Consider the following 57,671-nt stretch of genomic DNA (forward strand, 5'->3'; position numbering starts at 1 on the left):
GCGGGGTGGAGCAGCCCGGTAGCTCGTCAGGCTCATAACCTGAAGGCCGCAGGTTCAAATCCTGCCCCCGCAACCAATTCCTACGCTACAGTATCCAACAATAGCTGCAAATCACGATCCAGTACGCCGGGGCACTCCTGTCACCGGCGCTAAATCCCCGGCGCAAGTGACCTGCTTCCCTTGTTGTCCGCGATTATAAGTTAGCTCTGTTCAGGTTTTGGTCGTTTGTGGGCCGGGTTGCAAACTCATAAGGGGGCAAGCCACCAAGGCTCGTATGCGGACGATTAAGGTTGTAGTCGCTTCTCCATTCTTCGATGATCTGGCGAGCGTGTTGATAGTTGATGAACAGATGTTCATTGAGGCACTCATCGCGCAAGCGCCCGTTGAATGATTCCACAAAACCATTTTGCATCGGTTTGCCGGGCGCAATGTAGTGCCATTCCACAGACCGGTCCTGCTGCCATTTCAAGATGGCATTTGAGGTCAGTTCCGTTCCATTGTCGCTGACAATCATGCATGGAAGTCCACGGCGTTCGGCGATCTTGTCCAACTCGCAGGCGACACGTTCACCAGAGAGCGAGTTATCGACCACAACGGCCAGACACTCCCTGCTGAAGTCGTCAATGACGCACATGATACGAAAGCGCCTGCCATCAACTAGGGCATCAGAGACGAAGTCCAAGCTCCAGCGTTGATTGGGGCTCTGCAGGACCCCATCGGCGCACGTGTCTCCCCAAGGCCCGTTTACGGCCGCCACGCTTGCGCACGGTGAGCCGTTCCTCCTTGTAGAGCCGATAAAGCTTCTTCCAGTTCACATCGAAGCCTTCCCGTTTCAGAAGGATATGCAGACGGCGATAGCCGAAGCGACGGCGTTCACTTGCCAGTTCGCGCAGCCTGGACCGTACGACATCATCTTCACCACGGGTCGAACGATAGCGATAGACGCGAGGATCGATCCCCGCCAGATCGCAGGCCCGGCGTTGTGAATAGCTTCTGTCTTCCATAGCCTAGCTCACGGCGTTTCTCCTTAATCCGGCTTCAGAAGTTTTTTCCAAGCATCCCCTTCAGAGTCGATACGTCCAACATCGCGTCAGCCATAAGACGCTTCAATTTGGCATTCTCGTCTTCAAGAGACTTCAGGCGCTTGGCATCGGACACCTCCATGCCGCCATACTTCGAGCGCCACTTGTAAAACGTCGCATCACTGACGCCGTGCTTTCAGCACAGCTCAACGGCCGACATCCCAACCTGATGCTCCTTCAATATTCCGATGATCTGTTCTTCGCTGAAGCGGGATCGTTTCATGTTCTGTCTCCTTTTCCGGAGAACAGACCAACCAAATTGCGAGGACATTTCAGGGGAGCAGGTCACGAGGCATTGAAGAATGACCTGAAAAGGAAAGGGTCCTTGGTCTTGGTTTTGCGCCATTCAGACGCAGTTTTGAAGAGAAGATTAGGCTTTGCGATGACTTTGCTCAGGTCAATGAGTAGATGTCCTCTCGAGGCTGCTTGAGCCGCAAAGGCTTCGAAGGGAATCGCTTCTTTTGTTGAGGCACCGTTCTGCAGAGCCTTCAAACGCTTTTCGGCAGCGATATCAGCTTCACCATAAAGCCGGATTGCTTCGTTTCTTGAAGTTGTTCGGAGAGAGGATTTGATTTCACGGCGCTTATCTACGGCATTTCGCAGATGATTTGGAATTGCCCGTCTATAAAGATAGAAACCGTTATGCTCGTAAAGATACGGAATATCGGCAGAAACTTTTCTCAATGTACCTTTCCTTGTACCACCAGCTAAACCGCCAATGGGAAAACCAATTAAAATCAATAACTTAAAATATAAAAAGCCTGACTGACTGGAGCGGGCGAAGGGATTCGAACCCTCGACCCCAACCTTGGCAAGGTTGTGCTCTACCCCTGAGCTACACCCGCTCGCGCCAGTCATTTTCGTCAGGCAGGCGCTATATGAACTAACGCCTCGGAGATTGCAACAGGGAAATTACAGGAAAATACCATTTCAGCGAAATTAGCTGCCGGTTAAATTATAACTATCTGTAAATATTATATTTTTCATGTTCATGGTTGCGTTCTTAGCTGCGATTTTTCGTCAAAACAAGAAAAACGAGCCTTCACGGATAATGGAATCTGTCGTCAGAGGCGCGAGTCAGGCTGCTGTATTATGTGCGAACAATCCAATTTGTTTTGCATGGTTTCTAAGCCTGCATCCATGGTCTATAAGCGCTGTTGCAAGTCGTCGAAGCGTGAGGAGCGTGATGACATGCGCAACATATTCAATGCTGAACAGAATGGGGTGGAATCATGCCTTTGTCGCCGAGCGAACTTCAAGACTATCTTCATAAACTCGGTATCGAAGTGAAAACTGTCGAACATCCTCCCTTGTTCACGGTCGCGGATTCCCAAAGCCTTCGTGGTGAAATCCCGGGTGGCCATACGAAAAATCTCTTCCTGAAAGACAAGAAAGACAATTTCTTTCTCGTGACGGTCGAAGAAGATGCCGTAGTTGATCTGAAGTCGATTCATCAGCTGATCGGTGCGGCAAGCCGTGTTTCGTTCGGCAAGCCTGAAAAGCTGATGGAATATCTCGGTGTGATCCCCGGCTCGGTCACCGTGTTTGGTGCGGTCAACGATACCGCTCATAATGTGCAGGTCATTCTCGATGCCGATCTGATGAAATATGACGTCATCAACGGCCATCCACTGACCAATGAAGCCACAACTTCAATCAAGCGCGAAGACCTTGTCGCTTTTCTCAAGTCCACCGGACATGACCCTCGTATTCTAGCCGTTTCCGAGGGTGCGAAGGCGGACGCTTCGGTATAAACTGATTTTCGAAATGGGCGGTCTGGCTACGCACAGCAATTGCCGATTGAAGTGAGAAGCGGGAGCGCTAAGTTACAGCGCAACTCGCTGAATCGACCGTCTTGAAATTGGCTTTCGAAGATACGAACTGAAAGAACGACACCGGCTTGCATGCGGACCGTCGCATCAGTCGGAAAATACGAAGGAATTTCTTATGAGCAGCCAGAACAATCCTTATGCCGGCGCAGGTGGTCAGATGACGGCAAATGTCTCTTTCGGTTCGGCGCCAGCGGCAGCCGGGGGCGCGGATCTCGTCAAGGACACGACGACGGCAAGTTTCCAGGCGGATGTCATTACCGAATCCCGCAATCAGCCGGTGCTGGTGGATTTCTGGGCGCCTTGGTGCGGACCTTGCAAGCAGCTCACACCGATCATTGAAAAGGCCGTGCGGGACGCTGGTGGCGCTGTCAAACTGGTCAAGATGAATATCGACGATCATCCGGCTATCGCTGGTCAGCTTGGAATTCAGTCCATTCCGGCGGTCATCGCTTTCGTCAACGGTCAGCCGGTCGATGGTTTCATGGGCGCTGTACCGGAATCGAAAGTGAAGGAATTTATCGCCAAGATTGGCGGGCCGAGCGATGCGGAAGCGGCACTTGCAGAAGCAATCACTGCTGCGAATGAGTTGGTTGAAGCTGGTGATTTCGTTCAGGCATCGGAGATTTTCTCGTCCATCCTTCAGGCAGTTCCGGATAATGTCGATGCGATTGTCGGTCTTGCGACCTGCCTTCTGGAATCCGGTGATGCGGAAAAGGCGCAGGAAATTCTGGCCCAGCTTCCGGCTGACAAGCAGAATGCGCCAGCCGTTCGAGCGCTTGAAGCGCGTCTTGCACTGGCTGATCAGGTCAAGCTCATTGGTGACCCGGTCGAACTGGAAAAGCGAATTCAGGCCGATCCGAAGGATTATCAAGCCCGTTTCGACCTCGCGCAGGTGCGTAATGCGCAGGGACGGCGTGAAGATGCGGCCAATGAGCTGCTTTTCATCATGAAAGCTGACCGCGAGTGGAATGACGACGGCGCGCGCAAGCAGCTGCTTCAGTTTTTCGAGGCATGGGGCAATGCCGATCCGGCGACACTGGGTGCGCGGCGCAAGCTGTCGTCGCTTCTGTTTTCCTGATCGGGAGCATGGCGGGCAAATTGTGCTTTGCGCGCCATGCGAATTCCAACCGGTAGGGCGAATTTTTCGTGAGCCCTAATGCATGTCTCCCAAAAGTGGAAACCGGTTTGGGGATAAAGACATGCATGAAAACAAAAGCTTAAAGCATGTCGTAAGAGTACGATAAAACGCGACACGCTTTTGAGGAGGTTGCAATGCAGGTGGGCAATGCTCGTTATAGAACGGGCGCCGATATACCCGAGACCGTGCCGGTTTTTCCATTGAAAGGGGCGCTGCTTCTGCCCGGCGGCCAACTGCCACTCAATATTTTTGAGCCACGTTATCTGGCGATGATCGAGAATGCCCTGGCAGGCAAACGCATTATCGGCATGATTCAGCCGAAAATCGATGGCGACGATGACGAAACGATCGATGAGTTGGATGAAAGTATTCGCCCCCAATTGAGCAATGTCGGCTGTCTTGGCCGTATCACGACTTTTGCCGAGACTGGTGATGGCCGCTTGCTGATCACCTTACAAGGCATCTGCCGTTTTCGTGTGCGCGAGGAGGTCAACTGCCGTCAGCCTTATCGGCAATGCCGGATTATGCCGTTTCTGGCCGATCTGGAGGATGCGAGGGATTCGTCAGAAATCGATCGAGACGCTTTGCTGGGTGCTTTCCGCGACTATCTGGAAGCCCACAATCTGGAAGCGGATTGGGATAGTATCGCACGCGCGAACAATGAAACTTTGGTCAATGCCCTTTCCATCATGTCGCCTTTCGGTCCGGCTGAAAAACAGGCCCTTCTGGAGGCGCCCGACTTGAAAACGCGTGCGGCAACTTTGATTGCCATTACCGAAATGGTATTGGCCAGAGTGAAGGACGACGATTTCGGATCGCGGCTGCAGTAAATTTCGGGAATAAGACAATGGACGACAAGACGGAAACCGGCAATATCGATGTTCGCCTGCTGGAACTTCTCGTATGCCCGCTTACAAAGGGCCCGTTGGAATATGATGCGGAACACGCCGAACTGATCTCGCGCAAGGCGAAGCTCGCTTATCCCGTTCGGGGCGGAATTCCTATAATGCTGCCGTCTGAAGCGCGCAGCTTGACAGAGTAAATATGGGTCCATTAGCAGATGACGGGAAACTTGAAACGCTGAACGGCACCCGTTCTATCTGCTGTTATATAATTTCTGCGCAAGCCCCTATCTTTTTCATAAGTTTCAGCCATGCGCATTATTGCTTGTCGGACAACAGGGCTCTATAACCCTCGCGGAACTTGAAAAAGGCAATATAGGAAAGCGCTTTGTCTATCCGTATTGTTCTTTAATAAACAGAGGCTTGGCATTATGGCATCCAGAAAACTCCTTCTCCTGCCCGGCGACGGCATCGGTCCAGAGGCGATGGCGGAAGTCCGCAAGATCATCGCTTTCCTCAACTCAGGCCTCAATCTCGGCTTTGAAACCGAAGAAGGCTTGGTTGGCGGCTGCGCTTACGACGCGCACGGTCAGGCGATTTCGGATGCCGATATGGAGAAGGCGCTGGCTGCCGATGCCACGCTGTTTGGTGCCGTCGGCGGTCCGAAGTGGGACGATGTGCCTTATGAAGTGCGCCCGGAAGCTGGCCTCCTGCGCTTGCGCAAGGACATGCAGCTTTATGCAAATTTACGTCCAGCCATCTGCTACCCGGCTCTGGCTCATTCTTCGTCGCTGAAGCCGGAAGTGATCGAGGGGCTCGACATCCTCATCCTGCGCGAGCTGACCGGCGGCGTCTATTTCGGTGAGCCGAAGGAAATCATCGACCTCGGCAATGGCCAGAAGCGCGGTATCGATACGCAGGTCTACGACACCTACGAAATCGAGCGCATCGCCGATGTTGCCTTCGAGCTGGCGCGTACACGCCGCAACAAGGTCACTTCGATGGAAAAGCGCAATGTGATGAAGTCGGGCGTCTTGTGGAATCAGGTCGTCACCGCACGCCATAAGGATAAGCATTCCGATGTGGAACTGGAGCATATGCTGGCCGATGCTGGCGGCATGCAGCTCGTGCGCTGGCCGAAACAGTTCGACGTTATCGTGACGGACAACCTGTTCGGCGACATGCTGTCGGACGTTGCTGCAATGCTGACCGGCTCGCTCGGCATGCTGCCGTCTGCTTCGCTCGGCGCGGTCGATTCCAAAACCGGCAAGCGCAAGGCGCTTTATGAACCGGTCCACGGTTCCGCGCCGGATATCGCTGGCAAGGGCGTTGCCAATCCGATTGCAATGATCGCGTCGCTTGCCATGTGCCTGCGATATTCGTTCAACCTCGTGGAAGAAGCGGATCGTCTGGAAGCAGCGATTGCACAGGTTCTCGATGACGGTCTGCGTACTGCCGACATCTGGTCGGAAGGCAAGACCAAGGTTGGCACTGTCGAAATGGGCGACGCGATCCTCGACAAGTTCTCGAAGCTCTCCGCGGAATAAGCGCGACAAGTTCGTTTGAATGAGAGCCCGCCATGCGTTTTGCATGGCGGGCTTTTCTTTTTTGAATAAGTGCCCGATTTGAGGCTGTAAATTCATGCTCTGCTGCATAAGAATAGCGGCATGTTGTTCACGCTCCCAGATCAAAACAAACTCTACGACGCACTTGTCGCCCGCGATGCCGCTTATGAGGGTAGGGCCTATGTCGGTGTTGTCTCAACCGGAATTTTCTGCCGCCTGACCTGTCCGGCGCGGAAACCGAAACAGGAAAACTGCCGCTTTTTCGCATCGGTTGCCGAATGCATGGCCGATGGTTTTCGGCCCTGCAAAAGATGTCATCCACTACAGCCGGCTGCCGAGGCAGAGCCTTCCATCAAGAAGCTTCTCGATGCGCTCGAAGCGGATCCCGAACGGCGCTGGAGCGAAGAAGATGTTGCCCGGATGGGGCTTGATCCCTCGACCGTCCGTCGCAGTTTCCACCGTCACTTTGGAATGACATTCCTGGAAATGGCGCGGCAGGAGCGCCTGCGGCATGGGTTTCAGGCGCTTGCCGATGGCGGACGCGTGATTGATGCGCAGCTTGATGCGGGTTTTGAATCCCCGGAAGCTTTCCGCGGTGCCTTTGCGCGTATACTTGGACTTCCGCCGGGCAAATTGCGCGGCGATGGTTTGCTGCGTGCCGACTGGATCAAGACTCCGCTTGGCACGATGATTGCGATCTGCGATGCGCGAAGCCTGCATCTTCTCGAATTTGCTGATCGCAAGGCACTGTCTGCCGAATTGAAGAAGCTTTATGCCACCTGCCGCGGTGATCTGGGGATCGGACGTTTCAATACACATGATATTGTCGAGCAGCAGTTGAATAGGTTCTTCGACGGCAAATCTCCGACGTTCGACTTGCCTCTGGTGCTGCATGGCAGTGCTTTTACGCAAGGTGTCTGGCGCGAGCTTCAGAAAATCCGGGCAGGGGAAACGCGTAGTTACAGCGAACTGGCGCAGGCTATGGAAAAGCCGCTTGCCGTGCGCGCAGTTGCGAGGGCCAATGGCGCGAACCAGATAGCCATCATCATTCCCTGCCATCGTGTGATCGGTGCGGACGGATCACTGACCGGCTATGGTGGCGGTCTCTGGCGCAAACAGAAGCTGATTGAAATCGAAGCGCAATATCGTAGATAAATCATCAAAAGAATATGAAAAACGCCGCCCATCGGGCGGCGTTTTCTCGTTTTAGGCGTGTTGACTAGTCGAGCTTGTGCAGGTCGACGCCCTTGGTTTCCTTGACGAAGATCATGCCGATCACAAAGGTGATGGAGGCGATGATGATCGGATACCAGAGGCCGTAATAGATGTCGCCCTTGGCGGCGCTCAGTGCGAACACGCCGGCCGGAAGCAGGCCGCCGAACCAGCCGTTGCCGATATGATATGGCAGCGACATACCGGTGTAGCGGATGCGCGTCGGGAACATCTCGACAAGGATTGCGGCAATCGGGCCGTACACCATCGTCACGTAGATGACGAGGACGGTCAGGATGGCGATTGTCAGCACCCAGTTCACCTGCGCAGGGTCGGCTACCATCTTGAATGCACCGGCATTCGGGATGGTGTAGACGGCCTGCTCGGCGCTGACGCCAAGGCCGTCGGCTTCGGTCTGGGTCAGAAGCTTCTGCTTCACCAGATCGGCAGCTGGAACCATAGTCTTGTCTCCGCCGCGGATGGCTTCGGCATTCAGCTGAAGTTCCGGATTGGCGGCGACGAATGCGTCAAGCTTGCTGTCTGGCACTTTTGCAGGATCGCGAACCAGCGGGAAGCCGGCCTTCTGCAAGGCAAGGTTCACGTCATGAGACAGTGCCGACTGCTTGGCCGTAGCGTCAGCTCCAGCCTGAACAGCGTCGTAAGACGTGATCGTGCTGTCACCGATCGTGACGGTCGCAGCAGTGCCAGCCGCCGCCGTCTGCAGGATTTCGTACGGCACCGAGGTTTTTGCAAGGAAGCTTGTCGCGACATCGCAAGAGGTGGTGAACTTGGACGTGCCGGTGGCGTTGAACTGGAAGTTACAATCGCCAGGTGCAGCCGTAACAGTTGCCTTGATGGTCTGTTCAGCCTGAGCCAGCGCCGGGTTCGCAGCATTGGTCAGCGCTTTGAACAGCGGGAAATAAGTCACTGCAGCGAGCAGAAGGCCTGCCATGATGATGGGCTTGCGCCCGATCTTGTCCGACAGCCAGCCCCAGAAAACGAAGAAGCCGGTGCCGATCAGAAGGGCAATGGCGACCATGATGTTTGCTGACTGATTTTCAACCTTCAGAACGTTCTGGAGGAAGAAAAGAGCGTAGAACTGACCGCAATACCAGACGACGGCCTGACCGGCAGTGAGACCAAAAAGGGCGATAAGGGCGATTTTTGCGTTCTTCCACTGACCGAAAGCCTCGGACAGCGGGGCCTTGGAGGTCTTGCCTTCTTCCTTCATACGCTTGAATGCAGGCGACTCGCTCATCTGCATACGGATCCAGACGGAGATTCCGAGCAGGACGATGGAGACGAGGAACGGAATGCGCCAGCCCCAGGCAGCGAAGGCCTCTTTGCTCATTATGCTCTGGATGCCGAGGATAATCAGCAGCGACAGGAACAGGCCCAGCGTTGCCGTGGTCTGAATCCATGACGTGAAGAAACCGCGACGATTGTTCGGTGCATGTTCCGCAACATAGGTTGCCGCACCACCATATTCACCACCCAGCGCGAGCCCCTGCAGCATGCGCAGGGCGATCAGGATGATCGGAGCAAAAATGCCGAGCGTGGCCGAGCCGGGCAGAACACCCACGAGGAATGTGGACGCGCCCATGATGACGATGGTAACAAGGAATGTGTACTTGCGGCCGACGAGATCGCCAATGCGCCCGAAGACGAGGGCGCCGAACGGACGGACGAGGAAGCCTGCCGCGAAAGCGAGCAGAACGAAGATGTTTCGGGTTGCTTCTGGATATTCGTTGAAGAAGGCCGCGCCGATGAAGGCTGCAAGCGTTCCATAGAGATAAAAGTCGTACCATTCGAAGACGGTACCAAGCGATGACGCGAAGATCACTTTGCGTTCTTCGCTCGTCATTTTCTGCGTGCCGACATCGGCACTTGACGAGACTGCCATTAATCTGTCCTCCCAAACAGAGCCCTGACGGGCAAATATAAGACGATCCTTCTTCACCGGGTAAATGAAGTTCGTCTGTTGCGTCGGGAACAGTTCCTCTCAACTGTCCGGACGCTCTCCTCACACTTGCATGATGAACCGAAAAAGGGGATTCGTGCAGTAGTCTTTAGTATGAGACAGAACTGACGGCTTGAAATACTACGGAAAAATAATAAAGCGCATCCCGAAAAGTGTGAAACGCCTACGCAGAGAAATCAGTCCACTGAACCGATTTCTGGTCCTGCTTCGATCGGATAAAATGCGCGTGAACAGCCAATGATTAGAGCGCCGATTTGATTCAATCAGATCGAAATGTGCCTTAGATGTTTGGTCCCAGCATGTGATGGTACGGATTGACGATAAAGGCCTCAGGCTTTGAGTTGTTTGGCAAAGTTGTATGCAGTCAGCCAATCACGCCCATGCTGGCGCATTTCATTGATCGAGCTGTAGCGAAAGGATTTGACAGTCGCTTCCTTGATCGTCCGCATCCTCTCGGCCTGGCCGTTGGTCCACGGATGATATGGTTTTGTCAGTCGATGCTTAATGGCGTTTTCAAGCGCTATTCGCCCGAAGATGTGTGGGAAAGTGAGGTTTGTACCTTGCTCTCGCTGAACAAAATGCACGCCATTGTCCATCAAGATCGTATGAATCCTGTAAGGCATGGTTTTGATCAATGACTTGAGGAACCCGGCGGCGGCCAGTTTGGTGACCTTGCGATAGATTCGTGCGAACACCAGCTTCGCTTGTCCGATCGACCGCAACAAAGAGGAAGCCTTTGCCGCCCTCATAGCGGAGCTCGGCAATGTCAATGTGGAAGTAGCCAATCTTGTAGTCTTTGAACTTCCTGGGCTTTTCCCGGTCGCCTTTCGGCAGACGAGAGATATCGTGGCGTTGCAGGCACCGGTGCAGCGAAGAACGGGTCAAATGCGGGATGACATCCTTGAGCGCAATGTAGACATCGTCGAGCGGTAACCGTGCCTGAACCCGCAGCACTATGATCGCAGCCTCTTCAACAGGCATCAGAACCGTACTGCGGCGCGCTTTCGGACCCATTGGCATATCTTCGACTAAACGCCCCTTGCGCCACTTCAGGACCGTTTTCTCGTTGATCCCGAACCGCTCGGCAAGTTGCGCGACCGAAGCTTTCGATCGCTGTAGTTCTGCTCGGATGGCGTGCGTGGTCTTGGCGCTGCCGTGGAGAACTTGGCCATAGCTCCCTTTGCTGTGTCGGTGACAATTCATACCATCATATGCTGGGGCCAAACATCGATCACAACGAAACCCGATCATGGCACGGTTGGCATCGCCATGTCTCCCTCGTCATGCTCGCCTTTGCCATGATGGCGGTGATCCGGTGCCGTGCCAATAACGTCACCCCGAAAAAGACCCTGGATGCCGGCAATCACGATTTGATCCGGTGGTCTGTTCAGGAAATTCGACGCATGGCGGCGCGCGCATAAGGCTACTGCCAGGAAGGCACACATCAAAACAAAAGCGCAACTGTAATGCTAGGCGGCCTGATCCTTCGCAATGATCGGATCGGGCCGCGCCAGTTCCGCGTTGAGCCGATCTGCCAGTTCGAAGAAGCGCCTCCGCACCTGCGGCGCGTAGGGATTGGCATGTTCGATGGCCTGAAACACTTCCGGCGCATCGTGGCGAACCATGCCGACCGCCTGCATCAGAAGTTCGAAGCTCTTCGTTGTCATCCGGGTTGGTAACGGCTCCATCTGCACCAGAACCCTGGCGATCAGATGTGTCAGTCCCTGAACCATTGCCACCTCGCGGTCATGGTCTTCCGGCGTCGTTATGATGACATCGAGCGCCAGATGCTTTTTGAGAAAGGCTGCAACGCGGTGGAACCGCGTGCCCCGCACTGGGCAGACGGCGATTTTCAGACCGGCAATGCCCTCGCGCGCGCTTTGCGGCCCGAAAAGTGGATGGGTGGCGACAATATCGACATAAGCGGGCAGGCCGCGCCGCATGATATCGGCAGGCCCGACCTTGACCGAACCGACATCCAGAACAAGCGCGCCGGGGCGCAAATGCGGCGCGATCGCCTCCACCACGCGGTCAAGCGTTGCAACCGGCGTTGCGAGGATGACGATCTCGCAGAGGGCGACCTCTTCCACCGAGGTCAGGGTGACGCCTTTGATCTGCGCCGCCTGTTCAAGGTTTGCGGCAGAATCGTAAGCATAGAACTGGAAATACGGGTTCAGGTGACGGACGATAAGCTGCCCGAATGCGCCAAAGCCGATAATGCCAATTTTCATATGCTGATTGTTGTCGCGAGACATGGACTGACCTCTTTAGGGCCGCATGGCCAGAGGCGCTGTCCTTGAAACTCAACCGCTGGCAATGCAGCGGTTGAACTATGACAAAGCAAACCCGCCGCTATATGAGCGGGGCGTAATAAGACCGGGTGCTGATGAGTGCTTTGTCCATGTGGCTTAGCTATGCCTGCTTTCGGTCGATGTCAACCGCTTCCCTTCATGCGGATTGTAGCGCTTGCGGAAGGGGTGGCTTAACCTCGATCAGGCTTTATGCGACCGGGATTGGCAAAAACCATCCGTCTTTCGAGGTAGATCCTACGCCTATTCGAGAAGGCTTATGGCCTGATTGCCGGAATCTTTTCGTGGTCGCGATCAGGTAAGATCGGATTCGTAAACTTGGGGCAAAGCATTGAAGCGCCGCTCGCCTATGCAACAGGGCACGACGCTTCGAATTTTGAAGCTGCGCATCGTGCTTTGCTAGAAATCCACGCTGATTTTCGGGCCGATGCCGTAACGAGAAGAGCGGAGGGATACATGTCTTCAGAAAAGAACGGGCATTCGCCGCGCAGTCGTGCGCGACGGCATTTTCTGGGTCTCACAGCCGCCACTGCCGCCAAGGTCGCGGCGCTGGGTGTTTTTGCCTCAATCGTGTCGTCGCGTCCGTCACAGGCCCTTGGCACCAAATGGTGGCATGGCGGCCACGGCGGTGGTCATGGTGGCGGCGGCTCCAATTGCCTGTTGAAAGGCACGCTGATCGAAACACCGATGGGGCCGGTGGCGGTGGAGACATTGTCTGTCGGCGATCTCGTGACCACGGCCCGTGGCGAAACGCGTCCGGTCAAGTGGATCGGCTGGCAGAGCTATAGAAAAGGCGGTGTGGAGTGGAATGAGAGCGTGATGCCGATCCGCGTCAAACGCTTTGCCATCGACAGCAAAACCCCACATCGCGACCTTTATCTTTCGCCCAACCATGCGCTGTTTATCGATGGTGTGCTGATCCGTGTGAAGGATCTGGTCAATGGCCAGAGCATAATGCGCGTGTCGATGGACGTGGCTATCGACTATTACAATATCGTTCTCGACAGTCATGAAGCGGTAGTGGCGGAAGGCGCGGTTGTCGAAACCTATCTGATGCGCGGCGAGAACTATAAGAGCTTCACTAATTTTGCCGAATATCAGGAACTCTATCCGGATGAGGCCAGCATTAGCATGCAGCCCTGTGCGCCGCTCGTCGGTTATGAGGGCGCGCGCCAGCACATGCATGCATTATTGTGCATGAGCGGCATTCTTCCGCTGCGCGACGTGGTTGAGGAAACCTATCAGCGTCTGGCGGAAAAGGCCGGTGAGAGTGTAGCGTAGAACAGTGAATAGTGTACCGGGCGGTGGTAAGAAAAGGCGGGGTGCCGAAGGGTGCTCCGCCTTTCCATATGAGTAGGCTCAAGCAATGGCCTATATTCTGTCCATCAATGCATACCACGACAGGGCGAGAAACAGCAGCGGCGAGCGGAAGGTGCGACCGCCGGGGAAGGCTGGAATGCGCAGTTCCTCAAACAGTTTCAGCTTGTCGCGATTGCCTGCGAGGGTTTCCGCGTAGAGCTTGCCCATATAATTGGCCAGCATGACACCGTGACCGGAATAGCCACCTGCCGAAATGACACCGGGCATCACCTCGCGCACGAAAGGCTGACGCGGCATGGTGATGCCGACTGATCCGCCCCATGCATGGGTGATCTCGACATTGGCAAGCGCGGGATAGATTTCCGCGATCTGGCGACGGATATGCGTGCTGATCTCACGCGGATTGTCGGCGGTGTAGGCTTCGCGCCCGCCGAACAGCAGCCTGCCATCCTTTGAACGACGGAAATAACGCACCACGAAGCGGGAATCGTCAATGGATTCACCACCCGGAATAACCGTACTGTCGTCGCCAAGCGGCACCGTTGCGCCGATGAAAGAGCGGATCGGCATGACATGTGATGTGCTGACCGGCTCCAGCAGCCCGCCATAGGCCCCACCATAAGCATTGACCGCGATGAAGGCATTTTTCGCGACGATGGTTCCGCGATTGGTTTCGACCTCGACCCGCCCGCTTGCTGTGCTGATTTTGGTGGCTCTGGTGTCTTCAAACAGCTTTGCGCCCGCCGTATGAGCCGCCTTTGCGGTTCCGACGAGCAGTTTCAGCGGATGGATATGGCCGGTGCCTGCATCATAGACGCCGCCATGATAGCGTTCGGAACCGAGCAGGCGCGCCGTCTCCCCCCGATCGAGCAGACGCAGATGTGGATAGTTGAACCGGTTCGCCATCAGCTCGACATGGCGTTCATATGACTTCAGATAGCGCGGCTTGTGCACGACCGAAATCTGGCCGGGCATATATTCCATGTCGATGCCATGTTCATCGGCAAAGGCAAGGAGAAAGGCCTTGGCCTCTTCCGCTACGTCGAACAGGGCCTTGGCGCGCTCGAAGCCATATTCGGCTTCGAGGTCTTCGGCCCATGTTCGCTGGCCGGTGCCGAACTGGCCGCCATTGCGCCCGGACGCTCCATCACCGAACCGAGCGCCGTCGATCAGTGTGACATCCACGCCCTGTCTCGCCAGATGATACGCTGCCGAAAGCCCCGTATATCCGCCGCCAATGACAACGACATCCGCCTGCCGCGATCCATCCATCTCGGGATATTGCGGTCGGTCGGGAACGGTCGCCTCGTACCAGGAATAGCCGGGCGAGATTGGGGACTGGTGGGGCATTGGCGGCTCCGGGTGGTTAGGGCAGTAAGGCAGTAGGGCAATAAGGCATTATGTTATTGATCGGAGAGTTTCCGGATCAGAAGTCTGAGAAGTTTGCCTATACTTTCGCTTTTCACCAACATTGAATTGATTGTTTCGCTCTGCATGAAACCAAGCCTTTCGGCGATGAGGAGATGCGTTTCCATTTCCTTGAGAGAGCCTTGGGCAATGCGCAGGAATTGCTGGTAGGAGCCGCGATTTTCTCGCCCAAAGCCTTCAGCTATATTCGCTGGAACAGAAACGGCAGCACGCCGAACCTGACTTGTCAGACCGTAGATTTCTTCCTTGGGCCAGCAATCGGTCACCTTGTAAATTGAGGTGACCATTTCCATCGCTTGCTGCCAAACAAGAAGATCACGATACGAATTGACTGCCATGATCCCCCGTTTAGCTTTTCCCTACTGCCCTACTGCCCTACTGCCCTACTGCCCTACTGCCCTACTGCCCTACTGCCCTAACTAAACATTGAGCAACAAAAACTCGCGTTCCCACGGGCTGATGACTTCCATGAAGGTTTCGAACTCGGCGCGTTTGATGGCGGCATAGGTCGTCATGAAGGAACTGCCGAACAGGTTGCGCAGTTCGGTGTCTTCCTCAAACAGTTCCACCGCGTCGATCAAGCCGCGGGGCAGCTCGACCTCTTTAGTGTTGACGCTTGTGGTTGCGGGCTGTTCCGGCTCGATCTTGTTCACAAGGCCGATCAGGCCGCAGGCCAAGGAAGCTGCAAGGGCAAGGTAGGGGTTGGCGTCAGAGGAGGGGATGCGGTTTTCCACGCGGCGCCCATTGGGGTCGGAGCGCGGCACGCGGAAAGCGGTGGTGCGGTTGTCGTAGCCCCATTTGACGTTGACGGGCGCGGAAGCGTCCGGCGTCAGGCGGCGGTAGGAGTTCACATAGGGCGCGAACATGACAAGCGCATTCGGAACATGACGCTGCATGCCGCCGATGAAATTGCGGAAAGCCTCGCTTTCGCTGCCATCCTCATTGGTGAAGATGTTGCGCCCGGTCTTCTTGTCGACGATGGACTGGTGGATATGCATCGCAGATCCCGGTTGCCCCTGAATGGGCTTGGCCATGAAGGTGGCATACATGTCGTGTTTCAGCGCCGCCTCGCGGATCGTGCGCTTGAACATGAAAACCTGATCGGCAAGTTCCACCGGGTCGCCATGGCGCAGGTTGATTTCAAGCTGGCCCGCGCCTTCTTCGTGGATCAGCGTGTCGATCTCCAGCCCCTGGCCCTCGGAGAAATGATAGATATCGTCGATCAGTTCGTCGAATTCGTTGACGCCTGCGATCGAATAGCCCTGACCGCCGCCAATGGCCCGGCCCGAACGGCCGACGGGCGGCGTCAGCGGATAATCCGGGTCGGGGTTCTTGCGCACCAGATAGAACTCGATTTCCGGCGCCACGACAGGCTTCAATCCGCGCTTGCCGTAGGCGGCGACGACATTGCGCAGTACATTGCGCGGGGTGAATTCCACCGCGCGCCCGTCCTGATAGACGAGATCACAGATAACCTGTGCCGTCGGGTCGGTTTCCCACGGAACAGCCGATAGCGTGGAAAGGTCGGGCAGCAGTCTCAGGTCGCCGTCGTCCTCCGGATAATGGAAGCCGTAACCGTCTTCCGGATAGGCTCCGGAAATCGTCGTCATGAACACTGCCGAAGGCAATGCCAGCGATGTATTGGAGGTGAACTTCTTCGACGGCATCATCTTGCCGCGGGCAACCCCCGCCTGATCGGGGGTAATGCATTCGATGTCTTCGATATCGCGCCAGGCAAGCCATTCGGTCGCCTGTTTCCAGTTCTTCACACCGCGAAGAGATTTGACATAGGCAGGCGTACGGCGACGCGGCGCACGCGTAACCTTCTTTTCCGTCGTATCAGCAGACATCCATCACCAGAAAATGATTTCGATATCGGCATGATAGCTGTGCTGGCCGTTAATGACAAATGGGTTGGCCAAGCTTTTGTGTGCGCCATCGCGAAAAGCGCACACAATTGAAGAGGGCGTATCAGAGGCCGAAATGGCCCTTGAGCGCGGGCACGTTCGTCACCAGCTGATCGATCAGCTGCGGGTCGTGGTCGCGCACGTAGTTGATGACTTGTCCGCCCGCCTCGGTGATCTGGTCGCTCGACAGGCCGCTGGCGCGAAGCGTGGCGGCGGCTTTCAGAAGCGCGCTCATCTTTTCGCCCGCTACATTGTCCATCAGGCCGGACAGCGCGCCCATGATGCCGCCGGTGCCTGTTGCAAGGACGTCATGGGCGTTTGCCAGTTGCTGCGCATCCGGCAGGAGCGCGAAAATCTTGCTGCCGATTTCCGGCGCGCTGTGCTGCAATACGGAAAACACCGAACCGGCGAGCTTTTCCGCAAGCTGCGGGTCAATGTTGATCCTGGTGGCAATATTGTCGATAAGCGATTGCACTGACATGAAACTTCCTGTTTTCCTTGCCCCCGCAAGGGGATGTTTTTGTAAGCAGTCCCGGACGCGTAGTCGCTCTGCGGGTTTGCTGTGCTGATGCACGGAGCAAGGTTTTGCCAGGATTGGGTGAATTTTTGATCAATATTGCGCGGGGATAGTGTTCGCGCGAGAGAAAGGTCTATAGGCGCTTTATTTCTACATCTGAAAAAAAACCCCGACTGGCGGGGCCAGCCGGGGAGGTCAGTTGAGGAAATCCGACCATAAAGCGAGTGGTATATCAAGTCCGTTTCATCGAATTTTGCGGACAATTACACGTTTGGACATTGTGTCGCTGCCGAAGGCAATGTGTGTGAACACGGCGACGGCGATTGTTGAGAGCATCATCACTTGTCGTGGGTGACGATGACCGGGATCAAGAGATCACCCCAGTTGCCGTCGCCGCCATGATGCCGGGCGGAGCGGACCAGTTCCACGGAAACGCCTGCCTCGACCGCCTTCATGACGGTGTAGTTGAGGCGATGCAGATCATTGGCGAGCATGCGGATAACGGTCTGCTGATCCGTGGTCATGCTTGACGATTGTTCTTCTGCTCTTTCCTTGACGCGTGCTGGCGAATTCATGGAACTGTTCCTCCTGTTTGGCGGCTGGCTGTTACTCAGCAGCCGGTCTGAACTGTGCTGTTTCAGTCGATTCCTTCATGGCGGTGGTCGAAGACTGTCCGCCGGTGATTGCGAGCGACACGGCATCGAAATAGCCGGTGCCGACTTCGCGCTGATGCTTGGTCGCGGTGTAGCCATTGGCTTCGGCTGCAAATTCCGCCTGTTGCAGTTCGGAATAGGCTGCCATCTGCCGGTTCTTGTAGCCGCGTGCCAGTTCGAACATGCCGAAGTTGAGCTGGTGGAAACCGGCCAGCGTGATGAACTGGAACTTGTAGCCCATCGCGCCCAGCTCACGCTGGAACTTGGCAATCGTGGCGTCGTCGAGGTTCTTCTTCCAGTTGAACGACGGCGAGCAATTATAGGCAAGCAGCTTGCCCGGATGCGCCTTGTGCACGGCTTCCGCGAAGCGGCGGGCCTGTTCGAGATCGGGCTTGGACGTTTCCATCCAGATCAGATCGCAATAGGGCGCATAGGCAATCGCACGGGCGATACATGGCTCGATGCCATTCTTCACCTGATAGAAGCCTTCAGCCGTGCGGCCTGCATCGTAATCGACGAAAGGTTTGTCGCGCTCGTCGATATCCGAGGTCAAAAGCTTGGCGGCTTCCGCATCCGTGCGGGCGATGACCAGCGTGGCCGTTCCCATGACGTCTGCTGCGAGGCGCGCCGCATTGAGGTTGCGGATATGCGCTGTCGTCGGGATCAGAACCTTGCCGCCGAGATGGCCGCACTTCTTTTCCGAAGCGAGCTGGTCTTCATAATGCACGCCAGCTGCACCTGCCTCGATGAAGGCTTTCATGATCTCGAAAGCGTTCAGCGGTCCGCCGAAGCCTGCTTCCGCATCGGCAACGATTGGGGCAAACCAGGTGTCGACCGATAGACCCTTGCCTTCGGCGGTTTCGATCTGGTCGGCACGCTGCAAGGTCTTATTGATGCGCTTGGCCAGTTCCGGGGCTGCATTGGCCGGATAAAGCGACTGGTCCGGATACATGGCCGACGCCGTGTTGGCATCCGCTGCAACCTGCCAGCCGGAGAGGTAGATTGCCTTCAAACCGGCGCGAACCATCTGCATGGCCTGATTGCCGGATAATGCGCCGAGCGCATTGACGAAATCTTCCTCGTGGATCAGCTTCCACAGGCGGTTTGCGCCCATTTCAGCCAGCGAATACTTGATCTCCACCGAACCGCGCAGCCTTTTTACATCTTCGGCCGTATGTGCACGCTGGATGCCGTCGAAGCGACCCTTTGGTGCCGAAGGAATAAGGCTGTAAAAATCTGTCATTTCGGTGTCTCCTCGTGTTGTAATCGGTATTTGTAGAGCAATTGGTGACCGCTCTTTCTGTGACCAGATTTACAATCGGTATGATTGAAGCGCCAGAAAAACCGGATAAATGGTCAGATAATTGAGGTAATGCTGTCGAAGTCTTGACTGATGGGCGATGTAAATTTGTAAATCTTGTCAAAGTCGAGCTTTGCGTCTATTTTGTCATGAATTGTAAAACGCATCATTGCGGGTTTGGGAGGACGGAATTGAGCGAACGCAAGATTTTTGCCGGGCCGCGCATCAGGCGCATTCGCAACGAGCGATCCCTGACGCAGACGGCCATGGCCGAAGCGCTTGGAATTTCCCCATCCTATCTCAATCTGATCGAGCGCAATCAGCGCCCGCTGACGGTACAGCTTTTGCTGAAACTTGCCAGCGTTTACAAGCTCGACCTCGACAGTCTTCAGGCCGAAAGCGGCTCCACGATCACGGGCCTGAAGGAAGTCTTCTCCGATCCACTTCTGACCGGCGAATTGCCGGGCGATCAGGAACTGGTCGAAATCGGTGAGGCTGCGCCCAATGCTGCCGTCGGCATTATGAAGCTTTACCGTGCCTATCGCGAGCAGCAGCAGCGCCTCTCCGATCTGTCGCAATTGCTGTCGCATGAGGGAAGCGGGGCAGAGCTTTCGGCGACGCGCCTGCCGCTGGATGAGGTGCGCGATGTGATGGCGCGGCGGGTCAACCATTATCCGCGCATCGAGGAAGAGGCAGAAAGTTTTTTCGCACTGTTGAAGCCGGATGGCGATCTGTCGACAGCCTTGAAGGATTGGCTGCGGCGTGAGCATGGCATTACGGTTCGCGCGCTGCCGGTTGCCACCATGCCCAACTGGCGCAGGCGGTATGACCGGCATTCACAGCGGCTGTTTGTTTCAGAGCGTCTGTCCCCCTTCGATCAGTTGCAGGAAATCGCCATGGAGGCGGCGCTGATCCGTATGCAGGTGGTGATTGGTGCTGAGACGGAAGGGCTGAAACTTTCGTCCAGTGAAGCCAATCGCATCGCGCGGTTCGAACTGGCGCGCTATGCCGCGCAGGCTTTGATGATGCCTTATCGCCAGTTTCGTGATGCAGCTGTACGGGCCCGTTATGATGTCGACGTATTGCGCACGCGGTTTGGGGTTTCGTTCCAGCAGGCGGCAAACCGGCTGACCACCTTGCAACGGCAGGGGGCAAGTGCGTTGCCTTTCTTTGTGATGGAAATCGATCATGCAGGCAATCGACTGCGCGTTGCAGGAGCCGAGGGTTTTCCGACCCGCTTCGGCGGTCAATGCCCCAAGCTGCCGGTCTATGCAGCCTTCGCGCAAGCGGGCCAAGTGCTGGCCGAGCCGGTGGAATTGCCGGACGGCTCTGCTTTCCTGACCATTGCCCGCACGCTGGAAGGGCCGCAGGGCGCATTCAATGAGCGCCCACGCAGGACAGCGCTGCTGCTTGGCTGTGCGCTGGAGGTGGGTGTTGAAACCGTCTATGGCGCCTCGCTTTCAAAGGCGGGCAATACGGAAATCGGCCCCGCCTGTCGCCTGTGCGAACGGCAGGGCTGCATCACTCGCGCCGAGCCGCCGCTGACACGCCCGCTCGGTCTGGACGAGATGGTGGCGGGGCTTTCTGCCTTCGATTTCCAATAGAGGCGCGCAGGGGCGCGATATTTCGGCTGTGATGGCCTGCAAATGGCGTGGTTTTTCGCTTCCGGTGCTCATGTACCCAAAAGTACATTCCGCTCCGGTTCTCAAACCCCACCATTTTCGGCTCAACACAGCCGAAATCTCATCGCCCCTCCAGCAGCGCTTAGGTTGCAATTTTTTATGTTCGTGATCGACGCAGGCGGTTGACGAAACCGGTGCAATCTAAAAAAGTGCAATCAAGGAATAGTATATCCAACCTGTACCTGTACCGAAAATGAGCGTGTAGAATGGAGCAAATAATGGGGATCAAATCCTTCCTTCTGGCAACGACCGTTGCGACGGGCTTCGTAGCGGCTGCCGCATTCTCCGCCAGTGCGCAGGAGCGGGTGGTCAATATCTATAACTGGTCGGATTATATCGACGATTCCATCCTCAAGGACTTCACCAAGGAGACCGGGATCAAGGTCGTCTACGACGTCTATGACTCCAACGAAATTCTGGAAACCAAGCTTCTGGCCGGCGGCAGCGGCTATGACGTTGTCGTGCCATCGGGCGAATTTCTTGGACGCCAGATTCCGGCAGGCGTGTTCCTGAAACTCGACAAGGACAAGCTGCCGAACCTCAAGAATATGTGGGATGAGATTTCGACCCGTGCGGCAACCTATGATCCGGGCAACGAATATTCCGTCAACTACATGTGGGGTACGACCGGCATCGGCTATAACAAGGCCAAGATCAAGGAAGCGCTCGGCACCGACACGATCGACTCCTGGGACGTGCTTTTCGACCCTGAAAAATCGGCAAAGCTGAAAGATTGCGGCATTTACCTGCTCGATTCAGCCAGCGAAATGTTGCGCCCGGCGCTGAACTATCTGGGTCTCGACCCGAATTCCCCGTCGCCCGACGACTTGCAGAAGGCGCAGGATCTCTATCTCAATATCCGCCCGAACATCCGCAAGTTCCACTCGTCTGAATATATCAATGCGCTCGCCAATGGCGATATCTGCATGGCTGTCGGCTATTCGGGCGATATTTTCCAGGCACGTGACCGCGCCGAAAAGGCAAAGCAGGGTGTCGAGATCGGCTATTCGATCCCGAAGGAAGGCGCGCTGATCTGGTTCGACCAGATGGCGATCCCGGCAGACGCCAAGCATGTCCCGGAAGCGCTTGAATTCATGAACTACATGATGCGCCCGGAAGTGGCGGCAAAGGCGTCGAACTTTGTGTTCTATGCCAATGGCAACAAGGCATCGCAGGAGTTCATCGACAAGGAAATTCTTGACGATCCGGAAATCTATCCGACCGAAGACGTCATGAAGAAGCTGTTCGTGCCGACGCCTTATGACACCAAGACCCAGCGCGTGGTCACCCGCGCCTGGACCAAGATCGTCACCGGCCAGTAAGAGCCAAATTACTATGGGACAGATATGTCCCGCCCGACATCGTGAAGAGCGGCCCACTGTGCAGACGGAGGGCCGTTCTGCGTCTTGTAATACTGCATAATTATCGAGAGCAGTCTTGCTTTGAGACAGGCTTTTGGTTCCGGGTAGATCGGATAGGGGAACGGAATGGAATCTTTTGGCAGCTTTCGCCGCAAATTTGCGCCCTGGAACGATCCGGCGGCCAAGCCCTTCATTTCTTTTGAGAATGTGACGAAAATATTCGGCGATTTTACTGCCGTCGATGATCTGTCGCTCAATGTTTTCAACCGCGAGTTTTTCGCGCTGCTCGGCGCGTCCGGCTGCGGCAAGACCACGCTGATGCGTATGCTGGCGGGTTTTGAGGAGCCGACATCGGGACGTATCACGCTCGACGGTCAGGATATGCGCGGCATCCCGCCCTATAAGCGGCCGGTCAACATGATGTTCCAGTCTTATGCGCTGTTCCCGCATATGACGGTGGAGAACAATATCGCCTTCGGTCTCAAGCAGGACGGCATGGCGAAATCGGAAATCGATGCGCGCGTCGCCGAAATGCTCAAGCTCGTGAAGCTGGAGCAATATGGCAAGCGCAAGCCGCACCAGCTGTCGGGCGGCCAGCGCCAGCGCGTGGCGCTCGCCCGCTCCGTCGCCAAGCGCCCCAAGGTGCTGTTGCTGGATGAACCGCTCGGCGCACTCGACAAGAAGCTGCGCGAGGAAACCCAGTTCGAACTGATGGATCTGCAGGTCAAGCTCGGCATGACCTTCATGGTCGTCACCCACGATCAGGAAGAAGCCATGACCATGTCCGATCGCATTGCGGTGATGGACAAGGGCCGCATCAAGCAGGTAGCGACGCCGGCGGAAGTCTATGAGGCGCCGCGCTCCAAATTCGTGGCTGATTTCATCGGCAATGTGAATATCATCGAAGGCGAAGTGTTGAAGGCCGCCAATGGCGAGGCCGAGATCGCTACCGAAAAATTCGGCTTTCATATTCAGACCGAGACCCGCGAAGAGCTTAATCCCGGCCAGAAGGTCTGGTATGCGGTGCGCCCGGAAAAGACCCGTATTTCGCGCACCAAGCCGGAAGAAGTCTCAGTCAACGCGGTGGAAGGCGAGTTGTGGGATATCGCCTATTTCGGTGACATGACTGTTTTCCACGTTCGTCTCGACAATGGCCGCACCATCAAGGCTGCAAGCCTCAACGCGGTGCGCAAGACCGAAAATCCGCTGACCTATGACGAGCGCGTCTGGGTTTCCTTCGATACCGACGCCGGTCTGGTGCTCACAGCGTGAGGATTACCCCATGCAGAAGCTGATTGCTTCCATCGCCAGCCGCCTCGTCATCGCAGTGCCTTATCTCTGGCTGCTGGTATTCTTTCTTGTCCCGTTTTTCATCGTCTTCAAGATTTCCCTGTCGGAAGTCGCGATGGCGATCCCGGCCTATATGCCGACCTTCGATCTGGCACAGGGATTTGCCAGCATATGGGAGAAAATCAAACAGCTCTCCTTTGATAATTATCTGTGGCTGCTTGACGATCCGCTCTATTACAAGGCTTACCTGTCGAGCGTCCGGATCGCCGCCATTTCCACCGTTCTGACGCTGCTTGTGGCCTATCCGATGGCCTATGGCATTGCGCGCGCGCCGACCACCATACGCCCGACGCTGCTGATGATGGTGATCCTGCCTTTCTGGACCTCGTTCCTCATCCGCGTCTATGCATGGATCGGCATTTTGAAGCCGGAAGGGCTGCTCAACCAGTTCCTGATGGCGCTGAACGTCATCGACACGCCGCTCAACATCCTGAACACCGACACGGCGGTGTTCATCGGCATCGTCTATTCCTACCTGCCATTCATGGTGCTGCCGATCTATTCGTCGCTGGAAAAGATGGATTATTCGTTGATCGAGGCAGCGCAGGACCTTGGCTGCACGCCGTTTGCTGCATTCTGGAAAATCACGTTTCCGCTGTCACTGGCCGGTGTTCTGGCAGGCTGCTTCCTGGTCTTCATCCCGGCGGTGGGCGAATTCGTCATCCCGGACCTTCTGGGTGGATCACAGACGCTCATGATCGGCAAGACGATCTGGAGCGAGTTCTTCTCCAACCGCGACTGGCCGGTCTCCTCGGCGGTGGCAGTCGTGCTGCTTGTCCTGCTGATCGTGCCGATCGTGATCTTCCAGCAGGTGCAGGCGCGGGCGCAGGAAAAGGGGAAATAGGATGCAGAACAACTGGTCCCGCTTCAATATCGCATCGGTGGCGCTGGGCTTCGCCTTCCTCTACCTGCCCATCGTTCTGCTGGTCATTTACTCATTCAACGAATCCCGGCTGGTCACGGTCTGGGCGGGGTTCTCGACCAAGTGGTATGTCGAACTGTTTCGTAATCAGGCTCTGATGGATGCAGCATGGGTAACGATCCGCGTCGGCCTGCTGTCCGCGACGATTGCCACGGTTCTGGGCACGCTCGCAGCTCTTGCGCTGACGCGCTATACGCGTTTTCGCGGACGTATCCTGTTTTCCGGCATGGTCTATGCACCGCTGGTCATGCCGGATGTTATCACCGGCCTGTCGCTGCTGCTGCTCTTCGTGGCAATGAACTTCGACCGCGGCTTCTGGACGGTGACGCTCGCCCACATCACCTTTTCCATGTGTTTCGTGGCGGTCGTGGTGCAGTCGCGCCTCGTCAGCTTTGACCGTTCGCTGGAAGAGGCGGCGATGGATCTCGGCGCGCCGCCGGTTACGACCTTCATGAAGGTGACGCTGCCGGTCATTCTGCCTGCAGTGGTTTCGGGCTGGATGCTTGCATTCACCCTGTCGCTCGATGATCTGGTGATTGCAAGCTTCACCTCAGGGCCGGGCGCCACCACGCTGCCGATGAAAATCTACAGCCAGGTGCGCCTTGGTGTGACGCCGGAAATCAACGCAGTTTGTACGATCCTCATCGCGCTGGTGACCATCGGCGTCATCATCGCCTCCATCATCAACAAGCGTCGTGAGGTGCAGCGTCGCCGCGACGAGCAGGCGGCATTCCGTTTGGGATAATAGGGTTTACTGTCCCATTCCCGTGGATGATGGCGAGATAAAGGGCCGGTCCCACGAGCCGCCGACAAAGAAATTGAGCGGCGGCTTGGCGGGCGGATTTTCGGCAGGCTGCTGGTTGTCCTGACCGTCCGTGCTGCCTTCTTGCTGCTGTTGCGGCTGGCTGTTCGGGAACACGACTTCGCCGCTCAGCGCCAGGCTGCGATCCACGAACGGTACGATTCCTGCAAGTGTCAGTGTGCCGTCGGAGGTATCGAGCTTTGCATTTTCAAGCGTGGCTACACCATCGGACAGATTGGCCTTCACATCCAGACGGTTGAAGGCAAGTGCGATATTGTCCTTCCGCTCCAGCGCGAAGAAGCGTTGGGTCTGCGCCTTGGCCAGAAAATCCTGCACGGCGAAACCCTGCATCTGGCCATTGTTGAGCTGAATGGAAACATTGCCCTGCGCATTTGTCAGAAGGCCGGACCAGCGATTGGCCGGACCTTTCATGAACAGGGAAACATTGCCTTTGCCACTCACAAAGGGCTTGTCGAAGCCAAGTGCCGTGAAGAACTGTGAGCTGTCGATGTCCGAGGCATTGAAACGCAATTCGCCGCTGGCGCTCTTCAAGTCGCGCACGATCTGCACATTGGCTTGCAGAATGCCGTTGAAGGCTTTGGCGTCACCAATGTCGAATATGGCGCGGCCACCGCGAATCTGGACCGCAGCCGCCACGCCCGTCATGGAGACCGGCCCTGCCGTGGCGTTCTGGGCCGACAGCCGCAGATCCACTTCCGCACGGTCGATGAAGCTCGTGTCGACGACATCGCGGTCGGAATTGTTGCGCTCGTTCGGTGAACGCGCGCCGCCGTCAGGCAGCGGAATGAAAGCCGAAAACAGGCGGCGAAGGTCTAGCTTGTCGAAAGCCAGCGTACCGGTCACCGCAGGCTGTTCCTGTTCCAGGCCGATCTCGATCACGCCTTTGGCGGGGCTGTCGCTGGCGGTCATTTCCACATCCGCAAATTTCAGCCTTTTTGGCGTCGCGGTGATGGTGGAATCCACAGAAAAGGCGCCGATTTCGGCACTGCCGGCAATTGGTGGGAGGCTGAGCCAGCGCACTGCGCCGCTGAGGGAGGGGGTTTTGGCAGTCAGGTCGCCTTCGAAAAAGCGATCCTTGGAAATATTGGCCTTGCCCTGAAAGGTGAGGCTCAACGGATTGGCAGTCAGGCTTGCTGTTACATCCGACGTGCCACCCGCCAGCAGCGGCAGGGCTTGCGCGGCTGTCAGGCTGAACTGAGAGGTCTCGTCACGCCATTTGGCGCTGCCTTTCAGCGTTGCGGCGCTTGATGTGCGGGGCCATTCCAGCGTGGCATTGACATTGGTTATCTGCTCGTCGCTGGTGATTTCCGGTTCGCTACCCGGACGGTTGAACGCAATCGTTCCATCGCGGACCACGACGCGACCGAAGGGCTGCGAAGCCTGCTGTGCAGCCTGCGCATTGTCGCCGGAACCGCTTTGCTGCAATGCGCGCTGTGCGCGGATAGCGGTGCCAAGCCGTCCGTTGGAACTGGCAATGGCGTCCAGAAGCTGCGAGAAATTTGAAACCGGCCCATCAAGGTTTACATGCGGTCGGACGATCTGCGTTTCGGAAAACGAGATATGTCCCATGATAGCATCGAGCGGCGAAAGCTCCACATCAATGCGATCCGCGCTCATGAGCGGTTTCTGGCCTTGATCGGTCAGCTTACTGAGTGTCACGCCATTCAGGGATGCGCGCAGAACAGGGAACACCTTCAGGCGAGGGGCTTGCCGCAGCTCAACGCTATAGCCGGTCCAGGCACTGATTTCCTGTGCAACACGGACACGGATGGCATCGGTCGAGACGATGAAGGGTACCACGGCCAGCAAGGTTGCTGCAGCCGCGGCGCAGAGAATGACGAGCGCAATTATGAGGCGCGTAAATCGGGGCCAGCGCATCAACCATCCAATCAGGAGCTTCAAATATTTCGTTTCCGCATGTCGTTATCGCAAAACCGCTACACACTTTTGCGCGACATGCTTCAAGCTTTAAACCAGCAACGGCCCAAAGCAAAGCCGCTGGATGCATCACCCGCCATCCGCTGAGGCGGAATCAAATCACCGGTGCTGCTTCTATCCTATGGTTAATCAATTGCTGCGCGAAAATTAACCCTGATTTTACAGTCACTACCAATGTGTAAATACTGAATGAAGAATTTAAGGCGTCGTTAACCGGCTTCCCGCGATAAGGGATGCAACACTGAGTGATGATCGAGCTGCCGTTTCCGGTGCTCCATTACAAATTGCTTTCGTGTCCTTTTGTCTCTGAGATTCTGATAGCGCCGGTCTGCCCGGCGCTTTTTTTTGCTCGCGCGAGGTTATGAAAAAACCTCCCGCAAAGAGGAGGCTTTTTGAATACCGTTAACGCCGATCAGTCGGCCAGAACGCGTGTTGGAGGGAAGGCGATCTCGACCACCGTGCCGTGGCCAGGCGTGGAATCGATCGCAAACTGCGCCCGGTTGGCTTCCACCATGGCTTTTGTCAGCGGCAGGCCCAGTCCTGTGCCTTCGCTGCGCCAGTCTTTCGCGCTCTCGGCCTTGCGACGCTCCAGCGCGTTAACCTGCCGGAATGGCTTCAGTGCCTGCTCGACCTCGGATTTGGTCATGCCAATGCCGGTATCGCGTACCCGCATCACGACATCGCCGTTCATTTCGTAGCTTGTCGACACGATCACCTGTCCGCCCGGCGCGGTGAAGCGCACAGCGTTAGACAGAAGGTTCAGAGCCACCTGCTTGATCGAGCGCGTATCGGCAACGATGTCGGGCAGGTTGGACTGGAAGCTCGAACGGATGATGACGCGTTCGCGATTGGCCTGCGGCTGCATCAGCGCGATGGCCTCGGCAATGGCATCGTTGAGCGAGACCGCTTCAAACTGCATGTCGAGAGCGCCGGCTTCGATCTTCGAAATGTCGAGCAGATCATTGACCAATGCCAGAACGTGATTGCCGGAGCGATTGATATCGCGCAGGTAATCCCGATAGCGGTCATTGCCAATGGACCCGAACTTCTCGTCGGCCATCAATTCGGAAAAGCCGATGATCGCATTGAGCGGGGTGCGGATTTCGTGGCTGATGCGTGCCAGAAACTCTGTTTTCTGGCTGGAGGCGCGTTCAGCTTCCTTGCGCGCATTGGTCAGTTCTTCCTCTGTGCGCTTCCACTGCGTGATGTCACGCAGAACGGCGCAGAACCCACGCGTATGCGGCAGTTTGCCGATGGTCATGAACAGCGGAATGAACCCGCCCTTGGCTTCACGGCCAATCACTTCGCGCCCATCATTGAGGACGCTCAGAACGCCGTTGCCGGAAAGACCATGCAGATAATCCATCGCGGCGCGCTGGCTTTCGATGGCAAACAACATTGAAAAGAACTTGCCTTCCGTTTCGTCGCGTTCATAGCCGAACAACGCCGAGGCCGAATGGTTCATGGAACGGATGCGGCCTTCCGGATCGATGAGGACAACACCGTCCGTTGCCGTGTCGAGAATGGTCTTTAGTTCCTCGACATGATCCGCAAGCGCTCGCTTCTCATCATCCGTGTTGATCGCGACCGACGTTTCGGCCGGGGCGGCAACGGTGTCGATCGGTGCCGGTGCAGCCGTTACCGGCATCAGGCTCAGCATGAGCGCACGGCCATCGCGCCAGGCAATGGCATTGAGATGCGCATCGACAGGTTCTTCGCTGCCATTGGCGCGGCGCAACACCATGCCCTGTCGTGTTTCGCCATCGTCGCTTTCGCTGTTGAACAGCACATCGACGCCGCCCGCATCGCGAATATCGTCGAGTGATTCATAACCGGTGAGATCAAGCAGGGCCTGATTGACGTAATGGATATCATCGCCCGAATGAATGATGACCGGCACAGGAAGATTGGCCAGCAGGGCGGTCTCATCCGCATGGACCTTCCCGGAAGTCGGAAATGAAGCTTCCTCCGCAGCAGCTTCATCAATGAGCGGCGCTTTCGCGTCAGGCTTTTCGACCGGCTGAGAGCTGTCAGCAATGGCTTCTTCCGATGAGGCAGCCGTTTCGGTTTCGGCGCGCGAATTGGCAAGACCCTGCTTGCGCAGGCGGTCGGCGATTTCGCGGAATGCGTTCCGTTCGGTCTTGGTCAGTCCGCCTTCGGGGCGCACCTCGCGCTCCTGTTCCTTCAGCATGCGCGCCTGATCCGCTGCCACTTTCTCCTGCGCACAGGCGTTCAGCAGACTGATGACTTTGTCGGATTCGCGGCGCCCGGGTGTCGGCGCGATGTCCAGTGGCGGCTTGGGCAGCGTTGCGGCAGGGCTGTCGTCATTGGCAACTTCTTCGGAGAGCGCCAGAACATCGTCGTCTTCGACAGGCCCTGCTGTTTCAACCGCCTCGCTGACGGGCTTGCGTGGCTGCGGAATACCGCCTGCAAGCACCAGTCCGATTTCTTCCGGGTCCTTCTCGGCTTCTGCCGGGCGAACGATACCGAAGCCGCGGAATCCGGTGAACGTCCGGTCACGGGAATAGACGGGCAGGGCTGCAAGTTCGACCGGTACGCGCAGATCTGTGCCTTCGACCGGCCACATCAACCGTTTTCCCGACCACGTGTCGCGTTTATCGAGCAGGGCTGCGATGCTGCCATCCGGGTCGAAGCCGAAGACATTTGCGACATCGGCAAAGCGCCGTCCGACGACGTCGGCTGCATTCGGCCCGATTGTCGCGGCAAGGTCGGGCGACACTTCGCTGAACGCGCTGTCCGGTCCCACCTTCCAGATGAAGCGCGCAGGCGGAGCATCCTGATCGAACACGAAACCGCGCGGCTTTGGCTGTGCGACGAAAGTATCTTCAGTATTTGGGCCCGTTGCAGGTTCCGGAAGCATTTCTTCCAGAATTTCCTCAGCTTCGCCCGGTAGCGCAACCGTTGCTGGTTGGGCTGCGGCGGGCGCGTCGCCTATAATGCAGAGAAGATGCATGGGCGATGTATCGGTCAATCGCGCAATCGCTCCCGGCACAGAATGCTTTCCAGCGCGGATGCGGCGTTTGACGATACGGCCAGTCGCGTCTGCAGCTTCAATGACGAGATCTTCCAGCGTGGTGGAGGAGATGTCGAGTGCAGCAAAACGCGGGCTTGCGGCAATCACCCGGCTGTTTGCGTCGATCAGTGCGATATGCGTGCTGTCGTCACTCAGACCGGAAATGATGGCTTCAGCTTCTGCGTCCTTGCCATCGGCGGTCAGCAGCAGTCCGGAGACGCCATCGGGAAGGGTGATGTGCGAAACGTTGAAGCGGGTAAGGTCGGAACGCAATCCGCCACCCAGGCGAACGGAGACGGTCCGGGTTTCGCCGTCCGTATTACTGTTTGACGAGGCAATTTGCCGGCGTGTGGCTACGGGCAGATCAAGGCCGCCGCCGATCATGTCTTCCACGCGATCAAAGCCAAAAAGCTTTGCGCCGGGGCCGTTGACCCAGAGCACAGCCGAAAGGTCGTGCGTCAGTACGAGCTGCGCATCGCCCTTTGCAAAGCCCTCGCGGATAGAATCCAGCGCGGCAATATCGATGAAGGGGTATGATCCTGACATACCTGTCCTTACCTGTTCTTTCGACCGCCCGCAGTGCTTGTTAACACCCTGTTAATAAGCCTCTTATGGGCGCGGGTCCACATTGCCATTGGGTATGGGCTGCATTTTCTGTTTCATTAGTTAATACGGGAAAGGCAATTTTACAGGCTCGGGCCAATATCCGGGTTGTGCACAGCTGGTCATCTATAATGGTTACCAGCGTGTGACCTTTATGAGCAGGATTTGATGTAGAATCCCGCAATTGGGAATTTCTCAAAAAAGAGAGCTATAATCACTTGCAATATGGATCGATTCTCCGTATGTGACCCCCTGTCGGTGACGCCAGAGCGTCGCGCAGCCGACACAAAGGTACGCGGTCGTAGCTCAGTTGGTTAGAGCGCAGGATTGTGGCTCCTGAGGTCGTTGGTTCAACTCCAACCGACCGTACCAATTTCACTTTCAGGCCATCACTATAAGATATTGAATTTACAGCGCGAAATGACATTCGTGCTGTAAGGGCCCCTGATGTCTGACAAAGGTTTTTCCGGTGGGTCGGAAGATGAAGCGACGCCAATCCTGATGCTTTCGCATTGTGGTTTCATGGCGTCTCGCGTACCGGAATATTGCCAACGCAATGAAGACCCGATCAGGCTGAAAAGAAAATAGAGCCAGCAGTGGCGTGCGGCAAAGAGGATGCTTCGGCCTACAAAAGGATGGTTCCGATCCCGGTTCAAGCTGTAAGCAAATCTGTTTCCGACAGCCTAGAGAGAGAGAAGGAGCGCTTCGCACGCTTTGTCTTCATCGGCCACGGCTGAAGCTTTGCCGGTCATGGGAGAAACCAAGGGGGGTAACCCCTTTCCCTTGTGGAAAGCCGCGCCGTGCGCGCCGAAGTCAGCCGCGACAACGCGGAGAGGCGCGGACAATCGCTTGGGAGATCTATGCGAATAAGCGGAAATCCTTAGAAAAAGCCTGTCATTCGATATCGGACAGCCGCAAATCTACTGATGCGATAGTTCTTATGCTGAACTATTTTGCCCGTTACGCACGAGGCGCAGCCTTGTTAGGGGTAACGGCAGATTTCGAGCCCGCAAGGCTTTGTCGATCTGTGTAAATACGGCGTCGCGGCAATCAATATCGTCGGCGAAGCTTCCGACCCAGAAGCGCACATGATACCGAATCCCGTCCGATTCATAGGCTGCCACGCGCACATCAGGTCGCGGTGTTTCGGCGATTATATTACTGTCAGCCGCGGCTTGAGCAAGAAGCTTCTTGGCATCTGCAACCGATATTTCATGATTGAGAAGCACTTGAACATGAGCCCGATAATGCTGCCTTGGGGCACTGTAGTTTGTCAGTTTCTGGCGCGCGATCTGACTGTTAGGTAAGATGACATAGGTGCTATCACGCGTTGAAAGCCTTGTTGTGCGCCAGCCGATTTCCATCACGCGCCCGCGCGTCACATCGTCGATGGAAATCCAATCTCCAATTCTGTAAGGCGCTTCAATCCCAAGGGCGATGCCGGAGAAGACATCGGCAAGACTGCTACGCAGCGCAAATCCCAATATAGCAATAAGCAAACCGGACCCTGCAATTGCACTGCTCCAGCTCTGGCCGACAATCAAAAGAAATGTCGCGACACCGGCGACGAGAAAAAGAGCGGCTGTCACAAGTTCCAAGAGGAGCTTAGGCACCGGTCGCTTTCTGGACCTGCTACGTTCAAGAGCGGTTCCGACGAGCCGTCCTCCAAGCCATGCGGCTGAGAAATATGCGAAACTGCCGGCTAACATCTGCAGCGGTCTCGCTGATGTTAGCGATAGCGCATCAGCGAAGGTTTCCGCGAATACGGATGCGCATACCCCCAAAATTGTTGCCAGTGCTGGCCACACCAACCGCCTGGCAGGTTTTTCGATTTTGGTCATCGCGGTGCTCCAAATCAGCTTTCACTGTCTCCTTGTAGCAAGTTTTTCAGGTATCCATAGTGAGCCTCCGAAACTGCCCTGTAGCAAGCCATCCGAGAAGCGCCGGATTGCCGTGCTCTGGCAGTATCATATCTGCCTTTTGCGGATCGTTCTGACCAGACGGAACACGGCGAAGACGACGGCAGCTAGATATAAAAATCCACCGATGAACATGATGCCATATACGCCGGCGAACAATTCGCGATCTTCCCTGAACCTGTCCGGCGTTTCTGTCACGGGATAGACATAAGCCGCGATGATTTCCCCTATCCCGTATCCGACGAAGAGGCAGACCGGTACGAGCAGGAGAAGGGTGATGAGAAAAACGATGATTGGCTTCAGCATAGCCACTACCTTTTGACGTCGATCAGTTTGTCGAGCGAAAACCGTTCGGAACTTGCGTCGCAGCGATGCCAACTCATCTGGGCGTTCGATTCATGGCGGTGGCCGTAGCACCAGTCCCTTTCATTGAGCGCCAGGCCATAGATTCTCATTGAAGCGCAGGCGACAACTATCCGGACATCGTGGCTGTGACTATGCAGGCAGATGGCGCCTGCCTTGTCAAAGAGGTTCTTGAGTTGGTGGTCGGTTTCTGTGGCTTTTGCAAACAGCTTGTCTGCAGCCTCAGCGGGGCTTGCCATCTGCCATCCGATGGCTAACGAGGAAAGTGTAATGAGCATCCGGTTCATCTTATCGTCCTTTCATCATGGCGATCGGGTTGCAGTCCGTCGTCGATGCCTCGACCGGTCAGTTCAAAGCATTTGGCCAGCTTGGCGGCCACTGCGTCATAGGTTTTCGCTTCGTCGGCAGGGTAGGTCAGGCGAAAGGCACGAACGGTGTCGACGTCATCCAAAGCGGTCCGCTCCAGCAGGAGCTTGGCATAGAAGATGTTTCCCTTCTCGCGGCCTGAGACGACGGCCCAGTCCTTTGTAGCGCGGCGATAGGTGAGGGCGGCGCCAGCGTTGGCAAGGTCACCGATGAGGGCGTCCATGTCCTGCTCCAGAACATTGTAGCTGCCCCAGACTATCAGTTCGGCACCCGACTTGCCGGTGAACTTGCGGCCATCGCCATTGTCGGCCTCCGGCTGCGCGGTCAGCAGGTCACCTGGATAGCAAATGGAATAGCCAAAACGCACATTGTCATAGACATTCCACTCATGCTCTGCCGCCATGGCAGACACGCCAGCAGCCATGCCAAGCAAGAGTGTGGCAAGGGATCGTAAGAAGATATTCATTCGTTTCTCCATTCGATAAACCTCATCTCTGCCCAGGACGCCAATTAGATGAGGCGCATCATGACTGCGATGCCGAGCCCGACAAGGATGCTGCCACTGACCTTGGCGATCCGGCTGGAGGAGCAGGAGGAGGAAACGCGCGGCGATGCGAAAGAGGCAATGGCCACCGATGCAAGATCACCAAGCGAGAAAGCGCCGTTGACGATGATACCAAGCAGGAGGAACTGAAGCCAATTCGGCATCGCTGCTTGCGGGTCAACGAATTGGGGCAGAAACGTCAGGAAAAATAGTGCGGTTTTCGGATTAAGGATCTCGACCACTACACTATCGCGCAAGACACGTCTGTTCGGCGCGGAAGTTTCACAATCCTCCTCCGGGGCAGCGAGAAAGATCATCCTTCCGCCCAGCCAAAGCATATAGAGTGCTCCCGTTATCCGGATTAGTGAGTAGAGTGCGGGCGCATGGTGCAGAAGTGCGGCCAGCCCGACCGACGCCGCGGTGATGTGGACGTAGCAACCGAGGTGGATGCCAAGGGCAGCCATCAACCCGGCCCTGTGCCCATAAGCCAGAGTCTGAGCCGACATATATAGAATGGCCGGGCCCGGCATGAATGCGAAAGCCAACGTGGCAAGGGCGAACGGTATCCAGGTTTCCAGCGACATGCTGCCGACCTCTCGTATCCCGCCAGGGCAGAGTCAATCAGACTTCATTAATCATGAGAAACAATTTATCATCATGCTATTCATGATGATCCGAGGTGAAGCAATGTTCGACATTGCACTGTTACGGACCTTTGAGGCAGTCGCCAGCTTATCGAGTTTTACAAGGGCGGGGCAGCAGCTGAACCTCACACAATCTGCCGTCAGTGCTCATATACGGCGGCTGGAGGAACAAACAGGGGTTGTCCTTTTCGAGCGTAATACCCGCACTGTTGCGTTGACCCCGCAGGGGCAGGCGTTGCTTGGCTACGCAAAGGCGATCCTGCGCCTGAGCGAGGAGGCTCGTACTCTGATGAAAGGAAGCAGCAGCGCGTTTCATCTGCGGATTGGCGCATCCGATGACTTGACGAGCACATGGCTGCCTTCTGTGCTGAAAAGATTTCAGGACTCTCGTTCGGGGCGAACGCTGGAGATCCAGATTTCCAATACAAACTCTTTGCTGGAAATAATGGATAAGGGCGAACTTGACCTGATCATCGGTTGTCGATGCCGTGGCGACCAGTCCGGTATCCATTTGTGGAACGAGCCCCTCCGATGGGCAATCGGAAAGACACCGCTCGAAGCTGGAGCACCCGTTCCGCTTGCTGTTTTTCCCGAACCGTGCCCCTATCGGGATGCGGCTCTTGCGGGGCTGGCCGCGAGAAACTGCAAATGGCGGATAACAACCGTCAGTCCCAGTCTCGGCAGTTTGACAGCATTGGCCGCAGCCGGGCTCGCGGTCACACCATTGAACTCGAGTTCCATACCCGCAAAACTGCAGACGGTTGACACCAATGAGCTGCTGCCCTCGTTGCCCGATGTTGAATTTGTTGCCCATGTCAGGCCCGGCCTGTCTGAAGAGAACAATCTACTCACGCGCTCAGTCATTGACTGGCTTTCCGTTAACAGGCCGAAGCTGAATATATAGCTGGCGCAAGAAACGTGATGTCAATGCAATCTAATGAACGTGGGTTTGGAAGTGGAGAGGAGCACAAATGAATAATCTGGAAGAACTTGCCAGAGGGATATTTCTTAGTCAGCCTTTCAGCCAATATATGGGCGCCGAACTTGTTAATGTAGGGGATGGCAGCGCCGATATATCCTTGATAATCCGCGAGCTTCATACCCAGCAACATGGCTTTGTTCATGGTGGCGTGATCAGCTATCTCGCAGATAACGCGCTAACATTTGCGGGAGGGCTCGCTCTTGGAGGGGATGCGCTGACCTCTGAATTCAAGATCAACTTTCTTCGACCAGCGAAAGGCAGCACATTGTGCGCAAAAGCATGGACATTAAGCAAGGGGAAGCGTCAAGCTGTGTGTCAATGCAAGGTTGTTTGCGACGAGATGCTGGTAGCAATCGCACAGGGAACGATCGTCCCAGCTTGAGCGTCGTTCAAGGCCCGTTTTGTATGCTGGTCACAGGTCCAGAGCGTACGCGCAACCTCGCTGCGTCGCCAATGATCGAGTTTGGCGAACAGGTTCCCGGCCTTTTGATGGCATGGCGAAACCGCTGAAACAATAAATCTTGTAAATAATAAAAGTAATTTTGAAGTAAAATTTTATAATATCAAGTAGTTGTTGGATGATTTTCAGGTATTGTTCGTATAATGTTGTTTCATTTTAACCCTGGCGCCTTTATAGTCTTCCTGACGAGAAGTCAGAGAAGGACGTTGGTGCCATGGCGACGATTATCGGTACGAATAGTGACGATACCCTGCGTGGAACAATGGAAGCCGACCGGATTTCCGGGCTTGCCGGCCGTGATGATCTGGACGGTCGGGAGGGCGATGATTTTCTTGACGGCGGTGCTGGTGACGACGTTTTGACCAGTACGAGTGGCTACGACCGGCTGGAAGGAGGAGTGGGCGACGACCGGCTCGTTCTTATCGGGACAAGCGGTGCGCTCAACGGCGGTGAGGGTTTCGACACGTTCACCCTAGACTTATCGGACGAGAATCGCGCTGTTTTCTTCAATGGAACGAACGGCCACAGCATCGTCGGTTACCAGACGCAGACTGTGGAACACAGTTACTTCCGTGAGATTGAACGCTTCGAGGTGATGACCGGGAGCGGGGACGATTGGGTCAACGGCGGCAGTTTCGACGACGAGATATCGACCGGAGCGGGCAACGATCTGATAGGACAGCCCTGGCCCGATTTCGATGATCCGGCGAGTGCTCTTGGAGCCGATTTTGTAGATGCTGGCGCGGGGGATGATACCATCATCGACCGGCTTGGTGCCAACCGGCTCTTCGGTGGTACCGGCAATGACACCGTCATCGCGACGCTGTCTTCAGCCGAGCTTGACGGTGGCGAGGGTAACGATACGCTTACGATCGATGAGGCCGGAAGTAGCGAGGATCTCATGTTCGACTTCACCAGCGGCACTACTTCGAGCGGAACAATCATCCGCAATTTCGAGCAGTTCGTCGGCGAGACGGGCGGTGGTGATGATAAGGTGAATGCGGCGGGGCTGTCATCGGCTGATATCGCGAGCGGTGCAGGTGACGATCAGGTCGACGGTTCAGCCGGCAACGACATGATATCGACTGGTGCCGACAACGACGTGGTTCGGGGCGGTGCAGGCGCCGATCTGATCCAGGGGAATGACGGCAACGATTATCTCGAAGGCGGCATTGGTAACGATGAGCTCTGGGGTGACAGCGCGGATTTCACCGGGCAGGGCGACGATAGGCTCTTTGGCGGTGCCGGCGATGATAATTTGAGAGGTGGCTATGGCGCCGACTACCTGAGCGGTGGTGATGGTAATGATCAGTTGCACGGCGACAGGGGTGATGACACGCTGTTTGGCGACGCTGGCGACGACTGGCTGTCCCATGTCTATGGAGGCTATGATCGGCTTTACGGCGGTTCCGGTAATGACGGTTTCGGCGTCGCCAACTCATTTGGAAACACACTGGAAGGCGAAATCGACGGCGGCGATGGGCAGGACCGGCTCGTGTTGACCCTCAACTATGATGGCCCAGTCGTGTTCGACGCGATGACCGGGACGATGGGGAGCTTGGCCTTCAGCAATATCGAGCAATTCGATGTACAAATTCGAGGGGGGCAAAACGATATCCTGCGCGGTGGAGCTGGCAATGACCTGCTGGACGGCCAGGGTGGCGACGATCTGATTGAGGGGCGAGGTGGCAATGACACACTCCTAGGCACAGACGGATCTGATCATTTGGATGGTGGTGAGGGTGACGACATCCTCGACGCCGGGCGCGATAGAGGCGCCGACGTCCTGACCGGTGGAACGGGTGCCGACACCTTTGTCTGGGCTGATTTTTATATCGGTCTTTCTGGTGTTGATCGTATCACTGATTTCGACACGGAGGGGGGTGACGTGATCCACTTCGATCATGCGGGTTTCGTCTATGATTACGAGGATTTCGTCGCGGCCTCACGGGACACGGCGGACGGTGTCTATTTTGCAATCGCAGGCCGTGACGATTACGGCATCCTCATCGAAGACGTCTCGCTTTCTGATCTGTCCGCTGACGATTTCGTGTTCTCCTGAATGCTTGATGGTGTTTGCCCGCCGAAGTCTGCATCACGGAGAGTAATCGAAAATGTGATGTTTTGCCGGTTTCGTTGTCAAACGGTTGCAGGCGAAACGACCCAGATAACTTCGCAGGTTTTGTCGCCTACCGTCCAAAATCGCACCATGGATCGCGCCGGGCGTGACGCAAGCACAGGGCCGTACGCTGGTTCGAGTGATGAGTGGCATCTTCTTTACCGGGTAAAATAAGAGCGCGAGACGAGGCGAGGTGTTCCCGAGGATCTGATAAAACCGGCTCGTCCAGAATATGCGCGAGGGGCGGTAGCGTCGCCATTTTTTTTGTATGCTAAAGGTGTGCTTATCTTTGAACACACTTACGCTGCGAGTTCGGCGAAGACGTGGATTGGCGAGCGATTGTCATTGGGGAACTGGTTCTTGCAGATCATGTGAGCAACCTCGATCCCCGCAAGGGTGGCCGACGCAGCATAGAATGGCTTGAAGCGATCATCGGTTTTGTAAGCCGCTTGATGAAGCGATAATCCTGTTCCAAGATATTATTGAGATATTTGACCTGCCGGGGAACACAGGGTAGCGAACATAAAAGAAGACTGCATGCACGATGGCACTCTTGGGGAAATGAGCGCCCTTGAATTCGATTGCCAGCTGTTTCCCGCTGATCATCCATTATACATAATCACGGTGTCATGACGCGCAAACAATGAAAAATTTGCAACACTACTATAGCGCATCCTTCCATCCGCACAAAAACATCGCACCATCAAACTCTGAGTCAAACAACTAGCGCGAGCTTCCTGAAAGTGGATCTACCTCGATCTAGTTTGCGGCTGTTGAACGTTGACGGCTGATCCAAGCCGCCCCAATGTTTCCGTGCAAAAATCCATTCGAGAGCGGTACGTCCGGATAGATCTTTCGTAAGCGCGCAATCCCTTCATCAGGACTGATAATCCGGTTCAGTACCTTTTCATGGATGCGAGCCACATCCACCATGTCGCAATCCTGCGGCGACAATCTGAAACGCGTGATCCCTGCTTCTTGCAGGTCAGGCAAGTCCTCGATTAGTGACTGACAGGTATGGGAGAGGGTCTGCACGCCATTCAGCACAAGGAAGGGTTGGCTATCCAGAGTTTTGACTGGCAATCCGTCGGGCTCTTCACCGCATACAAATTGACAATTGTCCTTTATGTGTCCCTTGGAGCGCGCATGCGCGCAACGGGCTGAAATGGCAAGCGGCACCCGTCCGAACGTAAATATTTCGAAAGCAATATCCGGAGCAGCTTTGACAATCTCTCGAATTGAGCTGATCGGTAACTCCGGCGGAAGACAGATTGATTGTGCGCCGCGTGCGGCAAGAACCTTTGCGGTCGCAGCATTGTAAACATTGACCAGCGGGCCGACTATATGCGGCACACCAGATAAGAGTCCCAGTGCTGATAGATCGTTTGCTTCTACGGGCAGCGTCGCTTCCTTGATCGTTTGGCGGACCTGTTTTGCTTCCCGTTCGAGCATGACAAGTGCCAGCGAACCGAGGTTCACCGTTTTTCCTGCGCGTTGCAGCCGTTCAATCACAGCGTCCATATAAGGCGTCAGGAAATGGAACCGCTTGGAGCAGACGATTTCACCCACGGTAACGTGGGTTACCGGAGCTTCATCGGCGATACGAAAATAAAAATCCCGCCATTTCGGGCCGTCCCACAGGAAAAGAACAGGACCGAGGCTGAGGCTGGCTGCGGACATATCTATCTCCAGCGTTTGTCGTAAGCGCCCGAAGTCGTTTGCTGGCCTTCGCTCAGCAGACGGAGGCGGGACAAAAGGGCCGCGCGGCTTTCAGGGCTGGCGGCGAGTGTTTGACGAAGTGTCGAGACGACTTCACCAACGTAAGCCTTGCCGCGCTGGCGGCCTTCAATCTTGAGCGCTGAGACGCCTGCCGCTCGCAACTCGTCTATATGGTTCATGACGTCGAGTGAAATGGGATCTTCGAATGCATAACCTTGATCGTCAGCGATATTGAACCGGCCTTTGCAGAGCGTCGGATAGCCGGTGGGCTCGCCCAAAGGAAAACGATTGATCGTATAGTCACCGAGTTCGGAGACAAGTTCGTCTCCGTCTTGCCGGTAACGCACATGACTTGCCGGTGAGCAAACACCGTTCATGTTGGGCGATCTGCCGGTAGCGTAGGAAGACAGGGAGCATCGCCCTTCTGCCATCACGCATAGTCCACCGAATACGAATACTTCCATTTCGCAGCCGATCTTGCGGCCGAGTTTCGCAATATCGGCAATGGTCAGAACGCGTGGTAACACGACACGCTTTGCCTTGAATGCATCGACGAGAAACTGGATTGCGTCTGCATTGGACGCGGAAGCTTGTACGGATACGTGGAGCCGCTGTGTTGGATGCTTCTCGGCGGTATAAGCCATCAACCCAAAATCGGCGAGGATGACAGCATCTGCACCAAGGGAGGACGCATCGTCTACAGCTCGATACCAAATATCCTCATCGCCTGCGCGCATGAACGTATTGATGGCAACGAAAACCTGTGTTTTGCGGGCATGCGCGAACTGGATTGCGTCGCGTAGTTCATCGCGGCTGAAGTTAAGGCCGGGAAAGTTGCGTGCATTTGTTTCGTCACGGAAACCGCAATAGACGGCATCTGCTCCTGCACCCACTGCTTCACGCAAGGCCGATGGCGTACCTGCAGGACAAATCAGTTCCATCCGGTGGCTTCCTTGCCGAGAGCTTTGCTGCGCACGTAATTTGCGATGCCACGAACCATTGGGGCGAAGGGTCCGGCACTTGTGCCGAGGTCGGACGGCAAGTCAATATTGCAGTCATCCAGCGCATTGCGAAGTGCCAGCATGGCCTCCATGTCGCCCGTCACGGTGATGTCTCGGGAGAAAAACAGCGCATCCCCGTCAAGTTTACCCTCTAAAAGCGCGAGCAGCATAACCAGAGGCCCTTCAATGCCCGCATCCACTTCCGTTGTTTCATCTTCGCGCATGATTGTGATGCGCGGTTTATCCGGCTCGATCACGAAAGCGAACGGCGTGTCGGAAGGATGAAAACGAAAGCGCTTTGTCGCATAGTCTCCCAGACGCTCGAATAGGCCCGGATGCGCGCGCATGACCTGAAAGAAAATGCGCGAAACAAAAGGGGCGATCAGAAATGGCGGAACAAGCCGGGCAGGAACAGCCACGGCTGAAGGTATCTTCATCATCACTCAGCTCCGGTGAGCTTTACAAGGTGAATTCAGAATTAGGCGATTCAATACGAGGGCAGTTTGATTCAGATCAAAGACGGCGAAAGAATTCGATACTCAAAAGTAGGGACATGAAAACGGCCCAATCTTTTCCGTCGCACTATGACTGCCTGCAAAACTTCTTGTCGGAGCTTGAACGGCGCAATGATCTCGTCCGGATCAAGCGTCCGGTATCGCTTGTCCAGGAAATAACAGAAATCCACAAGCGTGTGCTCGAAGCGGATGGTCCGGCATTACTCTTCGAACAACCGGTCGATGCAGACGGTCATCAACATTCAATTCCACTGGTGGCCAATCTTTTTGGTTCCACGCGACGTATTGCATTGGGACTTGGCCGTTCTGTCGAGACAATTCCTGACCTTGCCGAGATGCTCGCGGAACTGCGTGCACCAAAGCCGCCCCGTTCGGCAGGAGAAATATGGAGCAAGCTTCCTTTGGCAAAGGCTGCATTGAATATGCGTCCTCGGCAGGTCCGACGCGCACCGGTGCAGGCGATGATACTGGAAGCTGAAGCCGTCAATCTCGATCTATTGCCGATTCAATCGTGTTGGCCGGGAGAGCCTGCGCCGCTTGTGACCTGGCCGCTGGTTATTACACGGGCACCGGATGATCCATCGGATATAAATGTCGGCATTTACCGGATGCAAAAGCTGGGGCGGGACAAGCTCATCATGCGCTGGCTCGCTCATCGTGGTGGTGCGCGCCATCATCGTATGTGGCAAAAGCGGGGCGAGGATATGCCGGTTGCCGTGGCTATCGGGGCAGATCCGGCGACGATCCTTGCAGCCGTTATGCCCTTGCCAGAAGGGATGAGCGAGCTTGCCTTTTCGGGCCTGCTTGCTGGACGGAAGCCTTCCGTCGTTGATGCACACACTGTGCCGCTCTCCGTGCCTGCTAACGCTGAAATCATTCTGGAAGGGCGAGTTTCCGCATCAGTGACAGCGCCGGAGGGGCCTTATGGCGATCACACGGGCTACTACAACAGTGTCGAGGAATTTCCGGTCATGCAGGTGACGGCGATCACCACACGGAAGAACCCCGTCTATCTTTCGACCTATACCGGTCGCCCTCCGGATGAGCCCTCAAGACTGGGCGAAGTAATGAATGAGCTGTTCGTGCCAATTGTGCGAAAACAGTTCCCGGAAATTGCCGATTTGTGGTTGCCCCCAGCCGCGTGTTCTTATCGTGCAATGGTGGTCTCGATCGACAAGCGCTATCCCGGCCAGGCGCGGCGGGTGATGATGGGGCTTTGGTCGATGCTGCCGCAATTCAGTTATACGAAACTCATAATCGCGGTCGATCCCGACATAAAGGTTCGCAACTGGGATGATGTCATGTGGGCGCTCGCTACGCGCTTCGATGCGAGCCGCGATGTGGTGATGCTCTCCGACACGCCTGTGGATTATCTCGATTTCGCATCGCCGCGCTCGGGTTTGGGTGGGAAGCTTGGTCTCGATGCGACCAACAAAATCGGCGCCGAAACTGACCGGGAGTGGGGCGCTGTGCTGAAGATGAGCGACGATGTGACCACCCGTGTGGACGCGATGTGGGGCGAACTTGGATTGGGCAAGGAAGAGATGCGATGAAACGGGTTGTTGTCGGAATTTCCGGCGCATCGGGCGCTCTCATCCCGCTCAAACTACTGGAACAACTTTCTGCTTTAACTGATGTCGAGACCCATTTGGTTGTTTCAGACGCCGCACAGCAGACATTGCGCCACGAGTTGGGGCCTGACGGTTATGCGCTTCTGCACAAGCTTGCGCACAGAAGCTATTCCGTCGGCGATATTGGCGCTCTGATCGCAAGCGGATCGGTCGCGACCGCGGGTATGATCGTTGCGCCATGCTCTATGCGCACGCTTGCGGCGATTGCAACAGGGTACAGCGACAGTCTGCTAACCCGCGCCGCCGACGTTCATTTGAAGGAGCGGCGCAGGCTGATCCTGATCGCACGAGAAACGCCGCTGCATCTGGTCCATCTGCGCAATATGTGCACGGTGACAGAAATGGGCGCGATTGTGATGCCGCCGGTTCCAGCCTTTTACTTCAAACCGCAATCGGTCGATGAAGTGGCTGATCAGATCGCGGCGCGAGCCATCGATCTGATCGGTATTGGCGAAAAGCAATCGAAAAGCTGGGCGGGAATGCCCGGCAATTGATAGCAGCAGTTACGGCATTATGCGAAAGGTTCGGTTGGGCCTTTCGCTGGCTGGGTGAACCATTTCGGCCCGGTTGCCGTCATATGAATATGATCTTCCAGACGAATGCCGAATTGATCCGGAACCACGATCATCGGCTCGTTGGAAAAGCACATGCCTTCAGCAAGTGGGATCGAATTCCCGCGAACGATGTAAGGGGCCTCGTGAATTTCCAGACCAAGGCCGTGACCGGCGCGATGTGGAAGACCAGGCAATGCGTAATCCGGCCCCAGTCCATGTTTGATGAGCGTAGCACGTGCTGCATCGTCAAGGGTTGAACAGGTGGTGCCGAGCTTTGCTGCATCGAAAACGCTTTGCTGCGCTTCGCGTTCAATCGCCCATATGCGCGAAAATTCTGCGCTTGCTTGATCCAGCATGTAGGTGCGCGTTAGATCGGAGTGATAGCCATCGATACGGCATCCGGTATCCACAAGGATAACATCACCGGGCTGATAGAACTGTTCTCCATCCGCGCCATGTGGCAACGAAGTCGCCGTTCCAAACGAGACGATGCAGAATGTCGAGCCGCCAGCAGCGCCGAGGGCCCGGTGCTGTTCATCGATAAAGCGCACCACCTCACTTGCGGCAACGCCGGGCTTGATCAGCGCATGCGCGCGGCGATGGACTTCAAGCGTCAGATCCATCGCGTACTGAATGACCGCGATTTCATTGTCTGACTTGCAGATGCGCTGTTCACGAATTAATTCCCCACCATCAAGCAAGCGTTCAAGAGAAATTTTGTGCCTGAGAGAGTTATAGACGAACAGGGGAATAGCATCGTCTACGGCAAGGGTAGCTCTTGCGGGAATGAGTGATGCTATCAGCGCAGCGCTACTTTCTTCTTCCTGCCAAACACGAATTTCCCCCGGCAGATGCGGCAGGCTTTCGACGCGGCTCTGTTCAAAGCCGGGAACAATATAGATAACTTCCGACGGTGTGACGAGGGCGCCCAGAAAACGTTCGCTGATGTGCCAGACAAGCCCGGTATAATAGCGCAAGCTTGCTGTCGGTCCGAGCAGAAGCCCGCCTATCCCGCGTTCTCTTAACTTGTCTTGCAACAATGCCAATCGTTCAAGACGTTCTGCCTGTTCGATCCGTGGAGGAGACGAGGGTGAAGTCATAATACATGCCCTTGTGATTCTGTTTCTCTGCAAAGCCTGTGCCTGAACACGGTCCGCTTTCTCGCAGATATATCACGGCTTTTGCTGTCTGATACCCATCTCTCCGATCTTCTATTCAAAAGCTTGTGCAGTAGACAGTTTTTGGAGATGTTATTATGTATGGGATCGTAATGTTATTCTGTAACGAAATGGGTAGTCGATGAGCCGGGATAATTTCGATCTTAAGGAAGAGATCAGAGACTATTGGTCCCGAAGATCAGAAACATTCGATCTGGCTTTTGGCCATCGCATTCCGGCGGGACCAGAAACCGATGCATGGCAGGCGCCGATACGAGATTTTCTAGGTTCATCGAGACAACGTGTTCTGGAACTGGCCTGTGGGACGGGTGAGGTTACACGGCTGATCCATGATCTTGGTCACGATGTGACTGCACTGGATTTTTCGGAAACAATGCTGGCAGTGGCTTCGAAGAAGCATGCGGGTAAACCCCGACTGCGTTTCATTCTCGCTGACGCGGAGAACACTATGGAACCAGACGAAAGTTATGACGCAATCATCTGTCGGCATCTCGTCTGGACACTCACCGAACCCGAAAAAACGTTTGCCGAATGGTATCGAATATTGAAACCGGGAGGTCGGCTGCTGTTCTTTGATGGCGATTGGAAACGGCCCCGCTCGGTTGGCCGAATCGCTTCTTTTCTTATTTCGCTGATCGATAGAGTGGTGGGTGAAGATAAGCACTATGATGGCGCACTCAGCGATCGACACGAAGCTATTATGAATGCACTTCCTTTTGGAAAAGGACTGCGTGCCGAAGATGTTTGGCCTCTGCTTGAAGAGGCTGGTTTCTGTTCAATCAAAACCCTGTCCCACGCGCCCATCGCACAAGCGCAACGCCACAAGGCTAATCTGCGAAACATGTTGAGGACGTATGTATATCGACGCTTTATCATGACGGCGACGAAACCAAATTTCGTAACAGCCAAAGAGCCGTGAGCGATCACATATTGATGATAACGGGCTTGATTTCCTTGTGAGCATTGCGCGCCTGAATCGGAAGCATTAAGTGACGCCACACTGCGGTAATAAATTTTTGATATAAACTCTGCAGTTTAAAACTGGGTTCGGTATTTGTGAGGTTTTATGCCTGAGTTGTGGCAGTGGGTATCCGCTTTCGGTTTTTCGATTGTCATCATCGTTGCGGCGCTGGTCTATCTCAACATGTCAAACCGTGAAACGCCTGGTGATATGTTCAATTTGTTCACGAAGGTTGGTGCAGTCGCAGTGGCATTCGTTGCCGCCTTCGCAAGCCTTGCTGCTGCCGCGATTATCGACTGATTTCAGGACTCAAATTTTCAACAAAGACACAGCGGCTTCGGGTTCTCGCTGAGGCCTGTAACGGCGATTATGATCGCTCCGGAATAGGAAAGAGCAAACAGCACATCACCCTTGTGTAATGTGGAAACACCGGCCATCTGATGTGACTATATTACAGTTGATCACCAGAATTTGTGATCTTACCATTTATTAACGATAAATGCAGCGGCATCCTGAAAGCTGCGAATGAACAGGCAGAGGCATGACGGAACAGGCGTTGTTATCTGAGCTTGATATGCTGGTTTCAGAAGGGCGTAATCCGCGCACGATGGATATCGATCTGTTGTCGACTCTGGAAATTGTGCGTCATATCAATGGCGAGGACCATCGGGTTCCTGCTGCCGTTGAAAAAGTGTTGCCTCAGGTTGCACAGGCCGTCGACAAGATTGTCGAAGCGTTTCGGGCCGGTGGCCGGATGATTTATTTGGGTGCTGGAACAAGCGGACGTCTTGGGGTTCTCGATGCATCGGAATGTCCGCCGACTTTTAGCGTACCGGAAGGCATGGTGATCGGGCTAATTGCAGGTGGCGTGGACGCGCTGCAACATGCAATCGAAGGGGCAGAAGATGATCCGTCGCTTGGGGAAGCTGATCTGCGCAATATAGGTCTGACTTCACACGATGTTGTCGTGGGAATCGCTGTTAGCGGGCGTACTCCTTATGTGATAGGCGGTCTGGCCTACGCAGCATCCATCGGCGCCACGACCGTGGCGCTCTCCTGCAATCCCAATTCGACCATCGCGACCATGGCTGAAATCGCCATATCGCCGGTTGTCGGGCCCGAAATACTGACAGGCTCGACACGTCTTAAGTCCGGTACCGCGCAGAAGCTCGTTCTCAATATGCTGACTACGGCGAGCATGATCCGAATAGGGAAAACATACGAGAATCTCATGGTGGGCCTCAGTGCCACCAATAATAAGCTTGTTGCGCGGGCATCCCGAATTGTCATGCAGGCAACCGGCTGTGAGGTGGGGGAGGCGAAACGCGTTCTCGCTCTGACGGATAATGACGTCAAGCTTGCAATCCTCATCACGATCACCGGAATGCCAGTGGATGAGGGAAGAAAGGCATTAAAGAATGCTGGGGGATTTCTTAGACAGGCAATAAATGCCAATAAAGCGTGAGCCGAAGCGGGGAAGCAGTCGGACATCAGCGTTGCAGTAATTTGCGAGGGAAGAAAATGGGAGCGAGTTTCAAGAAAAGCCTTATTGCGAGTGCTGCCGCAATAACGTTGAGCATTGGAAGCTCTGGTGGATTGGGTGTTTCGACGGCTTTTGCCGCGACGCTCCGAATGGCCTGGTCACAGGATGCCACTGGTCTCGATCCGCATAAGCAGCCGGCTTTTTCATCGATTCGCTTGCTCGAGCTCATCTATGAGCCGCTCGTTCGTCTCGGTCCCGACCTTCAGATCGCGCCTGCCATTGCAAAAAGCTGGGAGTTTTCCGACGGCGGAAAGGTTCTCACATTCAAGCTCGACAAGAATGCGAAATTCCAGAACGGCAAGCCGGTAACGCCAGCCGATGTGAAAGCATCCTTCGAGCGCATTCTGGATGAAAAGACAGGCGCAGTCGCGCGTGCCAATTTCGGTTCCATTGCCGCCATTGAAACCCCGGACGCCGAAACGGTCGTCTTCAAACTCTCCCAGCCCGACGTCCCGCTATTGGCAGCCATTGCCAGCATTAATGCAGCGGTGGTCCCCGAAAGCGAGATCAAGGCTGGGAATATTGGGACGAAAACCGTTGGATCAGGCCCATTCATCCTTGAGCGCTGGGAACCGAATTCCAAGGAAGTGCTGAAAACCAATCCCGACTGGGCGGGCGGTAAAGTATCGATCGACGGGATCGACATCAGTGTTCTACCGGATGAAACAGCGATCCTCGCAGCGCTTCGCGCCAAGCAGATCGATTTTGCATTTCTTAACGACCCACTGGTTGCAACGATGGTTCCGCGCGAAAGCTCTCTGGAACTGGTGCGTACTCCAGCCCTTGCCTATCACGTCCTCCAGTTGAACCCGTCGCGCAAGCCAATGACAGAGCTGGCCGTGCGTCAGGCGATTTCCTGTGCCGTTGATCGTCAGGATGTGCTGGACACGGCTCTGCTGGGCGAAGGCAGGGTGACAGGCCCGCTGACAATGCCTGCCTATGCAAGCGATCCGAACACGCTTTTCTGCTATAAACGCGATGTCGAAAAAGCGAAGAAGCTGATGGCGGATGCTGGTTATGCGGATGGTTTTTCGGCAACGGTCATTGCTGCAAATGGAGAACCTGCAACCGCTGCGGCTGAAGCCCAGGTTCTCCAGTCGCAACTTGCCGAAATCGGCATCAAACTCGATATTCGCATGATGGAACTCAATGTCTATGTCGACACATGGCTGAAGGGTGACTTCGATATGGCGGTTGCGCTAAACGGTGGTTCGGCTGATCCCTATACCATGTATGGACGCTACTGGACCAAGGCGGGTAACCTTCAGAAAGTAGCGCAATATATCGACGATACGCTTGACGACCTGATGCAGAAGGGAAGAGCCGAGACGGACCTTGAAAAACGCAAGGTTATCTTCTCCGACTTCGAAAAACACATAACGGAAGTTTCTCCGTGGATATGGCTTTATACGGCCAACAACTATGTTGCCCACCAGAAGAACGTTATCGGTTTTGAGCCTCGCGCTACCGGTTCGCTATTCGGCCTAACCAAGTTACAGATCGGGCAGTGATGTCATGAAATCCGCCACGTCTTCAGCATGGAAGCGTGGCTTTCCAGTGCCTTCCTTGATGGCAGGCCGTGAGTAATCTGACATGAATTATCTGACACGTCGGCTGCTGACATTTCCCCTTGTTATGCTGGGAGTGTCGATCCTTGTCTTCGTTGCGATCCGTATGGTCCCGGGCGATTCCATTACGGCTATGCTCGGAACGGAAGCAGGACTGCTGACGCCGGAACAGCGGCAGTCTCTGGCGCGGTATTTCGGTATCGACCAAAGCTGGACCACGCAGTACTGGCGTTGGCTGGGTGACGTGCTGCAGGGCAATCTGGGCGTGTCGGTCACGTTCGGAAGACCGGTGCTCGCAGTCATTCTGGAACGCTTTCCGTTGACGCTACAATTGGCATTGATGTCGATGATTATCGCGTTGCTCGTTGGACTTCCGGCCGGTGTTTACGCGGCCACGCGTAACGAGAAAATGTCCGATCTTGCGGTCCGCATTTTTGCAATGATAGGCCAGTCGACCCCCAGCTTCGTCCTTGGTCTCCTCTTTATTTATATTTTTTCGGCAGGTTTGGGTGTGTTGCCCGCCATGGGCGAATTCACGCCGATATGGGTAAATCCGTGGCAGAATTTTTTGCAGATGATACTGCCCGCCGTAACACTCGGCTTTGCATTTGCGGCATCGGTTACGCGCATATCGCGTTCGGCCATGCTGGACGTGCTCAGCGATGATTATGTTCGCACAGCCCGCAGCAAAGGTGCTTCGGCACGCTCTGTTATCTGGCGACATGCATTGCCCAATGCACTTATCCCTGTTGTGACGCTGAGTGGAGTAGAATTCGGCTATCTTCTGGGAGGGGCAGTGCTGGTCGAGCAGATTTATGCTCTGCCGGGGTTGGGACGTATGGTGTTAGATGCGATTTTGCAGCGCGATTATGCACTGGTGCAGGGCAGTATTCTCTTTATCGCTTTCAACTTCATGATCGTTAATCTGTTGGTGGACCTTCTTTATGTTGTGCTTGATCCGCGCATTCGTCTGGGGGAAAACTGATGCAGATATTGCGTTCCGTTTTTGCTCACCCGAGCGGGCGTATTGGCGGCCTCATCGTGCTGGTCTATCTGATTGTAGCTTGCCTCGGCTATTTTGGTTTCACGCCGCATGATCCGTTGATGCAGTATCGGATAGACAGGTTACGTCCTCCAAGTGCTGCCCACTGGATGGGAACTGACCTTTTCGGACGGGATGTAATGAGTCGCCTGATGGCAGGCATTGCACAATCCTTCATCGTTGGCTTTTCTGCAGTCGGAGTTGCTGCGTTCGTTGGCACAGTTCTCGGATTGACCGCGGCGTGGTTCGGGCGCTGGTGGGATGGTATTGTCATGCGGCTGATGGACGTACTGCTGGCATTTCCGGCAATTTTGCTCGCGCTCCTCATCATTGCCGTTGTTGGGCCGGGAACAGGAACAAGTATCGCTGCCATTGCCATCGTCTACACCCCGATCTTTACGCGAGTTGTGCGTGGCCCGGCATTGTCGATCAAAACACGCGAATTCGTAGATGCGGCACGTACTTTCCGCAGCAGCAACCATTATATCCTGTCGCGGCATCTGTTGCTTAATCTGGCTGCGCCTCTGACCGTGCAGATCACCTTGGCGCTGGCTTGGTCGCTGCTGACAGAGGCAGGCTTGAGCTTCCTCGGCCTCGGCACACAGCCACCTGCTTCATCGCTTGGCCTCATGCTGGCAGATGCGCGCAATCTCATGGAAACCGCGCCATGGCTGCTGGCCTTTCCGGGGCTGGCGATCATGATCGGTATTCTTGGCTTCAACCTTCTGGGTGATGCCCTGCGCGACATTCTCGATCCCAGGATGCGGAGGGTAGCGGCATGAACAAGCTTCTGTCTGTCTCAAACCTTCGCGTCGGTTTCGGGCGTAATCCTGAAGTCAACGAGATTGTACACGGTGTGAGTTTCGATCTCTCAGCCGGAGAAACGCTGGCGATTGTCGGAGAAAGCGGTTCTGGTAAATCTGTAACAGCTTTGTCGATTAATCGTCTTGTGGATTTTTGCGGTGGTCGCATTATTGATGGAACGATCAAGCTGAATCGCGCGAACGGTACCATCACCGATCTTGCGACAGCGAATGAAGCCGAGTTGACGAAAATTCGTGGTGCAGAAATCGGCATGACCTTTCAGGAGCCGATGACGTCACTCAATCCTGTACTTACGATTGGCAAGCAGATTGAGGAATCATTCCGTCTCCACCGTGGACTTACCGGAAAGCAGGCGGTCTCTGCAGCGAAGGATGCACTTGATCGCGTACGCATTCCGGATGCTGCACGGCGTCTTAAATACTGCCCGAACCAGTTTTCCGGCGGTATGCTGCAAAGGGTGATGATCGCAACGGCGCTTGCCTGTAATCCGCGCCTCATGATCGCCGACGAGCCGACCACCGCGCTCGATGTCACGGTACAAGCGCAGATCATGGCCCTGCTCGCGGAGCTGAAACGCGAAACCGGCATGGCGATGATCTTCATTACCCATGATATTGGTCTGGTTGCAGGTATGGCGGACAAAGTCATGGTCATGCAACACGGTGAGGCAGTGGAGCAAGGTGAACTGAATGCTGTTCTCGACCGTCCTCAGCATCCCTACACTCAACATCTCCTGAAGGCCGTGCCGCATTTTGAAAGCGGCAATGCGGTGCGAACCGATAATGCACGCGCGATAGAACCCGGTGCGAAGCCTGTTCTGGCTGTAGAGGGACTGACGGTCAGGTTTCCTGTCAAGGGCGGCTTCCTTGGCCGCAAAATCGGTGCGGTTCATGCCGTGGAGAGCGTAAATTTCGATCTAGTTCAGGGCGAAACACTTGCGGTCGTAGGGGAGAGTGGTTCGGGTAAGTCGACGACTGCGCGCGCGATTCTCGGACTTGTCAAAGCTTCGCGCGGCAAGCTTGAAGTCGGTGTCGCAAATACCTCTGACACTCGAAGCTCATCCTCCATCCAGATGGTTTTCCAGAATCCCTACGCCTCTCTCAACCCTCGCTTGCGCATAGACAGCATCCTTGCTGAACCGATTATCGCTGCTGGTGGGTGCAATGGGCTGGAAACACGACAGAAAATGCTGCAGTTACTTGACCGCGTGGACTTGCCCGCAAACAGTTTGGAGCGCTACCCGCACGAGTTTTCGGGCGGGCAGCGCCAGCGACTTTGCATTGCCCGCGCGCTGATGTTGAACCCTTCGGTCGTAGTTTTGGACGAAGCCGTTTCCGCACTGGATGTTTCAGTGCAGGCGAAAGTTCTGGAACTGCTGATTGATCTCCAGAAGGAACGCGGCCTTGCATATCTGTTCGTGTCGCATGATATGGCGGTGGTGGAACGTATCGCGCATCGCATTGCGGTTGTCTATGCCGGCCAGATCGTCGAAATAGGCGATGCCGCATCAATCCTGTCCACGCCGAAACATTCTTATACGAAGCGGTTGATATCTGCTGTTCCAAGTATTGATCGGCGCAACGAGCATTTCACCCTCGACACGAGGCAGGTACCGTCACTCGTTCGTCCCTTGGGATACGAGCCCGCACCGGTAAACTGGCAGACATATGGTCATGATCATATGGCCCGGACCGAGGCATCATCATCATGACAGGACCAAATGTCCGCCACTCCGTCGATACCGCCTTTACGGCTCGCTTTGAAAAAGCTTTCAGTCTGCTGACAAGTTCGTGCGAATCGGGCCGAATTCCGGGAGGTGTGCTCGGACTGGTTGATCTCTCTGGAAACCGGGCTGTTCGGGCGACCGGCTATGCGCAGATTGTCCCAGTGCGGCGCGCGATGACAATCGATACATGGTTCGATCTCGCCTCGCTGACAAAAGTGATTTTCACGACACCCCGCATTCTTGCGCTGGCCGAGGCAGGCGTCATTGATCTTGACGCGCCGTTAATCACGTTGCTTCCGGATCTTCGGCAGTATGATAATGATGCGTGGGAGCGCAAAGTCACTTTCCGCGAATGCCTTGGCCATCAGACACCGTTCCCATCGGTCGAACCGATCTATACCTACGGACGTGATCCAGAATTGTTGCGCGCATTCGTTCTGCAACGTGAATGGCGAAAATCTGGACCGGTTTATTCGGACATTAATTTCATCCTGCTCGGCTTTGCGATGGAAAGGCTATATGGCAAGACCATTCGCAAGATGGACCCCGGCGAGGGGTTTGCCTTTTCGGCTGAGCCGGAAATGAGTGCCGCCAGCGAAGATTGCACCTGGCGCAATCGTGTACTTTGCGGTGAGGTCCACGACGACAATTGTTCAGCGTTGCAGGGTGCTGCGCATGCGGGGCTGTTCGGCACGGCTGCATCCATACTCGATTTCGCGCTTGGGTTGCTTGATGGTAGTGGTGCATCGCGAAATGCCATCGCGTTGATGCGTCAGCCACTATCCGCCACAAGGACACACGGGTGGGAACGGCCTTATAAAGGCTGGTCAGGTGGCAATTTCAATTCGAAGGATACAATCGGCCATACCGGTTTCACAGGAACCGGTTTATGGATTGATTTTGAAGCGGGTAGGGCATGGACCTTGCTCACAAACCGCATACACCCAACCCGCCATTTCGACAGCGGTATCCTGGCACTGCGTCAGAGCGTCGGCGATACAATCTCATTGGGATAGGAGACGTCTATGCAGCCAATATGGGCCGTTGGCCTGATGACCGGCACTGTTCTTGATGGAAACATCGATGTGGCTCTCTTGAAGACGGATGGTGAGACCATCGAGGAATTCGGTGCTTATGCGCTGAAACCTTATCCGCTCTGGATACGCGATCTCCTGGAACAGGCGCAGGCTGAGGCCCGAATCTGGAATTTTGAGGGCGTGGAACCTGCGATTTTTGCCGAGGCGGAGGAAGCGCTGACACGCGCGCAGTCTGCGGCTGTTCGCGAACTGGTCGAAGAAAGTGGCTTGTCGATGACAGACATCGGTGTTGTCGGTTTCCATGGACAAACGGTGCTGCATCGCGCACCGCAGGTTGGTAGGCCTGGTGATACAAGGCAGCTTGGCGATGGAAGGCTTATGAGCGAATTGCTTGGAACTAAAGTCGCTTATGATTTCCGGACAGCAGATATTCGCGCTGGCGGGCAGGGCGCTCCGCTTGCGGCCGTCTATCACGCTGCCTTGCTGCGCAGTACCGATTCGAGTGGCAATACTGCGATTCTCAATCTCGGTGGTGTAGGCAATATCACATGGTGGGATGGCGATGATGTGCTTGTGGCATTCGATACGGGTCCAGCCAATGCACCAATCAACGATTTCATGAAAGCACATAGGTTGGGTGAGATGGACCGCGACGGCGCGCTCGCAGCAACGGGTAGGGTAGACGAAGCTCGGCTCACTGAACTGCTCAAACACCCTTATCTGACTGCGCCATATCCGAAGTCATTGGATCGCTTTGATTTTACGGATGCAATGGCCGATGGTCTCAATGAGGCAGACGGCGCGGCAACATTGACTGCGTTCACTACCTCTGCGGTTGGGAAAGCCCTGGATATTTTGCCGCGTCGGCCAAAGCGGCTTGCCGTCAGCGGTGGCGGCCGTCGCAATCCGACCATGATGCGTATGTTGGTCGAGCGTGCTCAAGTAGAACTCGTTCCCGTTGAAACATTTGGCTGGAGGGGCGATGCCGTAGAAGCCGAATGCTTTTCTTTCCTTGCGGTGCGGGTTTTGCGCGGTCTACCGATCAGTTTTCCGAGCACGACGGGGGTTCCCAAGCCTATGATTGGTGGGAAGCTAGCTGGTTGATTGGGCGATAATCATCGGATTTCTTCAAAGGGCAGCGTTGTTCACGTTGCCCTTTTGTTTTTCGATTCAGTGGGTGAAATTCAAATTCCAATGCAATTTGGGGTAAGGCATACTAAAAGCGTTACTATCGTATAAAATTGATCCCGCACAAGGATAATTCACTAACGGCCATCATTTGAAGTTACGCAGCGTCACGCTTGCCGCTGATATTTCATTTCTATTGCAAATGAACATGAAAAAATACAAAAATCATGCAATCTTCACGTTGATTTAGGCAATTCTCTTTATTGGTCTAATTTATCATGGAGAAATGCAATGAAACCCGTTCGACTCTTTTTCTACCTGCTCTTGCCCGTAGTCTGGCTATCCGGGGCAGTTGCTGAACCATTGGCCGAGCCGACAGGCAAACCGATCTTGGTCATATCTGGCAATATTTCGAATACAAATGTCGGTGATACAGCGCAGTTCGATCGGGATATGCTTGAGGCCGTCGGTTTGGAAACCGTAGAAACGGCTAATCCATGGTATGATGGGCGTGTGCGCTTCGAAGGCGTGTCGATGGACAAACTTATGACGGTCGTCGGCGCTAAGGGAACGAAAGTGACGGCTGTAGCGTTGAACGACTATGTCAGCACGCTGCCTATGGAGGATTTGAAGAAGTTCAATGTTATTCTTGCTATGAAGCGAGATGGCAATTACATGGCGGTGCGCGACAAAGGACCATTGTTTATAATCTACCCTTATGACAGCGACCCACAGCTCCAAAGCCAGACCTATTACACACGTTCTGCGTGGCAGGTTGCCAAGCTGATAGTTGAATAGAGGCAAAGTGTGAGACGGATTCTAGGCGTTATTATCTGTTGTTTCGTGGTGGCAACGGCCTACATCGCCTATGTCATTGCTGAGCGACAGACTGCGCTTCAGAAGTTTTCACGTTACAACGATTCTTGGGCTGTTGGTCAGACTGTTTCAGAATATATGCGACTTGAGCATGTTCTCGCTGGATATGCGCTGAATTTGAATGAGGACACGCGTGACGAAGTGCGGCTTCGTCTCGATATTATGCTTGGTCGGCTGGAGTTGCTACAACAGGGTAATCTGCGTTCTTTCATTCAAAATGTCCCGCAGCGGCGCGAACTGTTTCTGAAGCTGAGCAATGTTCTGCAGACACTCGATGCCCAGCTGGATAAACTTGATGCGGAAGGTGTCAAAACTCTTTTGCAGTCGATGAGTACACTTGACGGGCCGATGACAGCACTTGCGTCATCAGCTGTTGAGTATGATGTTGGGCTTATCGACGCTGCACAGGCAGAAGTTCGTCAGTTGCATCTTATTTATACGGGATTGGCGGCAGGTCTCATCCTTTGCGGCGTGGTACTAGTCATTCTTCTGCTTCGTCATAACAAGCTTCTTGATCGGGCGCATGGTAGCATGCAGCGCCTGACAAGTGACCTTCGACAAGCGACGGGTGAGCTACAGTCGCAGAATTTTCGGCTTGAACATGATGCACATCACGATGCTTTGACCGGATTACCCAATCGCGTTCTTTTCCGCCAGGATTTGGAAAAAAGACTTGATGCCGCACAGTCCGACAGCCAGTCGGCCATCATTCTTCTTCTAGATCTTGATGGTTTCAAGGACGTCAACGATACGCTTGGACATGATGTCGGTGACGCACTTTTACAGGCAGTCGCGCGGCGCCTCACAAAACTCGGTGAGAGAGGCGACATGGTATGCCGCCTAGGTGGCGACGAGTTTGCTCTGCTTTCCACTGGGCTGCAGGAAGAGGAAGCTCTGGAGCTGGCAGATCGTCTGATGGAAGCGATTAGTCAGCCTTATCATGTCGGCGAGCTGGAAATAAAAATCGGAACCTGCGTCGGTGTAGCAATCTCTCAAGGCGAGCCGGATACGGAAGAACTTTTTAAACATGCTGACCTCGCGCTCTATGAAGCGAAGGCGCTTGGTCCTGGTCACGCGAGTGTATTCAAGTCGCAGATGCAGACACGCTTGAGAGAGAAGAAATCATTCGAAGCAGATCTTCAGAAAGCACTGGAGAATTGCGAAATGGAAGTTTACTATCAACCGCAGGCTTGCACCATCACCCGTGAAATATGCGGCTATGAAGCGCTGCTTCGTTGGACCCACCCTATCCGTGGGGCTGTTTCACCCGTTGAATTCATTCCGGTTGCCGAAAAGATCGGTTTTATCCATGCGCTTGGAGACTGGGTACTCAAGACAGCCTGTCTGGAAGCTGCCCATTGGAACAAACCGCTCAAGATTGCGGTCAATCTCTCTCCAGTTCAATTTCGAAGTTTGAATCTTATTCAGAGCGTGATTGATGCACTTGAGCAAAGCGGACTCCACGCAGAGCGGTTGGAGCTCGAGATTACAGAATCGGTTTTGCTGGACAAAAACGAACAGACCTTGAGTACACTACGCCAATTGAAGGCATTGGGTATTCAGATAGCCATGGACGATTTTGGAACCGGCTATTCTTCACTTGGTAGCCTGAGTGGATTTCCTTTTGATAAAATCAAGATTGATCGTTCCTTCGTGCGCGAAGTGACGACGCGGCCAGATGCCCTCGCGATTGTCGAGCTCGTTACAGGGGTTGGGCGTAGTCTCAGAATGGTGACGATTGCAGAAGGCATTGAAACTGAGGAACAGTTCGAGTGTCTGAAGCGGCTGGGGTGCGACCAGGTCCAAGGTTACCTCATAGGTAGACCAATGCCCGCTTCAAAACTCAAACATCTCTATCAACGTAGTGAGCGGGATACAAAAGTGGCTAGTCGCGCTCCAGGCCTGTGACGATAATCCGTCGCGACAACTGGCATCCAACCTATAAATCAGTTTATGTTCACGCACTAAAAGCACCGCAAAGCTATATTGTAGTGTAACAGATTCGAAAGAAGAGCACCTTTGCATCGTTCGTTTGAAACTGATGTTCTGCTGCCGGGGAATTGGGGCGCGCAATTTTGCTGAAAGTACACGGAATTAACGTACCGATCACATCCAACGAGGTTTCGCCCGTTATCTGGCAGGCTTTGACAGATGGGAGTTATGAAGCCAAG

Annotated in this window: 49 protein-coding genes, 2 tRNA genes and 5 pseudogenes (1 of these 56 running past the window's edge); 31 read left to right on the forward strand and 25 right to left on the reverse strand. The window is 55.1% G+C overall.

The window, feature by feature from the left end:
• Window positions 1–193: 193 nt before the first annotated feature.
• The 3 genes and pseudogenes from JNC70_RS19455 to JNC70_RS19465 form a co-directional block, all read right to left on the reverse strand.
• Window positions 194–1,305: pseudogene (locus tag JNC70_RS19455) on the reverse strand (IS3 family transposase).
• A 62-nt stretch (window positions 1,306–1,367) separates the two neighbouring features.
• Window positions 1,368–1,766: a DUF6538 domain-containing protein gene (locus JNC70_RS19460; RefSeq protein ID WP_104757542.1), complete on the reverse strand. Its 399-nt coding sequence runs from the start codon at window positions 1,764–1,766 to the stop codon at window positions 1,368–1,370.
• Window positions 1,767–1,852: 86 nt separating this feature from the next.
• Window positions 1,853–1,927, reverse strand: a tRNA-Gly gene (locus JNC70_RS19465).
• Window positions 1,928–2,314: 387 nt separating this feature from the next.
• On the opposite strand from JNC70_RS19465, the gene JNC70_RS19470 reads away from it, so the two are divergent.
• The 6 genes from JNC70_RS19470 (at window position 2,315) to JNC70_RS19495 (ending at window position 7,614) form a co-directional block, all read left to right on the forward strand.
• Window positions 2,315–2,836, forward strand: a complete 522-nt coding sequence (locus tag JNC70_RS19470; RefSeq protein WP_104757543.1) for a prolyl-tRNA synthetase associated domain-containing protein — start codon at window positions 2,315–2,317, stop codon at window positions 2,834–2,836.
• A gap of 193 nt (window positions 2,837–3,029) precedes the next feature.
• A complete protein-coding gene (gene trxA, locus JNC70_RS19475) occupies window positions 3,030–3,992 on the forward strand; it encodes a thioredoxin (RefSeq protein ID WP_104757544.1) in 963 nt (320 codons plus the stop codon).
• Between the two features lie 194 nt (window positions 3,993–4,186).
• Entirely contained in the window at window positions 4,187–4,882 is a 696-nt protein-coding gene (locus JNC70_RS19480; RefSeq protein ID WP_104757545.1) for an LON peptidase substrate-binding domain-containing protein, read from the forward strand.
• 17 nt (window positions 4,883–4,899) lie between these two features.
• A complete protein-coding gene (locus JNC70_RS19485) occupies window positions 4,900–5,094 on the forward strand; it encodes a Trm112 family protein (RefSeq protein WP_061347729.1) in 195 nt (64 codons plus the stop codon).
• Window positions 5,095–5,325: 231 nt separating this feature from the next.
• Window positions 5,326–6,441: a 3-isopropylmalate dehydrogenase gene (gene leuB, locus JNC70_RS19490; protein ID WP_104757546.1), complete on the forward strand. Its 1,116-nt coding sequence runs from the start codon at window positions 5,326–5,328 to the stop codon at window positions 6,439–6,441.
• A gap of 120 nt (window positions 6,442–6,561) precedes the next feature.
• Entirely contained in the window at window positions 6,562–7,614 is a 1,053-nt protein-coding gene (locus JNC70_RS19495) for a bifunctional transcriptional activator/DNA repair enzyme AdaA (RefSeq protein WP_104757547.1), read from the forward strand.
• A 64-nt stretch (window positions 7,615–7,678) separates the two neighbouring features.
• Here JNC70_RS19495 and JNC70_RS19500 read toward each other — a convergent pair whose 3' ends face one another.
• A complete protein-coding gene (locus tag JNC70_RS19500; RefSeq protein ID WP_104757548.1) occupies window positions 7,679–9,574 on the reverse strand; it encodes an MFS transporter in 1,896 nt (631 codons plus the stop codon).
• Between the two features lie 358 nt (window positions 9,575–9,932).
• A pseudogene (locus JNC70_RS19505) lies at window positions 9,933–10,855 on the reverse strand (IS481 family transposase).
• Window positions 10,856–10,878: 23 nt separating this feature from the next.
• Here JNC70_RS19505 and JNC70_RS19510 point away from each other — a divergent pair.
• A pseudogene (locus JNC70_RS19510) lies at window positions 10,879–11,026 on the forward strand (IS701 family transposase); the annotation flags it as partial.
• A 95-nt stretch (window positions 11,027–11,121) separates the two neighbouring features.
• Here the strand turns inward: JNC70_RS19510 and JNC70_RS19515 are convergent.
• Window positions 11,122–11,907, reverse strand: a complete 786-nt coding sequence (locus JNC70_RS19515; protein ID WP_104757040.1) for a prephenate dehydrogenase — start codon at window positions 11,905–11,907, stop codon at window positions 11,122–11,124.
• A gap of 510 nt (window positions 11,908–12,417) precedes the next feature.
• Between JNC70_RS19515 and JNC70_RS19520 the strand changes: the two genes are divergently transcribed.
• Window positions 12,418–13,242, forward strand: coding sequence for a Hint domain-containing protein (locus JNC70_RS19520; RefSeq protein WP_104757041.1), 825 nt, complete (start codon window positions 12,418–12,420; stop codon window positions 13,240–13,242).
• A 90-nt stretch (window positions 13,243–13,332) separates the two neighbouring features.
• Here JNC70_RS19520 and JNC70_RS19525 read toward each other — a convergent pair whose 3' ends face one another.
• The 6 genes from JNC70_RS19525 to aceA all read right to left on the reverse strand — a co-directional run bounded on the left by JNC70_RS19525 (window position 13,333) and on the right by aceA (window position 19,029).
• Window positions 13,333–14,631, reverse strand: a complete 1,299-nt coding sequence (locus JNC70_RS19525; protein ID WP_104757042.1) for an NAD(P)/FAD-dependent oxidoreductase — start codon at window positions 14,629–14,631, stop codon at window positions 13,333–13,335.
• Between the two features lie 53 nt (window positions 14,632–14,684).
• A complete protein-coding gene (locus JNC70_RS19530; protein WP_104757043.1) occupies window positions 14,685–15,047 on the reverse strand; it encodes a four helix bundle protein in 363 nt (120 codons plus the stop codon).
• Between the two features lie 81 nt (window positions 15,048–15,128).
• Window positions 15,129–16,559, reverse strand: coding sequence for a glutamine synthetase family protein (locus JNC70_RS19535; protein WP_104757327.1), 1,431 nt, complete (start codon window positions 16,557–16,559; stop codon window positions 15,129–15,131).
• Window positions 16,560–16,680: 121 nt separating this feature from the next.
• Window positions 16,681–17,097 (reverse strand): hypothetical protein, encoded by a 417-nt coding sequence (locus JNC70_RS19540; RefSeq protein WP_104757328.1) that lies wholly within the window; start codon window positions 17,095–17,097, stop codon window positions 16,681–16,683.
• A gap of 374 nt (window positions 17,098–17,471) precedes the next feature.
• Window positions 17,472–17,708 (reverse strand): SMc00767 family acetate metabolism repressor, encoded by a 237-nt coding sequence (locus tag JNC70_RS19545; protein WP_010659117.1) that lies wholly within the window; start codon window positions 17,706–17,708, stop codon window positions 17,472–17,474.
• A gap of 31 nt (window positions 17,709–17,739) precedes the next feature.
• Window positions 17,740–19,029: an isocitrate lyase gene (gene aceA, locus JNC70_RS19550; RefSeq protein ID WP_104757329.1), complete on the reverse strand. Its 1,290-nt coding sequence runs from the start codon at window positions 19,027–19,029 to the stop codon at window positions 17,740–17,742.
• A 248-nt stretch (window positions 19,030–19,277) separates the two neighbouring features.
• Between aceA and JNC70_RS19555 the strand changes: the two genes are divergently transcribed.
• The 5 genes from JNC70_RS19555 to JNC70_RS19575 all read left to right on the forward strand — a co-directional run bounded on the left by JNC70_RS19555 (window position 19,278) and on the right by JNC70_RS19575 (window position 25,146).
• Complete coding sequence (locus JNC70_RS19555) at window positions 19,278–20,690, forward strand: helix-turn-helix domain-containing protein (RefSeq protein ID WP_104757330.1); 1,413 nt, start codon at window positions 19,278–19,280, stop codon at window positions 20,688–20,690.
• Between the two features lie 296 nt (window positions 20,691–20,986).
• A complete protein-coding gene (locus tag JNC70_RS19560) occupies window positions 20,987–22,090 on the forward strand; it encodes a polyamine ABC transporter substrate-binding protein (RefSeq protein WP_104757331.1) in 1,104 nt (367 codons plus the stop codon).
• Window positions 22,091–22,255: 165 nt separating this feature from the next.
• The gene (locus JNC70_RS19565) at window positions 22,256–23,401 is read left to right on the forward strand and encodes an ABC transporter ATP-binding protein (RefSeq protein WP_104757332.1); all 1,146 of its coding nucleotides are present in this window, start codon (window positions 22,256–22,258) and stop codon (window positions 23,399–23,401) included.
• A gap of 10 nt (window positions 23,402–23,411) precedes the next feature.
• A complete protein-coding gene (locus tag JNC70_RS19570; protein WP_104757333.1) occupies window positions 23,412–24,323 on the forward strand; it encodes an ABC transporter permease subunit in 912 nt (303 codons plus the stop codon).
• Between the two features lies 1 nt (window position 24,324).
• The gene (locus tag JNC70_RS19575; RefSeq protein ID WP_104757334.1) at window positions 24,325–25,146 is read left to right on the forward strand and encodes an ABC transporter permease; all 822 of its coding nucleotides are present in this window, start codon (window positions 24,325–24,327) and stop codon (window positions 25,144–25,146) included.
• Window positions 25,147–25,152: 6 nt separating this feature from the next.
• Here the strand turns inward: JNC70_RS19575 and JNC70_RS19580 are convergent, their stop codons facing one another.
• Entirely contained in the window at window positions 25,153–27,102 is a 1,950-nt protein-coding gene (locus JNC70_RS19580; protein WP_104757359.1) for an AsmA family protein, read from the reverse strand.
• Between the two features lie 472 nt (window positions 27,103–27,574).
• Complete coding sequence (gene pdhS / locus JNC70_RS19585) at window positions 27,575–30,742, reverse strand: cell-division control histidine kinase PdhS (protein ID WP_104757335.1); 3,168 nt, start codon at window positions 30,740–30,742, stop codon at window positions 27,575–27,577.
• Window positions 30,743–31,094: 352 nt separating this feature from the next.
• Here pdhS and JNC70_RS19590 point away from each other — a divergent pair.
• Window positions 31,095–31,171, forward strand: a tRNA-His gene (locus tag JNC70_RS19590).
• 566 nt (window positions 31,172–31,737) lie between these two features.
• On the opposite strand, the gene JNC70_RS19595 is transcribed toward JNC70_RS19590, so the two are convergent.
• From JNC70_RS19595 to JNC70_RS19615, 5 genes are all read right to left on the reverse strand, one after another.
• The gene (locus JNC70_RS19595; protein WP_104757336.1) at window positions 31,738–32,640 is read right to left on the reverse strand and encodes a mechanosensitive ion channel family protein; all 903 of its coding nucleotides are present in this window, start codon (window positions 32,638–32,640) and stop codon (window positions 31,738–31,740) included.
• Window positions 32,641–32,766: 126 nt separating this feature from the next.
• Complete coding sequence (locus JNC70_RS19600; RefSeq protein ID WP_104757337.1) at window positions 32,767–33,024, reverse strand: hypothetical protein; 258 nt, start codon at window positions 33,022–33,024, stop codon at window positions 32,767–32,769.
• A 5-nt stretch (window positions 33,025–33,029) separates the two neighbouring features.
• Complete coding sequence (locus JNC70_RS19605) at window positions 33,030–33,368, reverse strand: hypothetical protein (protein ID WP_374788863.1); 339 nt, start codon at window positions 33,366–33,368, stop codon at window positions 33,030–33,032.
• Window positions 33,365–33,913: a hypothetical protein gene (locus JNC70_RS19610; protein WP_104757339.1), complete on the reverse strand. Its 549-nt coding sequence runs from the start codon at window positions 33,911–33,913 to the stop codon at window positions 33,365–33,367. The genes JNC70_RS19605 and JNC70_RS19610 overlap by 4 nt, the downstream gene beginning before the upstream one ends.
• Before the next feature lie 44 nt (window positions 33,914–33,957).
• Window positions 33,958–34,497 carry a LysE family translocator gene (locus tag JNC70_RS19615; protein WP_510185730.1) on the reverse strand — a complete coding sequence of 180 codons (540 nt, stop codon included), beginning with the start codon at window positions 34,495–34,497 and terminating at the stop codon, window positions 33,958–33,960.
• 22 nt (window positions 34,498–34,519) lie between these two features.
• On the opposite strand from JNC70_RS19615, the gene JNC70_RS19620 reads away from it, so the two are divergent.
• The 3 genes from JNC70_RS19620 to JNC70_RS19630 all read left to right on the forward strand — a co-directional run bounded on the left by JNC70_RS19620 (window position 34,520) and on the right by JNC70_RS19630 (window position 38,139).
• Complete coding sequence (locus JNC70_RS19620; RefSeq protein ID WP_245414819.1) at window positions 34,520–35,539, forward strand: LysR family transcriptional regulator; 1,020 nt, start codon at window positions 34,520–34,522, stop codon at window positions 35,537–35,539.
• A 67-nt stretch (window positions 35,540–35,606) separates the two neighbouring features.
• A complete protein-coding gene (locus JNC70_RS19625) occupies window positions 35,607–35,999 on the forward strand; it encodes a PaaI family thioesterase (RefSeq protein ID WP_104757341.1) in 393 nt (130 codons plus the stop codon).
• A gap of 292 nt (window positions 36,000–36,291) precedes the next feature.
• Entirely contained in the window at window positions 36,292–38,139 is a 1,848-nt protein-coding gene (locus JNC70_RS19630; RefSeq protein ID WP_104757342.1) for a calcium-binding protein, read from the forward strand.
• Between the two features lie 356 nt (window positions 38,140–38,495).
• Here JNC70_RS19630 and JNC70_RS19635 read toward each other — a convergent pair.
• The 4 genes and pseudogenes from JNC70_RS19635 to ubiT form a co-directional block, all read right to left on the reverse strand.
• A pseudogene (locus JNC70_RS19635) lies at window positions 38,496–38,698 on the reverse strand (DDE-type integrase/transposase/recombinase); the annotation flags it as partial.
• A gap of 257 nt (window positions 38,699–38,955) precedes the next feature.
• Window positions 38,956–39,876, reverse strand: coding sequence for a U32 family peptidase (locus tag JNC70_RS19640; RefSeq protein ID WP_104757343.1), 921 nt, complete (start codon window positions 39,874–39,876; stop codon window positions 38,956–38,958).
• A gap of 2 nt (window positions 39,877–39,878) precedes the next feature.
• The gene (gene ubiU / locus JNC70_RS19645; RefSeq protein ID WP_104757344.1) at window positions 39,879–40,856 is read right to left on the reverse strand and encodes a ubiquinone anaerobic biosynthesis protein UbiU; all 978 of its coding nucleotides are present in this window, start codon (window positions 40,854–40,856) and stop codon (window positions 39,879–39,881) included.
• A complete protein-coding gene (ubiT, locus tag JNC70_RS19650) occupies window positions 40,847–41,356 on the reverse strand; it encodes a ubiquinone anaerobic biosynthesis accessory factor UbiT (RefSeq protein WP_104757345.1) in 510 nt (169 codons plus the stop codon). The genes ubiU and ubiT overlap by 10 nt, the downstream gene beginning before the upstream one ends.
• Window positions 41,357–41,469: 113 nt before the next feature.
• On the opposite strand from ubiT, the gene JNC70_RS19655 reads away from it, so the two are divergent.
• The gene (locus JNC70_RS19655) at window positions 41,470–42,984 is read left to right on the forward strand and encodes a UbiD family decarboxylase (RefSeq protein WP_104757346.1); all 1,515 of its coding nucleotides are present in this window, start codon (window positions 41,470–41,472) and stop codon (window positions 42,982–42,984) included.
• Complete coding sequence (locus JNC70_RS19660) at window positions 42,981–43,556, forward strand: UbiX family flavin prenyltransferase (RefSeq protein ID WP_104757347.1); 576 nt, start codon at window positions 42,981–42,983, stop codon at window positions 43,554–43,556. Before JNC70_RS19655 ends, JNC70_RS19660 begins: the two co-directional genes overlap by 4 nt.
• Window positions 43,557–43,573: 17 nt before the next feature.
• Here the strand turns inward: JNC70_RS19660 and JNC70_RS19665 are convergent, their stop codons facing one another.
• Entirely contained in the window at window positions 43,574–44,716 is a 1,143-nt protein-coding gene (locus tag JNC70_RS19665) for a M24 family metallopeptidase (RefSeq protein WP_104757348.1), read from the reverse strand.
• Window positions 44,717–44,915: 199 nt separating this feature from the next.
• Here JNC70_RS19665 and JNC70_RS19670 point away from each other — a divergent pair, with 199 nt between their 5' ends.
• A complete protein-coding gene (locus tag JNC70_RS19670) occupies window positions 44,916–45,713 on the forward strand; it encodes a class I SAM-dependent methyltransferase (protein WP_104757349.1) in 798 nt (265 codons plus the stop codon).
• 147 nt (window positions 45,714–45,860) lie between these two features.
• Window positions 45,861–46,055 carry a hypothetical protein gene (locus JNC70_RS19675; RefSeq protein WP_061346523.1) on the forward strand — a complete coding sequence of 65 codons (195 nt, stop codon included), beginning with the start codon at window positions 45,861–45,863 and terminating at the stop codon, window positions 46,053–46,055.
• Window positions 46,056–46,093: 38 nt separating this feature from the next.
• On the opposite strand, the pseudogene JNC70_RS19680 reads toward JNC70_RS19675, so the two are convergent.
• Window positions 46,094–46,195: pseudogene (locus JNC70_RS19680) on the reverse strand (MurR/RpiR family transcriptional regulator); the annotation flags it as partial.
• Window positions 46,196–46,296: 101 nt separating this feature from the next.
• On the opposite strand from JNC70_RS19680, the gene murQ reads away from it, so the two are divergent.
• The 10 genes from murQ to JNC70_RS19730 form a co-directional block, all read left to right on the forward strand.
• Window positions 46,297–47,220 carry an N-acetylmuramic acid 6-phosphate etherase gene (gene murQ / locus JNC70_RS19685; RefSeq protein ID WP_104757350.1) on the forward strand — a complete coding sequence of 308 codons (924 nt, stop codon included), beginning with the start codon at window positions 46,297–46,299 and terminating at the stop codon, window positions 47,218–47,220.
• Window positions 47,221–47,276: 56 nt separating this feature from the next.
• Entirely contained in the window at window positions 47,277–48,809 is a 1,533-nt protein-coding gene (locus tag JNC70_RS19690) for an ABC transporter substrate-binding protein (protein WP_104757351.1), read from the forward strand.
• Window positions 48,810–48,891: 82 nt separating this feature from the next.
• A complete protein-coding gene (locus tag JNC70_RS19695; protein ID WP_104757352.1) occupies window positions 48,892–49,851 on the forward strand; it encodes an ABC transporter permease in 960 nt (319 codons plus the stop codon).
• Window positions 49,851–50,690, forward strand: coding sequence for an ABC transporter permease (locus JNC70_RS19700; protein ID WP_104757353.1), 840 nt, complete (start codon window positions 49,851–49,853; stop codon window positions 50,688–50,690). Before JNC70_RS19695 ends, JNC70_RS19700 begins: the two co-directional genes overlap by 1 nt.
• Window positions 50,687–52,444 carry an ABC transporter ATP-binding protein gene (locus tag JNC70_RS19705; protein ID WP_104757354.1) on the forward strand — a complete coding sequence of 586 codons (1,758 nt, stop codon included), beginning with the start codon at window positions 50,687–50,689 and terminating at the stop codon, window positions 52,442–52,444. The genes JNC70_RS19700 and JNC70_RS19705 overlap by 4 nt, the downstream gene beginning before the upstream one ends.
• A complete protein-coding gene (locus tag JNC70_RS19710; RefSeq protein WP_104757355.1) occupies window positions 52,441–53,475 on the forward strand; it encodes a serine hydrolase domain-containing protein in 1,035 nt (344 codons plus the stop codon). The genes JNC70_RS19705 and JNC70_RS19710 overlap by 4 nt, the downstream gene beginning before the upstream one ends.
• 9 nt (window positions 53,476–53,484) lie before the next feature.
• Window positions 53,485–54,600, forward strand: coding sequence for an anhydro-N-acetylmuramic acid kinase (locus JNC70_RS19715; RefSeq protein WP_104757356.1), 1,116 nt, complete (start codon window positions 53,485–53,487; stop codon window positions 54,598–54,600).
• A gap of 315 nt (window positions 54,601–54,915) precedes the next feature.
• Window positions 54,916–55,422: a putative pterin-binding protein gene (locus JNC70_RS19720; RefSeq protein ID WP_104757357.1), complete on the forward strand. Its 507-nt coding sequence runs from the start codon at window positions 54,916–54,918 to the stop codon at window positions 55,420–55,422.
• 9 nt (window positions 55,423–55,431) lie between these two features.
• Window positions 55,432–57,408 carry a putative bifunctional diguanylate cyclase/phosphodiesterase gene (locus JNC70_RS19725; RefSeq protein ID WP_374788864.1) on the forward strand — a complete coding sequence of 659 codons (1,977 nt, stop codon included), beginning with the start codon at window positions 55,432–55,434 and terminating at the stop codon, window positions 57,406–57,408.
• Window positions 57,409–57,575: 167 nt separating this feature from the next.
• A protein-coding gene (locus JNC70_RS19730) for an FkbM family methyltransferase (RefSeq protein WP_104757361.1) crosses the window boundary here: on the forward strand, window positions 57,576–57,671 show its 5' portion. 588 nt of this gene lie beyond the right edge of the window; the window shows 96 of its 684 coding nt (coding positions 1–96); its start codon is at window positions 57,576–57,578; the stop codon falls past the right edge of the window.

Origin of the sequence: Brucella oryzae, assembly GCF_041929965.1 — a bacterium.
In the GTDB taxonomy this organism is placed as follows: Bacteria; Pseudomonadota; Alphaproteobacteria; order Rhizobiales; family Rhizobiaceae; genus Brucella; species Brucella oryzae.

What these genes read in the sequence shown, in the direction of transcription:
- JNC70_RS19470 (WP_104757543.1), top strand. Translation starts at nt 2,315, where the DNA reads ATGCCTTTGTCGCCGAGCGAACTTCAAGACTATCTTCATAAACTCGGT.
- trxA (WP_104757544.1), top strand. Translation starts at nt 3,030, where the DNA reads ATGAGCAGCCAGAACAATCCTTATGCCGGCGCAGGTGGTCAGATGACG.
- JNC70_RS19480 (WP_104757545.1), top strand. Translation starts at nt 4,187, where the DNA reads ATGCAGGTGGGCAATGCTCGTTATAGAACGGGCGCCGATATACCCGAG.
- JNC70_RS19485 (WP_061347729.1), top strand. Translation starts at nt 4,900, where the DNA reads ATGGACGACAAGACGGAAACCGGCAATATCGATGTTCGCCTGCTGGAA.
- leuB (WP_104757546.1), top strand. Translation starts at nt 5,326, where the DNA reads ATGGCATCCAGAAAACTCCTTCTCCTGCCCGGCGACGGCATCGGTCCA.
- JNC70_RS19495 (WP_104757547.1), top strand. Translation starts at nt 6,562, where the DNA reads ATGTTGTTCACGCTCCCAGATCAAAACAAACTCTACGACGCACTTGTC.
- JNC70_RS19500 (WP_104757548.1), bottom strand. Translation starts at nt 9,574, where the DNA reads ATGGCAGTCTCGTCAAGTGCCGATGTCGGCACGCAGAAAATGACGAGC.
- JNC70_RS19515 (WP_104757040.1), bottom strand. Translation starts at nt 11,907, where the DNA reads ATGTCTCGCGACAACAATCAGCATATGAAAATTGGCATTATCGGCTTT.
- JNC70_RS19520 (WP_104757041.1), top strand. Translation starts at nt 12,418, where the DNA reads ATGTCTTCAGAAAAGAACGGGCATTCGCCGCGCAGTCGTGCGCGACGG.
- JNC70_RS19525 (WP_104757042.1), bottom strand. Translation starts at nt 14,631, where the DNA reads ATGCCCCACCAGTCCCCAATCTCGCCCGGCTATTCCTGGTACGAGGCG.
- JNC70_RS19530 (WP_104757043.1), bottom strand. Translation starts at nt 15,047, where the DNA reads ATGGCAGTCAATTCGTATCGTGATCTTCTTGTTTGGCAGCAAGCGATG.
- JNC70_RS19535 (WP_104757327.1), bottom strand. Translation starts at nt 16,559, where the DNA reads ATGTCTGCTGATACGACGGAAAAGAAGGTTACGCGTGCGCCGCGTCGC.
- JNC70_RS19540 (WP_104757328.1), bottom strand. Translation starts at nt 17,097, where the DNA reads ATGTCAGTGCAATCGCTTATCGACAATATTGCCACCAGGATCAACATT.
- JNC70_RS19545 (WP_010659117.1), bottom strand. Translation starts at nt 17,708, where the DNA reads ATGAATTCGCCAGCACGCGTCAAGGAAAGAGCAGAAGAACAATCGTCA.
- aceA (WP_104757329.1), bottom strand. Translation starts at nt 19,029, where the DNA reads ATGACAGATTTTTACAGCCTTATTCCTTCGGCACCAAAGGGTCGCTTC.
- JNC70_RS19560 (WP_104757331.1), top strand. Translation starts at nt 20,987, where the DNA reads ATGGGGATCAAATCCTTCCTTCTGGCAACGACCGTTGCGACGGGCTTC.
- JNC70_RS19565 (WP_104757332.1), top strand. Translation starts at nt 22,256, where the DNA reads ATGGAATCTTTTGGCAGCTTTCGCCGCAAATTTGCGCCCTGGAACGAT.
- JNC70_RS19570 (WP_104757333.1), top strand. Translation starts at nt 23,412, where the DNA reads ATGCAGAAGCTGATTGCTTCCATCGCCAGCCGCCTCGTCATCGCAGTG.
- JNC70_RS19575 (WP_104757334.1), top strand. Translation starts at nt 24,325, where the DNA reads ATGCAGAACAACTGGTCCCGCTTCAATATCGCATCGGTGGCGCTGGGC.
- JNC70_RS19580 (WP_104757359.1), bottom strand. Translation starts at nt 27,102, where the DNA reads ATGCGCTGGCCCCGATTTACGCGCCTCATAATTGCGCTCGTCATTCTC.
- pdhS (WP_104757335.1), bottom strand. Translation starts at nt 30,742, where the DNA reads ATGTCAGGATCATACCCCTTCATCGATATTGCCGCGCTGGATTCTATC.
- JNC70_RS19595 (WP_104757336.1), bottom strand. Translation starts at nt 32,640, where the DNA reads ATGACCAAAATCGAAAAACCTGCCAGGCGGTTGGTGTGGCCAGCACTG.
- JNC70_RS19600 (WP_104757337.1), bottom strand. Translation starts at nt 33,024, where the DNA reads ATGCTGAAGCCAATCATCGTTTTTCTCATCACCCTTCTCCTGCTCGTA.
- JNC70_RS19605 (WP_374788863.1), bottom strand. Translation starts at nt 33,368, where the DNA reads ATGAACCGGATGCTCATTACACTTTCCTCGTTAGCCATCGGATGGCAG.
- JNC70_RS19610 (WP_104757339.1), bottom strand. Translation starts at nt 33,913, where the DNA reads ATGAATATCTTCTTACGATCCCTTGCCACACTCTTGCTTGGCATGGCT.
- JNC70_RS19615 (WP_510185730.1), bottom strand. Translation starts at nt 34,497, where the DNA reads ATGTCGGCTCAGACTCTGGCTTATGGGCACAGGGCCGGGTTGATGGCT.
- JNC70_RS19620 (WP_245414819.1), top strand. Translation starts at nt 34,520, where the DNA reads ATGAATGCGAAAGCCAACGTGGCAAGGGCGAACGGTATCCAGGTTTCC.
- JNC70_RS19625 (WP_104757341.1), top strand. Translation starts at nt 35,607, where the DNA reads ATGAATAATCTGGAAGAACTTGCCAGAGGGATATTTCTTAGTCAGCCT.
- JNC70_RS19630 (WP_104757342.1), top strand. Translation starts at nt 36,292, where the DNA reads ATGGCGACGATTATCGGTACGAATAGTGACGATACCCTGCGTGGAACA.
- JNC70_RS19640 (WP_104757343.1), bottom strand. Translation starts at nt 39,876, where the DNA reads ATGTCCGCAGCCAGCCTCAGCCTCGGTCCTGTTCTTTTCCTGTGGGAC.
- ubiU (WP_104757344.1), bottom strand. Translation starts at nt 40,856, where the DNA reads ATGGAACTGATTTGTCCTGCAGGTACGCCATCGGCCTTGCGTGAAGCA.
- ubiT (WP_104757345.1), bottom strand. Translation starts at nt 41,356, where the DNA reads ATGATGAAGATACCTTCAGCCGTGGCTGTTCCTGCCCGGCTTGTTCCG.
- JNC70_RS19655 (WP_104757346.1), top strand. Translation starts at nt 41,470, where the DNA reads ATGAAAACGGCCCAATCTTTTCCGTCGCACTATGACTGCCTGCAAAAC.
- JNC70_RS19660 (WP_104757347.1), top strand. Translation starts at nt 42,981, where the DNA reads ATGAAACGGGTTGTTGTCGGAATTTCCGGCGCATCGGGCGCTCTCATC.
- JNC70_RS19665 (WP_104757348.1), bottom strand. Translation starts at nt 44,716, where the DNA reads ATGACTTCACCCTCGTCTCCTCCACGGATCGAACAGGCAGAACGTCTT.
- JNC70_RS19670 (WP_104757349.1), top strand. Translation starts at nt 44,916, where the DNA reads ATGAGCCGGGATAATTTCGATCTTAAGGAAGAGATCAGAGACTATTGG.
- JNC70_RS19675 (WP_061346523.1), top strand. Translation starts at nt 45,861, where the DNA reads ATGCCTGAGTTGTGGCAGTGGGTATCCGCTTTCGGTTTTTCGATTGTC.
- murQ (WP_104757350.1), top strand. Translation starts at nt 46,297, where the DNA reads ATGACGGAACAGGCGTTGTTATCTGAGCTTGATATGCTGGTTTCAGAA.
- JNC70_RS19690 (WP_104757351.1), top strand. Translation starts at nt 47,277, where the DNA reads ATGGGAGCGAGTTTCAAGAAAAGCCTTATTGCGAGTGCTGCCGCAATA.
- JNC70_RS19695 (WP_104757352.1), top strand. Translation starts at nt 48,892, where the DNA reads ATGAATTATCTGACACGTCGGCTGCTGACATTTCCCCTTGTTATGCTG.
- JNC70_RS19700 (WP_104757353.1), top strand. Translation starts at nt 49,851, where the DNA reads ATGCAGATATTGCGTTCCGTTTTTGCTCACCCGAGCGGGCGTATTGGC.
- JNC70_RS19705 (WP_104757354.1), top strand. Translation starts at nt 50,687, where the DNA reads ATGAACAAGCTTCTGTCTGTCTCAAACCTTCGCGTCGGTTTCGGGCGT.
- JNC70_RS19710 (WP_104757355.1), top strand. Translation starts at nt 52,441, where the DNA reads ATGACAGGACCAAATGTCCGCCACTCCGTCGATACCGCCTTTACGGCT.
- JNC70_RS19715 (WP_104757356.1), top strand. Translation starts at nt 53,485, where the DNA reads ATGCAGCCAATATGGGCCGTTGGCCTGATGACCGGCACTGTTCTTGAT.
- JNC70_RS19720 (WP_104757357.1), top strand. Translation starts at nt 54,916, where the DNA reads ATGAAACCCGTTCGACTCTTTTTCTACCTGCTCTTGCCCGTAGTCTGG.